The organism is Streptomyces sp. NPDC007856 (assembly GCF_042868225.1).
Taxonomy (GTDB): Bacteria; Actinomycetota; Actinomycetes; order Streptomycetales; family Streptomycetaceae; genus Streptomyces.
Map to the genome: position 1 here is coordinate 114,247 of NZ_JBIAEC010000019.1, position 57,671 is coordinate 171,917.

Annotated in this window: 41 protein-coding genes and 3 pseudogenes (2 of these 44 only partly in view); 28 read left to right on the forward strand and 16 right to left on the reverse strand. The window is 70.7% G+C overall.

Going from position 1 to position 57,671, the window contains the following annotated elements:
- The 9 genes from ACFYOH_RS35915 to ACFYOH_RS35955 all read left to right on the forward strand — a co-directional run.
- Positions 1-972, forward strand: the 3' portion of a protein-coding gene (locus tag ACFYOH_RS35915) for a 6-phospho-beta-glucosidase (RefSeq protein WP_388634660.1). It extends 294 nt beyond the left edge of the window; 972 of the gene's 1,266 nt are visible here — the last part of the coding sequence; the start codon falls outside the window, past its left edge; it ends in the stop codon at positions 970-972.
- Positions 963-1,934 (forward strand): N-acetylglucosamine kinase, encoded by a 972-nt coding sequence (locus ACFYOH_RS35920; RefSeq protein ID WP_388634662.1) that lies wholly within the window; start codon positions 963-965, stop codon positions 1,932-1,934. Before ACFYOH_RS35915 ends, ACFYOH_RS35920 begins: the two co-directional genes overlap by 10 nt.
- A gap of 220 nt (positions 1,935-2,154) precedes the next feature.
- Positions 2,155-3,537 (forward strand): hypothetical protein, encoded by a 1,383-nt coding sequence (locus ACFYOH_RS35925; protein ID WP_388634766.1) that lies wholly within the window; start codon positions 2,155-2,157, stop codon positions 3,535-3,537.
- A 14-nt stretch (positions 3,538-3,551) separates the two neighbouring features.
- Positions 3,552-4,586 (forward strand): glutamate ABC transporter substrate-binding protein, encoded by a 1,035-nt coding sequence (locus ACFYOH_RS35930; RefSeq protein WP_388634768.1) that lies wholly within the window; start codon positions 3,552-3,554, stop codon positions 4,584-4,586.
- 43 nt (positions 4,587-4,629) lie between these two features.
- A complete protein-coding gene (locus ACFYOH_RS35935) occupies positions 4,630-5,904 on the forward strand; it encodes a hypothetical protein (protein WP_388634664.1) in 1,275 nt (424 codons plus the stop codon).
- A complete protein-coding gene (locus ACFYOH_RS35940; RefSeq protein ID WP_388634666.1) occupies positions 5,901-8,363 on the forward strand; it encodes a tetratricopeptide repeat protein in 2,463 nt (820 codons plus the stop codon). The genes ACFYOH_RS35935 and ACFYOH_RS35940 overlap by 4 nt, the downstream gene beginning before the upstream one ends.
- 3 nt (positions 8,364-8,366) lie before the next feature.
- Positions 8,367-9,728 carry a PP2C family serine/threonine-protein phosphatase gene (locus ACFYOH_RS35945; protein ID WP_388634668.1) on the forward strand — a complete coding sequence of 454 codons (1,362 nt, stop codon included), beginning with the start codon at positions 8,367-8,369 and terminating at the stop codon, positions 9,726-9,728.
- Between the two features lie 95 nt (positions 9,729-9,823).
- The gene (locus ACFYOH_RS35950; RefSeq protein ID WP_388634670.1) at positions 9,824-11,164 is read left to right on the forward strand and encodes a VWA domain-containing protein; all 1,341 of its coding nucleotides are present in this window, start codon (positions 9,824-9,826) and stop codon (positions 11,162-11,164) included.
- Between the two features lie 35 nt (positions 11,165-11,199).
- A complete protein-coding gene (locus tag ACFYOH_RS35955) occupies positions 11,200-12,933 on the forward strand; it encodes an FHA domain-containing protein (RefSeq protein WP_388634672.1) in 1,734 nt (577 codons plus the stop codon).
- Between the two features lie 12 nt (positions 12,934-12,945).
- Here ACFYOH_RS35955 and ACFYOH_RS35960 read toward each other — a convergent pair whose 3' ends face one another.
- The 4 genes from ACFYOH_RS35960 to ACFYOH_RS35975 all read right to left on the reverse strand — a co-directional run bounded on the left by ACFYOH_RS35960 (position 12,946) and on the right by ACFYOH_RS35975 (position 16,639).
- On the reverse strand, positions 12,946-13,923 hold the full coding sequence (locus tag ACFYOH_RS35960; protein WP_388634674.1) for a methyltransferase domain-containing protein: 978 nt from the start codon (positions 13,921-13,923) through the stop codon (positions 12,946-12,948).
- Between the two features lie 185 nt (positions 13,924-14,108).
- Positions 14,109-14,924, reverse strand: a complete 816-nt coding sequence (locus tag ACFYOH_RS35965) for a WecB/TagA/CpsF family glycosyltransferase (RefSeq protein WP_388634676.1) — start codon at positions 14,922-14,924, stop codon at positions 14,109-14,111.
- A 19-nt stretch (positions 14,925-14,943) separates the two neighbouring features.
- Positions 14,944-16,023 carry a glycosyltransferase family 4 protein gene (locus ACFYOH_RS35970; RefSeq protein ID WP_388634678.1) on the reverse strand — a complete coding sequence of 360 codons (1,080 nt, stop codon included), beginning with the start codon at positions 16,021-16,023 and terminating at the stop codon, positions 14,944-14,946.
- Between the two features lie 325 nt (positions 16,024-16,348).
- Positions 16,349-16,639 carry a hypothetical protein gene (locus tag ACFYOH_RS35975; RefSeq protein WP_388634680.1) on the reverse strand — a complete coding sequence of 97 codons (291 nt, stop codon included), beginning with the start codon at positions 16,637-16,639 and terminating at the stop codon, positions 16,349-16,351.
- Between the two features lie 247 nt (positions 16,640-16,886).
- Here ACFYOH_RS35975 and ACFYOH_RS35980 point away from each other — a divergent pair.
- Both ACFYOH_RS35980 and ACFYOH_RS35985 read left to right on the forward strand, forming a co-directional pair.
- A pseudogene (locus tag ACFYOH_RS35980) lies at positions 16,887-17,179 on the forward strand (transposase); the annotation flags it as partial.
- Between the two features lie 352 nt (positions 17,180-17,531).
- Complete coding sequence (locus ACFYOH_RS35985; RefSeq protein WP_388634682.1) at positions 17,532-19,301, forward strand: sialidase family protein; 1,770 nt, start codon at positions 17,532-17,534, stop codon at positions 19,299-19,301.
- Between the two features lie 406 nt (positions 19,302-19,707).
- Here the strand turns inward: ACFYOH_RS35985 and ACFYOH_RS35990 are convergent, their stop codons facing one another.
- Positions 19,708-20,523, reverse strand: coding sequence for a WecB/TagA/CpsF family glycosyltransferase (locus tag ACFYOH_RS35990; RefSeq protein ID WP_388634684.1), 816 nt, complete (start codon positions 20,521-20,523; stop codon positions 19,708-19,710).
- 17 nt (positions 20,524-20,540) lie between these two features.
- A complete protein-coding gene (locus ACFYOH_RS35995; protein WP_388634686.1) occupies positions 20,541-21,632 on the reverse strand; it encodes a glycosyltransferase family 4 protein in 1,092 nt (363 codons plus the stop codon).
- Positions 21,633-21,889: 257 nt separating this feature from the next.
- On the opposite strand from ACFYOH_RS35995, the gene ACFYOH_RS36000 reads away from it, so the two are divergent.
- The 5 genes from ACFYOH_RS36000 to ACFYOH_RS36020 all read left to right on the forward strand — a co-directional run bounded on the left by ACFYOH_RS36000 (position 21,890) and on the right by ACFYOH_RS36020 (position 26,505).
- A complete protein-coding gene (locus ACFYOH_RS36000; RefSeq protein WP_388634688.1) occupies positions 21,890-22,759 on the forward strand; it encodes a class I SAM-dependent methyltransferase in 870 nt (289 codons plus the stop codon).
- Positions 22,760-22,925: 166 nt separating this feature from the next.
- Positions 22,926-23,969, forward strand: coding sequence for a GDP-mannose 4,6-dehydratase (gene gmd / locus ACFYOH_RS36005; protein WP_388634690.1), 1,044 nt, complete (start codon positions 22,926-22,928; stop codon positions 23,967-23,969).
- A 48-nt stretch (positions 23,970-24,017) separates the two neighbouring features.
- Positions 24,018-25,181 carry a DegT/DnrJ/EryC1/StrS family aminotransferase gene (locus ACFYOH_RS36010; protein WP_388634692.1) on the forward strand — a complete coding sequence of 388 codons (1,164 nt, stop codon included), beginning with the start codon at positions 24,018-24,020 and terminating at the stop codon, positions 25,179-25,181.
- A 34-nt stretch (positions 25,182-25,215) separates the two neighbouring features.
- The gene (locus tag ACFYOH_RS36015; RefSeq protein WP_388634694.1) at positions 25,216-26,154 is read left to right on the forward strand and encodes a GDP-L-fucose synthase family protein; all 939 of its coding nucleotides are present in this window, start codon (positions 25,216-25,218) and stop codon (positions 26,152-26,154) included.
- 84 nt (positions 26,155-26,238) lie between these two features.
- On the forward strand, positions 26,239-26,505 hold the full coding sequence (locus ACFYOH_RS36020) for a hypothetical protein (RefSeq protein ID WP_388634696.1): 267 nt from the start codon (positions 26,239-26,241) through the stop codon (positions 26,503-26,505).
- A 52-nt stretch (positions 26,506-26,557) separates the two neighbouring features.
- Here the strand turns inward: ACFYOH_RS36020 and ACFYOH_RS36025 are convergent, their stop codons facing one another.
- Both ACFYOH_RS36025 and ACFYOH_RS36030 read right to left on the reverse strand, forming a co-directional pair.
- Positions 26,558-27,475, reverse strand: coding sequence for a glycosyltransferase (locus tag ACFYOH_RS36025; RefSeq protein WP_388634698.1), 918 nt, complete (start codon positions 27,473-27,475; stop codon positions 26,558-26,560).
- Positions 27,476-27,667: 192 nt separating this feature from the next.
- Positions 27,668-28,759 (reverse strand): hypothetical protein, encoded by a 1,092-nt coding sequence (locus ACFYOH_RS36030; RefSeq protein ID WP_388634700.1) that lies wholly within the window; start codon positions 28,757-28,759, stop codon positions 27,668-27,670.
- Positions 28,760-29,008: 249 nt separating this feature from the next.
- Here ACFYOH_RS36030 and ACFYOH_RS36035 point away from each other — a divergent pair, with 249 nt between their 5' ends.
- Genes ACFYOH_RS36035 through ACFYOH_RS36045 form a run of 3 tightly spaced genes read left to right on the forward strand, consistent with a single transcriptional unit; the run spans position 29,009 to position 32,338 of the window.
- Positions 29,009-30,244, forward strand: a complete 1,236-nt coding sequence (locus ACFYOH_RS36035) for a lipopolysaccharide biosynthesis protein (RefSeq protein WP_388634702.1) — start codon at positions 29,009-29,011, stop codon at positions 30,242-30,244.
- The gene (locus ACFYOH_RS36040; protein ID WP_388634704.1) at positions 30,237-31,562 is read left to right on the forward strand and encodes a hypothetical protein; all 1,326 of its coding nucleotides are present in this window, start codon (positions 30,237-30,239) and stop codon (positions 31,560-31,562) included. Before ACFYOH_RS36035 ends, ACFYOH_RS36040 begins: the two co-directional genes overlap by 8 nt.
- 17 nt (positions 31,563-31,579) lie before the next feature.
- Positions 31,580-32,338: a glycosyltransferase gene (locus ACFYOH_RS36045; RefSeq protein WP_388634706.1), complete on the forward strand. Its 759-nt coding sequence runs from the start codon at positions 31,580-31,582 to the stop codon at positions 32,336-32,338.
- Between the two features lie 18 nt (positions 32,339-32,356).
- On the opposite strand, the gene ACFYOH_RS36050 is transcribed toward ACFYOH_RS36045, so the two are convergent.
- Positions 32,357-33,502: a glycosyltransferase family 4 protein gene (locus tag ACFYOH_RS36050; protein ID WP_388634708.1), complete on the reverse strand. Its 1,146-nt coding sequence runs from the start codon at positions 33,500-33,502 to the stop codon at positions 32,357-32,359.
- Between the two features lie 158 nt (positions 33,503-33,660).
- On the opposite strand from ACFYOH_RS36050, the gene ACFYOH_RS36055 reads away from it, so the two are divergent.
- Positions 33,661-34,368 (forward strand): class I SAM-dependent methyltransferase, encoded by a 708-nt coding sequence (locus ACFYOH_RS36055; RefSeq protein WP_388634710.1) that lies wholly within the window; start codon positions 33,661-33,663, stop codon positions 34,366-34,368.
- Between the two features lie 32 nt (positions 34,369-34,400).
- Positions 34,401-35,579 (forward strand): annotated as a pseudogene (wecC, locus tag ACFYOH_RS36060) (UDP-N-acetyl-D-mannosamine dehydrogenase); the annotation flags it as partial.
- Here the strand turns inward: wecC and wecB are convergent.
- The gene (wecB, locus tag ACFYOH_RS36065; RefSeq protein ID WP_388634712.1) at positions 35,481-36,809 is read right to left on the reverse strand and encodes a non-hydrolyzing UDP-N-acetylglucosamine 2-epimerase; all 1,329 of its coding nucleotides are present in this window, start codon (positions 36,807-36,809) and stop codon (positions 35,481-35,483) included. The pseudogene wecC and the gene wecB sit on opposite strands and share 99 nt — an antisense overlap.
- A gap of 262 nt (positions 36,810-37,071) precedes the next feature.
- Here wecB and ACFYOH_RS36070 point away from each other — a divergent pair, with 262 nt between their 5' ends.
- Positions 37,072-39,360 carry a bi-domain-containing oxidoreductase gene (locus ACFYOH_RS36070; RefSeq protein ID WP_388634714.1) on the forward strand — a complete coding sequence of 763 codons (2,289 nt, stop codon included), beginning with the start codon at positions 37,072-37,074 and terminating at the stop codon, positions 39,358-39,360.
- On the forward strand, positions 39,360-41,267 hold the full coding sequence (gene asnB / locus ACFYOH_RS36075; RefSeq protein ID WP_388634716.1) for an asparagine synthase (glutamine-hydrolyzing): 1,908 nt from the start codon (positions 39,360-39,362) through the stop codon (positions 41,265-41,267). Before ACFYOH_RS36070 ends, asnB begins: the two co-directional genes overlap by 1 nt.
- On the opposite strand, the gene ACFYOH_RS36080 is transcribed toward asnB, so the two are convergent.
- The 6 genes and pseudogenes from ACFYOH_RS36080 to ACFYOH_RS36105 all read right to left on the reverse strand — a co-directional run bounded on the left by ACFYOH_RS36080 (position 41,243) and on the right by ACFYOH_RS36105 (position 47,860).
- A complete protein-coding gene (locus ACFYOH_RS36080; protein ID WP_388634718.1) occupies positions 41,243-42,421 on the reverse strand; it encodes a hypothetical protein in 1,179 nt (392 codons plus the stop codon). The genes asnB and ACFYOH_RS36080 overlap by 25 nt on opposite strands.
- A gap of 234 nt (positions 42,422-42,655) precedes the next feature.
- Entirely contained in the window at positions 42,656-44,113 is a 1,458-nt protein-coding gene (locus ACFYOH_RS36085) for an exopolysaccharide biosynthesis polyprenyl glycosylphosphotransferase (RefSeq protein ID WP_388634720.1), read from the reverse strand.
- A gap of 542 nt (positions 44,114-44,655) precedes the next feature.
- Positions 44,656-44,910 (reverse strand): glutaminyl-peptide cyclotransferase, encoded by a 255-nt coding sequence (locus ACFYOH_RS36090; protein ID WP_388634722.1) that lies wholly within the window; start codon positions 44,908-44,910, stop codon positions 44,656-44,658.
- Between the two features lie 58 nt (positions 44,911-44,968).
- Positions 44,969-45,466 (reverse strand): annotated as a pseudogene (locus ACFYOH_RS36095) (glutaminyl-peptide cyclotransferase); the annotation flags it as partial.
- Complete coding sequence (locus ACFYOH_RS36100; RefSeq protein WP_388634724.1) at positions 45,459-47,288, reverse strand: DUF4012 domain-containing protein; 1,830 nt, start codon at positions 47,286-47,288, stop codon at positions 45,459-45,461. The pseudogene ACFYOH_RS36095 and the gene ACFYOH_RS36100, both read right to left, overlap by 8 nt.
- Positions 47,289-47,350: 62 nt before the next feature.
- Positions 47,351-47,860: an LPXTG cell wall anchor domain-containing protein gene (locus ACFYOH_RS36105; protein ID WP_388634726.1), complete on the reverse strand. Its 510-nt coding sequence runs from the start codon at positions 47,858-47,860 to the stop codon at positions 47,351-47,353.
- 416 nt (positions 47,861-48,276) lie between these two features.
- Between ACFYOH_RS36105 and ACFYOH_RS36110 the strand changes: the two genes are divergently transcribed.
- From ACFYOH_RS36110 to ACFYOH_RS36130, 5 genes are all read left to right on the forward strand, one after another.
- Complete coding sequence (locus tag ACFYOH_RS36110; protein ID WP_388634728.1) at positions 48,277-49,878, forward strand: polysaccharide biosynthesis tyrosine autokinase; 1,602 nt, start codon at positions 48,277-48,279, stop codon at positions 49,876-49,878.
- Positions 49,875-50,447, forward strand: a complete 573-nt coding sequence (locus tag ACFYOH_RS36115) for a low molecular weight phosphatase family protein (protein ID WP_388634730.1) — start codon at positions 49,875-49,877, stop codon at positions 50,445-50,447. The genes ACFYOH_RS36110 and ACFYOH_RS36115 overlap by 4 nt, the downstream gene beginning before the upstream one ends.
- Before the next feature lie 501 nt (positions 50,448-50,948).
- Positions 50,949-51,362 carry a globin gene (locus ACFYOH_RS36120; protein ID WP_388634770.1) on the forward strand — a complete coding sequence of 138 codons (414 nt, stop codon included), beginning with the start codon at positions 50,949-50,951 and terminating at the stop codon, positions 51,360-51,362.
- A 153-nt stretch (positions 51,363-51,515) separates the two neighbouring features.
- Positions 51,516-55,307 carry an FtsX-like permease family protein gene (locus ACFYOH_RS36125; RefSeq protein ID WP_388634732.1) on the forward strand — a complete coding sequence of 1,264 codons (3,792 nt, stop codon included), beginning with the start codon at positions 51,516-51,518 and terminating at the stop codon, positions 55,305-55,307.
- Positions 55,300-57,671, forward strand: the 5' portion of a protein-coding gene (locus ACFYOH_RS36130; RefSeq protein WP_388634734.1) for an FtsX-like permease family protein. It continues 370 nt past the right edge of the window; 2,372 of the gene's 2,742 nt are visible here — the first part of the coding sequence; the start codon lies at positions 55,300-55,302; its stop codon lies off the right edge, out of view. The genes ACFYOH_RS36125 and ACFYOH_RS36130 overlap by 8 nt, the downstream gene beginning before the upstream one ends.

Below are 57,671 nucleotides of genomic sequence, written 5' to 3' on the forward strand. Positions count from 1 at the left end.
GAGTGCGGCTGCGTCGGCCAGGAGACCACCGGCGCGGGTGGCCTGGCCAAGGCGCTGCGCACGGTCCCGGTCGTCCTCGGCATCGCCGAACGGGTCCGCCGTGCCAACCCGCGCGCGTGGATCATCGACTTCACCAACCCGGTCGGCATCGTCACCCGCGCCCTGCTCCAGGCCGGGCACCGCGCGGTCGGGCTGTGCAACGTGGCGATCGGCTTCCAGCGGAAGTTCGCGAACCTGCTGGGCGTGGCGCCGGCCGACGTGCATCTGGCGCACGTGGGCCTCAACCACCTCACCTGGGAGACGGGGGTGCGCCTCGGCGGCCCGGAGGGCGAGAACGTCCTGCCCAAGCTGCTGGCCGAGCACGGCGAGGCGATCGCCGACGACCTGCACCTCCCGCACCCCCTCCTGGACCGCCTGGGCGTGGTCCCCTCCTACTACCTGCGCTACTACTACGCCCACGACGAGGTCGTGCGCGAACTGCGCACCAAGCCGTCCCGGGCGGAGGAAGTGGCCGCCATGGAGCGCGAGTTGCTGAGGATGTACGGCGACCCGGCCCTGGACGAGAAGCCGGCGCTGCTCGCCAGGCGCGGCGGCGCCTACTACTCGGAGGCGGCCGTCGACCTGGCGGCGGCGCTGCTGGGCGGGGGAGGCAGCCCCTACCAGGTGGTGAACGCCCTCAACAAGGGCACGCTGCCCTTCCTGCCCGACGACGCGGTGATCGAGGTCCAGGCCGCGGTCGGCCCGGCCGGACCGTCCCCGCTGCCGGTGCCGGAGCTGGACCCCCTGTTCGCCGGGCTGATCGCGAACGTGACGGCGTACGAGGACCTGGCCCTGGAGGCGGCGCTGCGCGGCGGCCGGGACCGGGTCTTCCGCGCCCTGCTGGCCCATCCGCTGATCGGTCAGCACGCGTACGCCGACGCCCTCACCGACCAACTGATCGCACACAACCGGGAGCACCTCGCGTGGGCCTGACCTCGACCGTGCTTGCCATCGACGCGGGCAACAGCAAGACCGACGTGGCCGTGGTCACCGCCGCCGGGGAGGTGCTGGCCACGGCCCGCGGCGGCGGTTTCCGCCCGCCCGCGGTGGGGGTGAGCGCGGCGGTGGACGCGCTGGCCGAACCGGTGGGGCGGGCCTTCGCGGACGCCGGCGTCACATCCGTCTCGCACGTTTCGGCATGCCTCGCCAACGCCGATCTCCCCGTCGAGGAGGAGCAGTTGGCGACCGCGCTCCAGGCGCGCGGCTGGGGCGCGTCGGTGGAGGTCCACAACGACACCTTCGCGATCCTGCGCGCGGGCGTCGCCGAGCCGCGCGGGGTGGCCGTGGTGTGCGGGGCGGGCATCAACTGCGTCGGCATGCGCCCCGACGGCCGTACCGCGCGGTTTCCGGCGATCGGCCGGATCTCCGGTGACTGGGGCGGGGGCTGGGGCCTGGCGGAGGAGGCGCTGTGGTTCGCGGCCCGCGCGGAGGACGGCCGGGGCGAGCCGACGGCCCTGGCCCGCACGCTGCCCGGCCATTTCGGGCTGCCGACGATGTACGCGCTGATCGAGGCGCTGCATCTGGAGCACGTCGGCCACGACCGCCGGCACGAGCTGACCCCGGTGCTCTTCGCGACGGCCGCCGAGGGAGATGCGGTGGCCCGCTCGATCGTCGCCCGGCTCGCGGCGGAGGTGGCGGTGATGGCCACGGTGGCGCTGACCCGCCTGGACCTGCTCGACGAGGAGACGCCGGTGCTGCTGGGCGGCAGCGTCCTCACCGCCGGCCACGCGCTGCTCGACGACGGCATCCGCGACCTGCTCGCCGCCCGCGCCCCCAAGGCCGACGTCCGCGTGGTCACGGCGAGCCCGGTCCTGGGCGCGGCCCTGCTGGGCCTGGACCGGCTGGGGGCGGGCGCGGAGGCCCAGGAGCGGGCGCGGGGGCACTGGGAGGGCTAGCCGCCGCCCACCGCTCCGGTACCTTCCCCGGGGGGAACCGAACAGATGCTCCCGGCGTATTCATGAGCAGCGCACGCTGCGATCCGATCAAGATCCAGTGAAGGCCGGTGCGGATGTCGGTCCGGGCGGCGATACTTGGCGGCGAACGGATGACCATGGGGGAGGTCGAGTGACACACCCGCCGAAGAGCACGGCAGAGCCACCGGTGGCGGGCCCCGGCATGCCCGCCGCCCCCGGTATCCCCGCACAGCCCGTCCGCCCGGCCGCCACCTCCCCCGCGCCGTCGGCCCGGCGGACCGCGTTCGCCGAGGGCGTCGACCGGCTGCGGGAGGCGACGACCACCGAGCCGGGACGGCTGCGGATCATCGGGGCCGTACTCGCGCTGCTGGTCGTGGCGTTCGGCGCGGTCACCGCCTGGCAGGCCAGTGAGCGCGCGGCCGCCGCCGACGACGTGCTGCACAGGAGCCAGCCGCTCAGTTCCGGTGCGGCGGACATCTACCGATCGCTGGCGGACGCCAACACGGCGGCCTCCAGCGGGTTCCTGGCCGGCGGCCAGGAGACGGCCGCCTCCCGCGACCGGTACGAGAAGGACATCCGGACCGCCGCCTCGGGGCTGGTGACGGCCGCCGCGAACGCCGAGCCGGGCTCCGCCTCGGAGGCGACCATCGCCCGGCTGAACAAGCTGCTGCCCGAGTACAAGGGGCTCATCGAGCGGGCGCGGACGTACAACCGGCAGGGTTACCCGGTCGGCGGCGCTTATCTGCGGTACGCCAACGAGAAGATGCAGAAGGAGATGCTCCCGGCGGCGGAGGATCTCTACACCAAGGAGAACCAGCGGCTGGACGCCGACTACGGCGACGCCACCCCGTATCCGTGGATCGCCATCGGCCTCGGCGTGCTCGCGCTGGCCGCGCTCGGCTGGGCCCAGCACCGCACCTACCGGCGCACCAACCGCGTCCTCAACCACGGCCTGGTCGCCGCCTCCGCCGCCACCACGGTCGCGCTGCTGTGGCTGGTCGTGGGGCACGCGGTGGCCCGCTCGGAGCTGAACGGCTCCTACGACCACGGCATCCGCTCGCTGACGGTGCTGCACGACGCCCGCATCGCCTCCCTGAAGGCGCGCGGGAACGAGAACCTGAGTCTGGTGGCGCGCGGCGCCGAGACCATCACGGTCGACGGGCAGACGTACGACGCGTACTACTACGACTTCGACAAGGACATGACCACCCTCGGCACGGGCCTGACCCGGGCGGCAAAGCTCGCCGACGACCAGGGCGGCAGCGCACCGGTGAAGGCGGCGGAGGCCAACATGGCGGTGTGGAAGCAGCGCCACACCGCGGCTCGCACCGAGGACGAGGACGGCAACTACGAGCAGGCGCTGGACAAGGTGATCGGCGCCAAGGGCGCTACCGGCGAGTGCTTCGACAGCGTCGACGCCAATCTCGCCCGCGCCATCGACCACGAGCAGAGCGAGTTCCAGCAGGCCGCCGGCGACGGCCGGGACGCCATGGCCGGGCTGCCGGTGGGCGCGGCCGTGCTCGCGGTGCTCGGCGCGGCCGGGGCCCTGTTCGGCATCGGCCGCAGGCTTTCGGAGTACCGGTGACAGGGGGCATGACGATGTATGCGGCGCGTGTACGGGCCTCCCTGCGGGGCTGGGGCGGGGTCGGCGCGATGGCGGTGCTGTGCGCGCTGGCGCTGGCGTTCGTCCTGCTGCTGCCGTGCACCCAGCAGCCTCCGCCGGACCGCCCGGTGCGGACCGGTCAGGCCGTCGCGAGCGGGGTGCAGGCCCGCGCCGAGGACTGCAAGCCCGACGGGGCGCAGAACCAGACCCTGTCGCCGTCCGGCGCCGACGGCCCGACGATCGACGCGATCAAGGCCCGTACGGGCGCCAAGCGCAAGCTGATCGTCGGCGTGGACCAGAACAGCTACCACTGGGGCTACCGCAACCCCAACACCCAGGGCGCGGAGCTGGAGGGCTTCGACATCGACCTGGTGCACCGGATCGCGCAGGACATCCTCGGCGACCCGGACGCGGTGCAGTTCAAGGCGATCCCGACCAGCCAGCGGATCTCCGCGATACAGGACGGGCGGGTGGACATGGTCGTGCGGACCATGACCATCACCTGCGACCGGCTGTCCCAGGTGGCGTTCTCCGCGCCCTACTTCAAGACCGGGCAGCAGGTCCTCGCCCCCAAGTCGTCGTCGATCACGGGCTACAACAGCACCCTGGCGCACAAGAGGATCTGCACGGCGGCCGGTTCGACGGCGTACACCAAGCTCGACGCCGACAGGAAGGGCGGCACCCTGCCCTCCTCCACGGACATCTCCACCACCGTCCCGAACCAGCTGGACTGCCTGGTCAGGCTGCAACTCGGCGAGGTGGACGCGGTGGTGACGGACGGCGCGCTCGCCGCCAGCCAGGCCGCCCAGGACCCGACCGTCGAACTGAAGGGCGGGGCGTTCACCACCGAGTACTACGGCGTGGCGATGAAGAAGGACGCCTCCGATCTGGTACGCCGGGTCAATCGCATTCTGGTGGACTACCGCACCGGCGGCTGGCAGGCGTCGTACGACAAGTGGCTGTCGGCGACACTGGGGAAGGACTCCAGCGCCTCCAAGCCGCCCGCACCGCAGTATCTGCGCACGAGCTGAGCCACATCCGACCGGAATCCTTGAAAGCAGCGAGAGGTGATCGATGGGCGTCACGGACCCCGCCGGGCCGGTGATGGACCGGGACGAGGTGGACCGTGCGCTGGCGCGGCTCGGCCAGGAGCACGAGGCGATCGAGACCTCGCTGCTGGCGCTGCAGGACCACGCGGGCCGCAGACTCCTCGAAGGCGCCGAACTGACCGGCGTCACCAAGGAACGCTGGCAGGCCACGGAGGCGCGGATCACCCTGCTGTGGGGGTACTTCGACGCCTACGCGGCCGCGCTGCGCTCCGCCCGTGAGATCCGCTCCCGGCGCCGCTGGTCCAGCCGCGAGGACCTGGTGGAGCTGACCGATCTGCTGCGCGGCGAGTCCGTCACCGTGGCCGGGAACGGCACGCTGAGCGAGTCCTTCTCGCTGTCCGGCCTGGTGGACCGGATGAACGAGCTGTACGCGACGAGCCTGGACCTGGTCGTGGCCTGCGACGCGGTGTGGTCGGCGCTGCCCGCGCGGATCGATTTACTCGCCGCGGAACTGCAGCGCACCCGCAAGCTCGCGCACTCCGTCGGCGTACGCCCCGGCGAGCACCCCTCCGGGGACGACCTGGAGCGGATCACGCGCACGCTGACCAGGCTCAGGGAAGACGTCGTGTCGGATCCGCTGGCCTTCTGGGTGCCGGCGGAGGGCAGTTCGGCGCCCGGTGGCGGCCGGCCGGACACCACGGTGTACGACCGTGAGGCGCGCGCCCTGGAGGACGTGCGCCGGGAGATCGACGCCGTGCTGACGGTCCGGCAGGACGCGGAGGCGCGGCTGATCCGGCTGCGGGACGTGCTCTCGCGCGCCGACCGCACCCTCGCCGAGGCGCGCACCGCGCGCGGCGAGGTGCTGGCGAAGATCGCGGCGACCGAGGTGCCGGTGGTCAGCGGGCCGCCGACCGTGCTCCAGGAGCAGCTGGCGACGGCGGCCGAGTACCGCAGGCAGGCGCAGTGGCACCGGCTCTCCCCGCTCCTGGAGTCCCTGGAGCGGAAGGCCGAGGACGAACTGCTGCGCGCCCGCGAGTCGCTGACCGCGGTCACCGCGCCGCTCGCCGTCCGCGCCGAGCTGCGCGGGCGGCTCGACGCGTACAAGGCGAAGGTGGCCCGGCACGGGCTCGCGGAGGACCCGTTCCTGGTCGAGCGGTACGACGCGGCCCGCCGGATGCTGTGGAGCGCGCCCTGCGACCTCCGGGTGGCCGAACAGGCCGTGCTGCGCTACCACCAGCTGGCGGCCGAGCTGCTCGGCGGCGCGGGCGCGCCGGAGGACCGTAAGGGGGACCAGTCATGAGCCAGCCGGGGCAGACCTGTCAGCGGCCGGGCTGCGAGGGGTCGTACGAGGACGTCGGCGGCGGCGAGCTGTACTGCGACACCTGCGGACTCGCGCCGGTGGTGTCGGCGACCGGGATGGTCGGCTCGCCGGCGACCGGGATCACCAGGGGCGCGGCGGACAGCGGGAGTTCGCGCAGCAGCTCGCGCACGTCCTCGCAGTCGTCGAAGTCGCGCCGCTCGGTGTCGGGGCGGCTGTCGCGGTCCCTGTCGGGCCGCTCCAGCGGGCGTTCGGTGTCGGTGCGCAGCTCCGGCTCCTCCTCCGGCACCTCCACCCGCGGGCGGCTCGGCGCCGGCCTGGTGCACGTACCGCAGGTGCCGCGGCCCGACCCGCGCGCGATGGTGCTGGAGAACCCGGAGGTGCCGGAGCGCAAGCGGTTCTGCTCGCGCTCGGACTGCGGGGCGCCGGTGGGGCGCGCGCGGGGTGACCGCCCTGGCCGTACGGAAGGTTTCTGCACCAAGTGCGGGCACCCGTACTCCTTCGTGCCGAAGCTGAAGGCCGGGGACATCGTGCACGGCCAGTACGAGGTCGTGGGCTGCCTCGCGCACGGCGGACTCGGCTGGATCTACCTCGCCGTGGACCGGGCCGTCTCCGACCGGTGGGTGGTCCTCAAGGGTCTGCTGGACACCGGGGACCAGGACGCGATGGCCGCCGCGATCTCCGAGCGGCGCTTCCTCGCGGAGATCGAGCACGCCAACATCGTGCGGATCTACAACTTCGTGGAGCACCTGGACCAGCGCACCGGCTCCCTCGACGGCTATATCGTCATGGAGTACGTCGGCGGCAAGTCCCTGAAGGAGATCGCCAACGCCCGCCGTACGCCGGACGGCCGGCGTGACCCGCTGCCGGTGGAGCAGGCCTGCGCGTACGGCATCGAGGCGCTGGAGGCACTCGGCCACCTGCACAGCCGTAACCTCCTCTACTGCGACTTCAAGGTCGACAACGCCATCCAGACCGAGGACCAGCTCAAGCTGATCGACATGGGCGCCGTGCGCCGCATGGACGACGACGAGTCGGCGATCTACGGCACGGTCGGCTACCAGGCGCCCGAGGTCGCCGACGTCGGCCCGTCGGTGGCGAGCGACCTGTACACGGTGGGCCGTACGCTCGCCGTGCTCACCTTCGACTTCCAGGGCTACACGAACGTCTACGCGGACTCGCTGCCCGATCCGGACACCATCGACGTCTTCCGCCGCTACGAGTCCTTCTACCGGCTGCTCGTGCGCGCCACCGACCCCGACCCGGCCCGCCGGTTCGCCTCCGCGCAGGAGATGGCCGAGCAGCTGACCGGTGTGCTGCGCGAGGTGGTCTCGTTGCAGACCGGGCAGGCGCGGCCCGCGCTGTCGACGTTGTTCGGCCCCGAAGTGAAGGTCATCGACCGGGAGTTGTTCCCCCGGCTGGACGGTGATGTGTCCCGGCTGGGGGCGCGGCCCCTCGCCAGGGCCACGCACCCCGGCCCGGCCGCGCTCCCGCCCGCGCTCGTCAAGCCCGTCGACACCCCGGCCACCGCGCTCGCCCTGCCGGTCCCGCTGGTCGACCCGGGCGACCCCAACGCCGGTTTCCTGGCGGGTCTGCTGACCTCCGCCCCGGCCGAACTGATCAGCGCGCTGGACGCGGCGCCCACGCAGACCGTGGAGACCCGGCTCCGGCAGATCCGCGCCCGGCTGGAGAGCGGCGACCACCAGGCGGCGCTGATGAGCCTGGCCAAGCTGGAGGAGGAGCGCCCCGACGACTGGCGGGTGGTGTGGTACCGGGGCGTGGCCGCCCTGGTCACCGGCGACTTCGAGGGCGCCGCGCTCTCCTTCGACGCGATCTACGACGCCTTCCCCGGCGAGGCCGCGCCCAAGCTGGCGCTCGGCCTGTGCGCGGAGGTGCTGGGCCAGCTGGACAACGCGGCCGAGTACTACCACCTGGTGTGGGCGACCGACCCGAGTTATGTGAGCGCCGCCTTCGGGCTGGCCCGGGTGCAGCTCGCGGCCGGGAACCGGCACGGTGCCGTGCGCACCCTGGAGTCGGTGCCGGAGTCCTCCATCCACTACACGGCCGCCCGGGTCGCCGCCGTCCGGGCGCGGCTCAGACAGCGCACCGCGACCGCCGGTGACGTACCGTTCCTGGACGACCTGACGGCTGCCGCCGGGCAGGTCGAGGCGCTGGACGCGTACGGTCTGGACCCGGCGCGGCGCGAGCAGTTGTCGGCGGAAGTCCTCGGCTCGGCGCTGGACTGGATACTCTCCGGTGGCCAGGGCTCCCCGCCCGCCGCCGGCGGACGGGTGCTGCTGGGCAGCGGTCTGGACGAGCGGGGCCTCCGCTTCGGCCTGGAGCGCGCCTACCGCACGCTGGCCCGGCTGGCGACCGGCGGCGAGGAGAGGATCGAACTGGTGGAACGGGCCAACCGTTACCGCCCCCGGACGTGGGTGTAGTTGATGTCGCAGATGCCCCAGCAGGCCGCACTGCCGAAGTGCCCGAGCTGCGCGGAGCCCGTCGAGCCGGGTGACCTCTTCTGCGGAGCGTGCGGGTACGACCTCTCCGTCGTACCCGCACCTGCGCAGGACCATCCGACGCTCACCATGACCGGCACCCCGGGGGACGGCGTGGACTGGCCCGCCCCCGAGCCGGACGGCTCCGGCGCCCCGCAGGCGCCGCACCTGCCGGCCGACCTGCCCGGCACCGACTCCGGCGGCGCACCCCTGCCCGAGCACGAGTCCGGCACGGACCCGCACGGCCACCGGACCAGCGCATCGGACGCACCGCAGCCGGCCGGTTCCGGGGTGCGCTTCGACCGGCCCGCGGAGCCCGAGGAGTACCCGCTGCAGGCGCCCGACCCGCGGGTGGCCGAGAACCCCGGCACCACAGCCGTGCCGGAGGAGCCCGCGCAGCTGTGCGTGGCCTGCCGGGCAGGCCGGGTGGACAGCGACGGCTACTGCGAGAACTGCGGGCACGCCCAGCCCCGCGAACGCGACCACGTGGAGCGGGAGTCCGGCCCGGTGGCCGCCGTCAGCGACCGGGGCCTGCGCCACCACCGCAACGAGGACGCCTTCGCCGTCGGCCACACCGCGCTGCCCGACGGCACCCCCGCCGCCCTCGCGATCGTCTGCGACGGCGTGTCCTCCGCGACCCGCCCCGACGACGCGTCGTCCGCCGCGTCCCAGGCCGCCGGCGACACGCTGCTGGCCGCCCTGCCGCGCGGCACGCACCCGCAGACCGCCATGCACGAGGCGATCGTCGCCGCCGCACAGGCCGTGAACGCGCTCGCCGAGGAACCCGCCACGGCCCGCGAGCACGCCCCGCACCAGAACTCCCCGGCCTGCACGATCGTCGGCGCGGTGGTCGCCTCCGGACTGCTGGTCGTCGGCTGGGTCGGCGACAGCCGCGTCTACTGGGTGCCGGACGACCGCAGCGCGCCGGCGGCCCGGCTCACCGAGGACGACTCCTGGGCCGCGCAGATGGTCGCCGCCGGCCTGATGAGCGAGGCCGAGGCGTACGCCGACGAGCGCGCCCACGCGATCACCGGCTGGCTCGGCGCGGACGCCTACGAACTGGAGCCGCACACCGCGTCCTTCAAGCCGGACCGGCCCGGAGTCGTGGTGGTGTGCACCGACGGCCTGTGGAACTACGCCGAGACGGCCGAGGAGATGTCCGAGGTCGTACCGCCGGACGCGGCCGAGCGTCCGCTGCACAGCGCCCGGGTCCTGGTCGGCCACGCCCTGGACGGCGGGGGCCACGACAACGTAACAGTGGCGGTCGTGCCGTTCCCGGCGCCGCCGCAGGGGGCAGGATCGGCCTGAGGGCCCGGGGTCTGGGGCCGCGAGCCGGAGGGGACCGGCCCGTTCACAGCCATCGCCCTGCATCGGCAGGGCGGTCAAGGGGGATTTGAGTACGCATGGCCAATTTCGCGAAGTCGCATGTGCCGCAGTTCTCGATGGACGTCTATCAGAACGAGTACCTGCCGGAGGGCGGGCGCGAGGTCAACGCCATCGTCACCGTGACGGCCACCGGTGGCGGCACGGTCGGCAGCGCCGCGGCACCGCTGTACCCGCGGGGCCAGGGCCCCTCGGCCGCCGTGGCGCTGATGGTCGACTGCTCGGGTTCGATGGACTACCCGCCGACCAAGATGCGCAACGCCCGGGACGCCACGGCCGCCGCGATCGACACCCTGCGCGACGGCACGCACTTCGCGGTGATCGGCGGCACACATGTGGCCAAGGAGGTCTATCCGGGCGGCGGACGGCTCGCCGTCGCCGACGCCGGCACCCGTGAGCAGGCCAAGCAGGCGCTGCGCAAGCTCAGCGCGGGCGGCGGTACGGCCATCGGCACCTGGCTGCGGCTGGCCGACCGGCTGCTGAACTCGGCGGACGTCACCATCCGGCACGGTATCCTGCTCACCGACGGCCGCAACGAGCACGAGTCGCCGGAGGATCTGAGGGCGTCGCTTCAGGCCTGCGCCGGACGGTTCACCTGTGACGCGCGGGGCGTGGGCACCGACTGGGAAGTGAAAGAAGTCACAGGGATCGCCTCGGCGCTGCTCGGCTCCGCCGACATCGTCGCCGACCCGGCCGGTCTCGCCGCCGACTTCACGCGGATGATGGAGGCGGCGATGGGCAAGGAGGTCGCCGACGTCTCGCTCAGAGTGTGGACGCCGGTCGGCACGGCCATCCGGTTCGTCAAGCAAGTCGCGCCCACCGTCGAGGACTTGACCGCCCGCCGCACCGAGGCAGGGCCGCGCGCCGGGGACTACCCGACCGGATCCTGGGGCGACGAGTCCCGCGACTACCACCTGTGCGTTCAGGTTCCGGCGGCCGGCCTCGGCCAGGAGATGCTCGCCGCGCGGGTCTCGCTGGTCGTGCCGCAGGCGGACGGATCGGTACAGAACCTGGGCGCGCAGGGCCTCGTACGGGCCGTGTGGACCGACGACATGGCGGCCTCCACCTCGATCAACCCTCAAGTCGCCCACTACACCGGGCAGGCCGAACTGGCACAAGCCATCAAGCAAGGGCTCGATCTTCGCAAGGCGGGCGATTTCGATGGCGCAACGGCCAAACTGGGACGTGCGGTTCAGCTCGCCAATGCCTCCGGGAACGCGGATACTGCGAAACTGCTTGCGAAGGTGGTGGACGTGGTCGATGCCGCGACAGGTACTGTGCGGTTGAAGACGAAGGTCGCAGAGGCGGACGAGATGACTCTGGAGACCCGGTCCACAAAGACTGTTCGTGTAAAGAAGTGACCCAGTAGGACATCCGGAGAAGGGGAAGCACCGACATGCCGACCTGCCCGAACGGACACCAGTCGGGTTCCGACGACTGGTGCGAGGTCTGCGGTCACCGCATGGCCGGTGCCGTACCTCCGCCCCCGCCGCCCCCGCCCGCGGGCGGTTACGGCTTCCCGCCGCCGCAGGGCACCCAGGCCGGCGGACGCCCGCCGGCCGCCTCGGCCCCGGAGCCGGAGCTGTGCCCGCAGTGCCGCACGCCCCGCGAGGGCGGCGCGCCCTTCTGCGAGGAGTGCCGGTGGAACTTCCTGACCAACACGGCCACCTCGTACACCCCGGCCGCGCCGCGCCCGCCGCAGCCGCGGTTCCAGCCGCCGAGCGCGACGTACGGCGGCAATGACGGGTACGAGTACCAGGGCTCGCGCCCCTCGCAGATGAACCGGCCCGCCGAGCCGATCCCGTCCTTCGGCAGCGAGCCGTCGGGCCCGACGCCGTTCGCCGCCGAGCGCGGCCCGTCGGGCCCGCCGACCTCACCGGGTCCGTCCGGCCCGGGCGGTCCGGGTGGCTTCGGTGGCCCGGGTCAGGGCGGCCCGGGTGCCGGTGGCCCTTCCGGTTTCGGCGGCCCGGGTCAGGGCACCCCGGGTGCCGGTGGTCCCTCCGGTTTCGGCGGCGGGCAGGGGCAGGGGCAGGGGCCCGGTGGTCCCTCCGGTTTCGGCGGCCCGGGTCAGGGCGCCCCGGGTGCCGGTGGTCCCTCCGGTTTCGGCGGCGGGCAGGGGCAGGGGCAGGGGCCCGGTGGTCCCTCCGGTTTCGGCGGCGGGCAGGGGCAGGGGCCCGGTGGTGCCTCCGGTTTCGGCGGCGGCCCGGGTCAGCCTCAGGGGCCCGGCGCGCCCGGCGGTCCGGCCGGTCCGCCGCCCTTCGGTCGTGAGCCGTCCGGCCCCGGTGGCCCTTTCGGCCGTGAGCCCTCCGGCCCCGGTGGCCCCACTCCCCCCGGCCCGCCCCAGGGCGGTCCCGGCGCGCCCGGTCCCTCCGGCTTCGGCGGCGAGCCCTCGCGTCCGCTGCCGCCGCCCGACCCGAGCCCGTCCGCCGGTCCGGGCGGTGCCTCACAGGCGTTCCAGCAGTCCGGGCCGCCCGCTCCGCCCGCGTTCCCGCGCGAGACCGGCCGGCCCGGCGCCGGCGGTCCGCCGCCGGGGCCTGGCGGTGGGCCGCCGGGCGGCCCCGCGGCCCCCGGGCCCGCCTTCGGCGGTGACGACGACTGGGTGATATCTCCGCCGTCGGCCTCCGGCCCGGCCGGCGGCCCCGGTGGCGGTCAGGGCGGCGGGTACGGCTACCCGCAGCCCGGCGCCACGCAGGCCCCGCCCGGCGCGGGTTTCCCGCAGCAGCGGACCACCTGGACGGCGACCATCGGCCCGGACCGCGACTACTTCATGGCGATGATGCAGCGCTCGGGCCCCGAGGCCGCGGGCCTGAACCTGCCCGCGTACTCGCCCGAGCAGCAGCGCACGCTCGGCGGCAACCAGGTCACCATCGGCCGCCGCCGGCACTCCACCGGCGACACCCCCGACATCGACCTGTCGGTGCCGCCGGAGGACCCGGGCGTCTCGCACCAGCACGCGGTGCTGGTGCAGCAGCCGGACGGCAGCTGGGCGGTCGTCGACCAGAACTCGACCAACGGCACCACGGTCAACATGTCCGAGGAACCGATCCAGCCGTTCGTGCCGGTCCCGCTGCAGGACGGCGACCGGGTGCACGTGGGCGCCTGGACGACGATCACCATCCGCCGGGCCTGAGCAGACCGGGGGTCACGGGAGGGGCCAGGCGTACGGCCCCTCCGGGTCGTCCAGCCACGCCCAGGTGTGCTCGCCGCCGACCGTGACGCCGTACCGCTCGCGCTCCGGCTCGTCCTCGCGCTGCCACAGCGCGTAGGCCTCCTGCGGATCGAGGGTGTCCCGGGTGAGCGCGAGCAGGAAGCGGAACGTCTCCTGTTCGCGGGCCCGGCCCGGCAGCCCGGCGAGCGACACGCCCTCCGGCCCTCCCCGGCCCGCGCCGCGCAGCGGCACGAAGTAGGCGGGCGTGCCCAGGAAACGGCCCTCGCCGTGGGTCGCGTCCCGCACCGTCAGCGCGAGCAGGCCGGTGGCCAGCGGGGTCAGGATCCGGGCACCGGGTCGGCACTGGGCGAGCCAGGCGCGTGGGACCGTGGACAGCTCGCAGGTGGCGATGATCCGGTCGAACGGGGCGCGTTCGGGCACGCCGCGCGCGCCGTCGCCGGTGACGACGGCCGGGTGGAATCCGGCCGCCTCCAGGTGCCGGCGGGCCGACTCCGTGATCTCCGGTTCCAGATCGACGGTGGTGACGAGGTCGTCGTCGCCGAGCCGGTGGGCGAGCAGCGCCGCGTTGTAGCCTGTGCCGGCGCCCACCTCAAGGACCCGGTCGCCGTCCTCGACCTCCAGCGCGGCCAGCATCCGCGCCATCAGGGAGGGCTGACTGCTGGAGGAGACCAGCTCGCCGTCGCGCAGCCGGGTGGCCAGCGGTACGTCCTCGTAGGCGCCGCGCACCCAGCGCTCGCGGTCCTGAGGGTCCGGGCTCTCGCCCCAGCGGCGCTCGTAGCCGCGCGGCCCGGCGACGTAGTAGTACGGCACGAACAGGTGCCGGGGCACCGTCGCGAACGCCTCCCGCCACACCGGGTCCCCGGCCCAGGCCTCCTCGGCGTCGATCTCCCGCACCAGCGCGTCCCGCGCGGCGGCGGCCAGCCGGCCGGTCTCGGCGTCGTAGGCACCCATGGGTCCACAGTAGGGGCCGGTCGGCGCGTCCTGACACCGAGCGGTTGCCGCTGGTGGGGCGAGCTCGCAGCGGCGGTCACCCTCGCGGGTGACGATGAGCACGGCGAAAGCGCCCAGGCTGCCGAAGGCGCTGCCGGAAAGAGCACATGCGCATACGGCACCGGCGCCGCGCTCGCCCGACGGCCCTACGCTCCGCCCTCGCGGTGAGCCGACCGCCGCATCCAGTAGACGGCGGTGAGGGCGAGGAACCGGCAGTTGCCCACCGCGTAGCGCAGGAACATGCGGCGCGGCTCCTGGACCAGCCGATGGAACCATTCGAGACCGGCCCGCCGCATCCACCGTGGTGCCCGGCTGCGGAGGCCCGCCACCACGTCGAAGGATCCGCCGACGCCGACCACCAGCGCGCAGCCCAACTCCTGCTGCCGGCGAGCGAGGAAGTACTCCTTGCGCGGACTCGGTACGGCGAGGAACAGGATGTCCGGACGGGCTTCTCGGACGGCCGCCACCACCTGCGGCTCCTGGGTCTCGTCCCAGTAGCCGTCCCGGTGCCCGACGACCTGGACACCCTGGGCGGCGGCGATGCGGGCGGTCTCCTCGACCACCCTGGGTTCGGCGCCCAGCAGATAGACGCGATATCCGTTGCGTGCGGCGCTGCGCCACAGCGCCGTCATGAAGTCGATGCCCGCGACCCGTTCAGGCAGCGGACTTCCGAGGAGACGGCCCGCCCACACGACCGACTGCCCGTCGGCGTTGACGAGCGAGCACGAGCGGATGATCCGCGCCAGTTCCGGGTCGTCGTGCGCCTGGACGATCTTGGCGGCGTTCAGCACGACGTGCTGGTGGGGGCCGCCGTCCGCGATCAGTGCCTCGGCCGCCGCCACCGACTCCCCCAGGGTGAGCGGGTGGACGGGCAGTCCGCAGACCGTCACGTGCGGGCACGGACCCGCTTTTCCGGTCGCCGTGGCCTCGTCGGGCTGCCCCGCCGTATGCGGTGTGTGCACCTGTGCCTCCTACGGGTCGTCAACCTTGTCCGAACGGCGCGGTCTCCCAGAACCGCGCGAACGACTTCTCGACGGGGTCGTGTGCGTAGAGTGCTCGCAGTTGGTGCCATGCCTTCTGCTGGCGCTGCCGGACGCCGTCGAGGTCGGTCCGGCAGGCTTCGAGGAAACCGGTGACCGAGCCGACCGTGGGTTCCACGTCGTCCACACACCCGTGGCGGAAGAGTTCGGCACAGCCGGGGGAACGGGGCCCCGCGACGGCGCAGCCCGCCTGCAGGGCCTCGAGTAGCACGAAGGGGAGTCCTTCCGCCCAGCGGGCCGGAAGGACGAACACGTCGACGGCGGACCAGAGAGCGGGGACGTCCGCCGGCTGGAGCACACCGAGGTCGCAGTCCACGCCGTGCATCCGGGAGCGCGGCACGTCCCTACGCATCCCGGCGGTGGAGAACTCCATGGCGGCGCCCGAACGCTTCATCCGGTCCACCGCATCGCACAGGATGTCGAAGCCCTTGGCCGTGCACATCGTACCGAGCCAACCGACGCGCAGGGGGCGCGCGGCACTCGGCGCCCATGACGGCGTGCCGGTGAGCGGAGGACAGGCGCGAGCTTCGGGGTGAGTCCCCGGCGCCGGGTTCCGGATCACCGTCACCGACCTCGTACCGCAGCCACTGGCACGCAGTTCCGCGGCCACGTCCTCGCTCAGGACGATCCAGTGGGCTCCGCCCAGTGCCTTCCGCAGAAGCGGGGCGCCGGAGAGCTTGGCCGGCAACTGGGCGCCGTGGAGGTGCAGTACCGGAGCGGATCCGGTGGCCCTGGCGAGCGCGACGACGAGGACGTCACTCAGGAGCGGGAGACCCCACTGGGAGATCGGCAGATAGACGGCGTCGGGGGAATCCCTGAGCAGCACCCGGGTGCACTGCCACAGGACCGAGACCGTGGTACGGATCTTCGCGGGCCAGGACGCCTCGAAGCCGTCGGACGTCCGAACCGCGGAAAGGGTGACGACGGCCGGGACGTGGCAGAGGCACCTGAGAACAGGGGTGAAGAACTCGCCGGCCCTGCCCATGCCGCCGAGTCCCGCGCTGTGCCGTGGGTGATCCACGCCTGGCCTGCCTCGGGGGAGCCCGAGATCGGCGTGCCGTCACTCGTGCTGGGATCTCCCGCGGCGCTGCCCTGGCACGCGCCCTCGTGAGGTGGCCGGGCGAGGGCTGGCCCACAATGCCGGAAAGTGCTCCTGACCTGCAACGACAGGACTCGCTGAGGGTCCTGTCGGCTGCGCGGGAAGAAGCACTTTCCAGATGGAGAAGCGTATGGGGTCCCACCCGCGTGTCCGCATCGAGGGCGGCGGCCTTTCGGTGGTCTCCCAGGCCGGGACCGTGCTGCTGGTGGAGGCCAGAGTCGGGCGGTTCACGGCGAGCAGGCGGGGCCTACCCCACGTACACGCTGTATCCGTAGCTGTCGACGGTGCTCGAGCCGGGCGTCAGAGTCTGAATCACGAACCCCGTGCAATTGGTGCCGCTGAAGATGTACGCGACGCCATTGGTCTGATTCTGCACCTGAGTCGGCAGACCCCCCACCATGTAGCAGCCGCTGGGGTTGTTGTACGTCGTGCTGCCGATGATCAGCTGTCCTTGCGCTGCGGACGCGGACTGTGTGATGCCGAGCGCAAGCACGGCACCAACACCGACCGCCCCAAGAGTCCGGGCAATGGATGGCATGTCTTTCTCCCCTGCTCAAGTGGGAGCCGCTGCTCGACTCCCAGCGGGCATCACTTTATGCATACGCGTGACTCCATACGGTCATGATCGCGAGGGGGGTGACGCGCTCCGCTCTTTCGACCTAACCTCGCGCTTTCACGAGGCGGGCTGTCCGACTCGTGATCAAGAACGCAGAAAGTGCCTCTGACCAGCGAGAACGGGGATTGCTGAGGTCCTTGTTCCCGCCACCGCCGGAGGCGCTTTCCAGGTGAAGATGCGCATCGGGTGCTATCCGCGTGTCGCGTCGACGGCGATGGCCGCGGGATCGTGTCACAGGCTGATGCGGTGCTGCTGGTCGAGACGGTCCGCAAATCCAGCCTGGATGCGGCGATATCGGCGGCGCTTGTGCCGTGGCACAAGCCGTGGGCAGTACACGATCCGGGCAAGATCCTGCTGGGTGTCGCGCTCGCGGTGGCGCTGGGCGGGGACTACGTGGCCGATGTGGGCATGCTGCGGGCCGAGCCGGCCGTGTGCGGGCCGGTGGCCTCCGACCCCGCGGTCCCTGCGAGCAGCACCGGTCCACCGGAACCGTGGAATCCGGCGCACACCCCGGCGCGACAGGCGGGCTCTCACCTGCCCGCACTTCGAGAATCCCACCAACACCCGCCACAAAGGGGTCCGTCAGCAAGCTGACGGACCCCCATGAACGATCGAGGTCGAGCCAGGAGTGGCTCCGGGGCAAATCCTGATCAGCTGAACGGGTGCCATTCACTGGGGGAGCAGATGCCTTTCGCCTCTGCAGCGACGATGCCGAGATATGAAAGGGATAAAGCAGTGCTGACGCAGTCCTAGCAAAGGAGTGACCGCGTTGAACTTCCTTTCGGACCCCGAAAGGCGACCACGGAGACGTCCCGTGGCAGCCCGGGGCCTGCTCGCCGCGTTCGTCACCGTGGTCGGTGTGGCCGCAACGCCGGCGATCGCCCAGCAGCAGCCTCCGTCTCCCCTCAACCAGCTCTCTGCGGCGGGAGAAAAGCTGAAGCACAGCATCCCCGCCCAACATCAGCGGCTCCTGTCGGGATCAGGCCAGTTTCTGCTCAATCTGGCGAACAACAAAAAGTCGCTGAAGATCCGGCCCAGGCAACTGCCGCTGACGCCACGGCCGGCGCCTCAGGGCTACGCCAACGACCCGAACGCCCCGGACGACTTCATCTCCCGGTTCGCGGGCAACACGCAGAGCGAGCCGAGCACGGCCTGGTGCGGCAAGACGGCGGTCATCGGCTACAACGACACCGGAAGCTTCATGTCGACGGTTGTCAACCCCCCGCCGAGCGGCGCCATCAGCCTCCTTGGGTGGTCCCGCACCACCGACCCGGACAAGAAGCAGCCGTCGTACACCGACATGGGCGCCCTGATCGCCGATCCGCCCCCGCCCGGCGTGACCCGACGGGACCTGACCGGTGACCCGACGCTGGGCTGCTCGACCAGCAACAACTTCTACTTCGGGTCGACGTCCATGACGTTCCAGACCGACGGCACCATCAAGAGCGGTATCTCGGTGGCCCGTTCCACGGACGGCGGCAAGAGCTTCCACCACGGTGACCTGGCGGCCAGCGCGAACCTCGGCGTCCATTTCCTCGACAAGCCGATGATCACCGTCGAGCCGGGGCCGACCGCTTCCCCGTCCGACGACATCATCCACGTGACATACACCGACTTCGACGGCTCCGGAACACTCTGTGGCGGCGCCTTCCGCACGGCGATCGAGTACGTCAAGTCGACCGACGGCGGGGCGACCTGGACGGCACCACAGGTGATCGACCAGGACTGCGGCCTTACAGCCACCGTGTTCGGGTCTCTGGTGAAAACGGGCAAGGGCGGCAACGTCTACGTCGCCTGGGAGCGCTACGACCCCGACTTCCAGCACCGGTCCATCCATGTCCGCCGGTCGGTCGACGACGGCGCCAGCTTCGGCGGGGACCACTTGATCAGTCCGGTGGTGCCCACCGGCGACGGTACGTTGCTGCAGGGTTTGTTCCGCAACTTCGTGGATCTGCAGGGCCTTGCGGTCGCACCGTCGAACAAGGCCCTGTACGTGACATGGAACGACGGCCGTTACGCGCAGCAGCCCGACCCCAACAGCAACTGCGAGAACGTCAAGAAGTACTGCTTCTCCAGCGTGCTGTTCTCCAGGTCGACGGACGGCGGTGCCACATGGAGTGCCCCGACCCGGGTGAACGACGGCCCCGTCGGGGAACAGGTCGACTGGTTCCAGCCGGCTCTGGACGTGGACTCGCGCGGAAAGCTCTATAGTCTCTACTACGACCGGCAGGGCATCTACCGGGGCGTCGCGAGGAACTTCAACATCCAGGCCGTGGTCGCCCAGTCCTCCGACGGGGGAAGCAGCTGGAAGAGGGCGCCCGTGAGCTCCCGGTTCTTCCCGAGCATGGTGGATCAGGTGCCGCCCCCGCACTACATGGGCGACTACATCTCCATCGCCACGGACAGGCTGGGCACGTATCCGGGTGCCATCGCCGCCTGGGGAGACAACAGCCTCGGTGACGCGAACGTCGGCACGGTGCACGTGGATCCGGGGTGGCCCAAGCCCGATCCCAAGCCGCATCCCAAGCCCCATCCCAAGCCGCACCACGAGGAGAAGCCGGGGCATCACCGGCACCACAGGTAGGACTTGGCTGAGCAGATCGGGGTCGCCGGAGGGCCGTTGAGGACAATCGTCTTCTCGGCCCTTCGGCGTTGGCTGTGGTGCCCTGGCTCCTGGGTGGTGAGCACCGGGGTGAGTTCCTCGCCGGAAGCGGGCGTTCCCCGGCCGGGCCGGGTGCGTGGCGAACGGTGGACGGAAGCGCGGGCGTCACTCGAAGTGCTCCGGCTCGCGCGGCCCTGCGGCGCCTGCTGTTCCTGCGGGGGCGCGCGGTCGCGTTCGAAGCGACGCCGTACCGGCCGCCGCGTACGGCACGGCGAACCACGTGGAAGCCACCTCCCACACCTGGCACGTCACCGTGTTCCAGGCGTACCACCGCGGGCCCGAGCCGGATGGCCCGGGCCCGCGGTGGTACGCGGCGTGGTCGCCTGCCTTACGCTCCGCCCCCGCGGCCGGCCGGCCGACGTGCCCGGCAGGCGGCGACGAGGGCGACGAACCGGGTGTTGCCCACCGCGTAGCGAAGGAACATGCGGCGGGGCTCCTGGACCAGGCGGTGGAACCATTCGAGGCCGGCCCGCTGCATCCACCGCGGTGCCCTGCTGCGCACTCCCGCCACCACGTCGAAGGATCCGCCGACGCCGACCACCAGGGCGCAGCCCAACTCCTGCTGCCGGCGCGCGAGAAAGTACTCCTTGCGTGGACTCGGCACGGCGAGGAACAGGATGTCCGGACGGGCTTCACGGACAGCAGCAACCACCTGGGGCTCGGAGGTCTCGTCCCAGTAACCGTCCCGGTGTCCGACGATCTTCACTCCCTGCACGGCGGCGATGCGGGCGGTTTCCTCGACCACCCGGGGTTCGGCGCCCAGGAGGTAGACGCGGTACCCGCGGAGTGCCGCCGTACGCCACAGCGCCAGCATGAAGTCGATGCCCGCGACCCGTTCGGGCAGCGGGCTGCCGAGGAGGCGGGCCGCCCATACGACCGACTGTCCGTCGGCGTTGACGAGCGAGCACGAGCGGATGATCCGCGCCAGTGCCGGGTCGTCATGGGCCTGGACGATCTTCGAGGCGTTCAGCACGACGTGCTGGTGAGGGCCGCCGTCCGCGATCAGTGCCTCGGCGGCCGCCACCGACTCCTCCAGGGTGAGCGGGTGGACGGGCAGTTCGCACACCGTCACGGGCCGACCCGGGCCCGCCCTCCCGGTCGCCGTGGTCTCGTCGGGCAGTCCCGGCGTAGGCGGTGTGTGCACCTGTGCCTCCAACGCATTCAACCTTGTCCGAGAATCGATGTCTCCCAGAAGCGCGCGAACGACTCCTCGACACGATCGCGCGCGTACAGCGGCCGCAGCCGATGCCACGCCTCCTGCTGGCGGTCCCGGACACCGTCCAGGTCGGTCCGGCAGGCCTCGAGGAAAGCGGCGACCGAGGCGACCGTGGGTTCGACGGCGTCCACGCATCCGTGGCGGAAGAGTTCGGCGCAGCCGGCGGACGGGGTCCCCGCGACGGCGCAGCCCGCCTGCAACGCCTCGAGCAGTACGAAGGGGAGTCCTTCGGCCCAACGGGCCGGGAGGACGAACACGTCGGCAGCGGACCAGAACCCGGGGACGTCCGCCGGCTGGAGCACACCGAGGTCCCGGTCCACACAACCCATCCGGGATTCCGGCACGTCCCGCCGCATCCCGGCGACGGAGAAGTCCACGGCGGCACCCGACCGTTTCATCCGGTCCACCGCATCGCACAGCACGTCGAAGCCCTTGGCCCGGCACATCGTGCCGAGCCAGGCGACGCGCAAAGGCCGCACGGCACAGGGGTCCGCCGGCTGCGTGCGGTTCCGCGTGGGAAAAGCACTGGCTTGGCGGGGCGTCTCCGGTGCCGGGTTCCGGATCACCGTCACCGACCTCGTACCGCAGCCACTGGCACGCAGTTCCGCGGCCACGTCCTCGCTCAGGACGATCCAGTGGGCTCCGCCCAGTGCCTTCCGCAGAAGCGGGGCCGCGGAGAGCCGGGCCGGCAACTGGGCGCCGTGGAGGTGCAGCACCGGCGTGGACCGGCCGGCCTTGGCGAGGGCGACGATGAGGGCGTCCCGCAGCAGGGGAAGACCCCACTGGGAGATCGGCAGGTAGACGGCGTCCGGACGTTTTGCGACCAGCACCCGGGCGAAACGCCGCATGGCCAAGCCCGTGGCGCCGGCCTTGGCGAGCCACGGCGGCTCGAAGCGGTCGGACATGCGTTCCGCGGAAAGGGAGACGACACCCACGACATCACACAGGCGCCGCAGCACCGGGGTGAAGAATTCGGCGGCCCTGCCCATGCCCCCGAGGCCCGCACTGTGCCTCAGCGCGAGGACGGTCGGCGCCAAGAGCTGTGTATCTCTCGGGTGGAACGGGAACATGAGGTCTCCCTCCCGACAATTTATCGAGATGTTATCTGGGGTTTCACGGCATCATGCCCGGGGCTGCAGAGTCCAGTGCGACACGTTGGCTTCTTTTTATTCATAGGATATGTCGATGTAGAAAAATAGGGGACTCACGGGACGGTAACTCGGTGCTTCGCATCCGCCGTGATAGAAGAGCCTCTGCGCCCCAGGATCATGTGTAGAAACGGCAGGAGATTCTCGTGCTTGAACCGGATATCAAGGATTTCTGGTCCGCCCACCCGTGCGGTGACAACGTCTTCGGGGCGCCGGACGGAGACGAGCGACAGGACTACGAGGAGTTCTTCTCGCGGTACGACGCCGCGAAGTACCGGCTCGAACACCACATTCCGGCATGTCTGGAGAGACTGGACTGCGCCGGGCGGCGCCTTCTCGAGATCGGACTCGGACAGGGTTCGGAGGCCGAGCAGTTGATCAGGCGAGGTGCCCGGTGGACGGGGGTCGACCTGACCGAGACGGCGGTCAGGAGGACGGGAACGCGGCTCGCCCTGCGTGACCTGCCGTACGACGGGCTGCACCAGGCCAGCGTTCTGGACCTGCCGTTCCCGGAAGCGTCCTTCGACGTCGTCTTCAGCCACGGGGTGCTTCACCACGTCCCGGACATCCACCGGGCCCAGCGGGAGATCCGTCGTGTACTGAAGCCCGGCGGAGAGCTGGTGGTCATGCTGTACGCCCGCTGGTCGCTCAACTACCTCGTGTCGATCGGGCTACTGCGCCGGGCCGCGCTCCTGGCGACCCATCCGCTGGTGCGGCTGGGCGCGCTTCCCGCGCCCCAGGGGCTCCTCGGTGCCCACCTGGACAACGCCCGCAGGATCGGGCTCGCTCGATACCTGCGGATGCCAAAATTCATCCACAGCAACACCGATGGCCCCCACAACCCGTTTTCGCGGGTCTATGACGTCGGGCGCGTGCGGCGGGACTTCCCCGATTTCGACGTCCGCCACGCCGAGAAGCATTTCCTGCACGCCCCGCCGCTGCCTGTTCACGGACGCGGCAGTGGGAAAGTACTGGGCTGGCATCTGTGGGTGCGTATGACGCCGCGCGCCCGTTGAACGGGAAACCGTTTACGAATGCGCCGCATGGGGGGAACATTCGGCCGCGACCCTGGGTGATTCAGGGACTGTTTCCTACGCTGTTTCCGGGGAGGAGGGAACCGGCCGCACAGCAACAGAAAAACGGCCGTCCGTCCATTCGTCAGCTTCAGCACAAGGAGTGCGTGTGACAGCCAGAACGGCGCTCATCACCGGAATCACCGGCCAGGACGGCTCCTATCTCGCCGAGTTGCTCCTGGACAAGGGCTACACCGTCCACGGGATCATCCGGCGTGCTTCCACGTTCACCACCAGCCGTATCGATCACCTCTACCAGGACCCGCACGATCCCGAAACCCGGCTGTTCCTGCACTACGGCGATCTGACGGATGCCAGCAGGGTCGCCGGTCTCCTCGAACGCGTACGTCCGGACGAGGTGTACAACCTCGCCGCCCAGTCGCATGTGCGCGTCTCCTTCGACGAGCCCTTGTTCACCGGGGACACGACGGCACTGGGCACCACACGGCTGCTCGAGGCCATCCGGACCACGGGCCTGCCCTGCCGCTTCTACCAGGCGTCGAGCTCCGAGATGTTCGGTGCGTCGCCCCCGCCGCAGCACGAGACGACGCCTTTCCACCCTCGCTCCCCGTACGGAGTGGCCAAGGTCTACGCGTACTGGATCACCCGCAACTACCGTGAGGCGTACGGGCTCTACGCGGCCAACGGCATCCTCTTCAACCACGAGTCACCGCGCCGGGGTCCCACGTTCGTCACTCGCAAGGTGGCCATGGCGGCGGCTCGGATCAAGGCGGGCCTCCAGGACGCGCTGTACCTCGGCAACCTTGAGGCGCGCCGCGACTGGGGCTACGCGGCGGAGTACGTCGAGGCCATGTGGCTGATGCTGCAGCAGGACGCCCCGGACGACTACGTCGTCGCCACGGGCACCAGCTACAGCGTTCAGGATTTCGTCGAGCACTGCTTCGCCCATGTGGGCCTCGACTGGCGCGACCACGTGCGCTTCGACGAGAGATACCTGCGCCCCGCCGAGGTAGACGACCTGGTCGGTGACGCGTCGAAGGCGGCACGGATCCTCGGCTGGCGGCCGACTGTGCGCACGCCCGAGCTGGCGGGCCTGATGGTCGATGCGGAACTCGAGACCCTCCCCGGGAAGGGAGGAGGAGGCAGCGTGCCTGCCGTCCCTCTGCCTGCTCACCCGCTCGCCCGGCTCTGACCCGTTCCGGTGGCTGGACATGCCACCCGTCCCACAGAGGTTGTCCACGTGATCAAACTGATCAAGTCCAGCTTCCATCGTGAAGCCGAGACCAAGCGTGCCGTGGCCGAGTTCGTCCTGAGCCAGGACGTCCTCAGCATGAGCGAGCAGTGCCGGGCGTTCGAGACGGCTTTCGCCGAGAAGCAGGAGCGGACGTACGCGGTCTTCGTCGCCAACGGAAGCGTGGCCAATCTGCTCCTGATCCAGGCCCTGCTGAACCAGGGCAGGCTTCGACGTGGCGGGCGTGTCGGCTTCTGCGCACTGACCTGGCCGACCAACGTCATGCCCCTGATCCAGCTGGGTCTGGAGCCGGTCGCGATCGACTGCGAGCTGGACACGCTGAACGTCTCGCCCGAGGCCTTTGACGCACACATCGCCGGCTGCCAGGCGCTGTTCCTGACCAACGTCCTGGGGTTCTGCGACGATCTTCCGGCGCTGCGGCGCATGTGTGATGACCGCGGTGTCCTCCTGATCGAGGACAACTGCGAGGCTCTGGGATCGAGAACGAACCACACCCTGCTCGGCAACTTCGGTGTCGCCTCGACGTTCTCGTTCTTCGTCGGTCACCACCTGTCGACCATCGAGGGCGGCATGGTGTGCACCGACGACGAGGAGCTGTACGAACAGCTGGTCATCTCCCGCGCCCACGGCTGGGACCGTAACCTGCCCCCGGCCACGCGGGAGAGGCTGCGTGCCGAGGCCCGCGTGGACGACTTCCAGGCCAAGTACACCTTCTACGACCTGGCGTCGAACTTCCGGCCCACAGAGATCAACGGCTTCATCGGGAACCAGCAGATCCGGTACTGGGACGAGATCGTCGGCGCGCGGGTGGCCAACTTCGAGCGCTTCCAGCGGGCCATGGCCGGCAATGCGGATGTACTCCACTACGACCTCAGCCATATGGACACCGTGTCGAACTTCGCCATGCCGGTCGTCTGCAGGACCCCCGAGCTGGCCCGGAAGTACCGCTCCGAGTTCGAGGCGGCCGGGGTGGAGATCCGCCCTGTCATCGCGGGTGACATCACGCGACAGCCCTTCTATCGCAAGTACGTCCAGGACACGGCCGAACGGCCGAACGCGCGACTCGTCCACACCAACGGCTTCTACTTCGGCAACAACCCCGAGATGAACGAGGAAGAGCTGACGACCCTGTGTGACTTGCTCGCCGGCTGACGAGAGAAAAAGTACGGAGTAAGGGGCAAGCGGGATGAACCGGCAAGCGAAGATCTATGTCGCCGGGCACACCGGGATGGTGGGCCAGGCGATCGTGCGGCGACTGCGCTCCGAAGGCTACGAGAACCTGGTTCTGGCCACGCGGGCCGAACTCGATCTCACCGACCAACGTTCCGTGCGGGACTTCGTCATGACCGAGCGGCCCCAGTACGTCGTCGACAGTGCCGCGCGGGTGGGCGGCATCAAGGCGAACATGAGCCATCCCGCGGACTTCCTGTACGAGAACCTCCAGATCCAGAACAACCTGATCTGGTCGGCCAAGGACGCGGCCGTGCAGACTTTTCTCTTCCTCGGCAGCTCCTGTATCTACCCCCGCGCCTGTCCCCAGCCCATGAAGGAGGAGTACCTCATGACGGGCAGGCCGGAACCCACCAACGAGGCCTACGCCTACGCGAAGATCGCAGGGATGAAGCTGTGCGAGTACATCCACGCCGAGTTCGGGATGAACTTCATTTCCTGTATGCCGACAAACATCTACGGCGAGAACGACAACTTCGATCCCGAGACCTCTCATGTGATCCCGTCTCTTCTCAGCAGGATCCATCAGGCAAAGGCGACGGGCTGTTCCGAGGTGACGATCTGGGGTACTGGATCGAGCCGGCGCGAGTTCCTGTATGTGGACGACTTGGCCGATGCCGTGGTGTGGCTGCTGTTCAACTACACGAAGAAGGAGTTCCTGAACGTCGGAACTGGTGAGGACGTCTCGATCCTGGAGTTGGCCGAGCACATCGGCAAAGTGGTCGGCTACGAAGGACAATTCGTGTTCGACCACACAAAGCCGGACGGGATGCCGAGAAAGCTACTGGATGTCACCAGGTTGCACGAGCTCGGCTGGAGCCACCGCATCGGGCTCGACGAAGGACTCAGGCGGACGTACGACTGGTACCTGACCCATCTGGTCCCCTCTTCATGACGGATGCCGCTGAACCCGTTTCATCCTGAGCGCCAGACGATCTCGACGGCGTGAACGGCGACGGCTGCACGACCGGTTCGGTTGGTGCTGCAGCGAGCTTTCGGCCCCACCAAGGCCGCGCAGCTGACCCGCGCCCAGCTCCGAGCCGCACTCAAACGCGCCGACCGGGCTCACCAGCCACTGCTCGTCGAGGACGCACTCGGCAAGCAGATGCTCGCTCTTGTCCTGGCTGAGATCGGGGGCGACCGCACCCGTATCGAGCATGGCTCGATACGGGGCCAACAGGGCTCCTGTGTCGAGACGCCGGTGAATGAGATCACCAGCGAAACGGCCAGGAGCCCTGCCACGTGACGAACCCGGACCACCAGCCGCCGGCACCCGCGAACCGCAGGATGAGGAGCGTTCACTCGCTCAGGCTGACCGCGCTTCCCGAACGTCCCGTGATGAGCGCCGTACCCCAGCCACACACGAAGGAAATGTCCTGCATGCCCAGCACACAGTCCACAGACCGGCCGCACACCGTACCGAAAAGGACCCGGCAAAGCGCACGACTGAGTTTGCCCGCTCTCCGAATCAGTCGACGGGACATCGGCATGTCACTGATCTCGGCCTCCACCACGGCCGAGGTCCGGCCCCCGTGGAAGGCACGGCGTACAACCCCCGACAACGTCATCCTGTCCTGGTCGGGGGTTTCGAAGACAAGTGCGGTGCGGGTGAAGAACATCCGTGCTCCGCGCTGGGTCATTTCATGGAAGAAGACGGAGTCCTCGCCGCCCGTCCTGTCGAACGCGGAGTTGAAACGCAGACCCGTGCGACAGACCGTGGACATTCGGACGAGTGTGTTTCCGGATTGGGCGGGCCCTTCCAGCGGCCCGTCATCCTGGGTCCTCACCTGGCGAATCAGCCGCCCCTCGTCGAGCCATCGGGGTGCCCCCTGAGGCAGACGGATCACGACAGGACCCACGACGACGTCGGCGTCGTTGTTCTCGGCACTGGCGACCAGGGCGCCGAGCCATTCCGGAACCGGCCGCTCGTCGTCGTCGATGAAAACCAGCGCATCGTACTGCCAGGCGGCGTCGATTGCCGCGTTGCGGACCTGGGAGTAACCACGCTTCTCGACGCGCCGGTACTCGACGCCGCAGGCGGCCGCGGCCTCACGGGCCGACTTCGACCCGGCCGCCGAGTTGTCCAGGATCAGGATCGACACCGTGCGCGTTCCACCGCTCTCGGTGACTCGAGCCTGCTGAACGAGGTCGTCGAGCAAAGGACGCAGCGGGCGCGCACCTGTGGTCGGCACCGCGATGAGAATGGTCTTCAGCATGCTGGGCATAGGAGGCGATTGCCTGTCTGTGTTCCGGAAGAGCGGAGTAGTGGTCGCGCTCACATCCGGTCGGAGTAGCGGAATTATTCCCGCGGTCGGACGGAGAGCCTAGCTGTGACAACTCCGGACGTGGCGCGCGGACCTTTCACGGCCGCAGGAATCTCACTCGTCCGGGGCACGCCAGCCGATGCATCACAAGAGTCCGATTGCCCGCAGTCTCTCCCGGGCGGTACGAATTCGTGCGCTCCAATCACCCACCTCACGCAGTCGTTTCAGCGCCCGGTCGACGACCGGCTGCCAGCTGCCGGGTGAGGCCAGGATGTCCAGCACCTGTTGAGCCGGGTTGTTCCAATCGACCTCGACGACAGGATTGAAACCCATGAGGGCCACCAATTCCGAAGGTGCGTGCCCGAGCACAAGACACCCTGACGCCATGCTTTCGAGATATCGCTGAGTCATCGTCTCCACGTTGCCGGAGCGCTGTGGATGCGTGAGCGAGGACGGGAAGCAGACCGAGATCACCGCATCCGACAGGCCGCGCCGCAGAGCGTGTTCATCCGGATACACGAGTCGGCCCGGCTCGTTCTCGTACAGGTGGGGAAGGGGAGAATGCAGCCGCACGGCCTCAGTGATTGTCTCGTGCCAATCCGCGTGCCGACGTCCGAGCTCCAGGATGCCGACCCTCCTCGCATCCAGGCAGGTGCCGGAATCGTGCCGAGCGACCCGTGTCGCCTCGGGGAGATGGATGACCTGGGACTGAGGCAACGCCTCAGCGAGGAATCGTGCCGACTGGAGGGCCGTGACGAAAACGGCCGGGGGCCGTAGGGGCCGCAGCCGACGGGCCCACAACTCCCAGGTCGGCTCCCACACGTCCCAGCAGTACGGGACGACATCTCCCGCGAGGCCGGCCGCGTAGAGCTGGCCGAACCGTGCTCCCATCATGGGGACGATGACCGGTCCTTTACGGCGGCGCTGCCGATGGGGGAGGGAGAGGTGGGATCTGGCGAGAGCCCGACCGATCAAAGGCGGGGTCCTGACCTCCACGCCGTGGGCGCCCTGTCCGATGAATTCGGCGACCAGATCCCTCACCGCATAGTGCGAGGGATGTTCCTCATGCAGCGGGACCGCCACACGCAGTTCAGTGGTGGGGCGATCACGGGATCCAACGGCAGTCGTTGCCCCTCCGCGGTCTCCTCGCAGCGAAACGATCACGTGTCCGAATTCCCTTTGTTTTTCCGGCAGGCGACGAATATACATCGATTTCCGGTGATGCTGCCGTAGCATGCTGACACACTTCGCCAGGAAGGGACGTCCGCACGTGGTTCTCCACGCTCAGACTTCAGTAGGGCCGGCCGCGTCGTGAACGAAGGGAAGTCGCCCGGCGAAGCCCGGGAAGAAGTATCGGTCCGGTCGCCTTTTCGGACAGGACCTCCACCGCAGCGAGCACAGTCGGCACAGGAGCGGATCGAACCTCAGCAAAGCGTCCTCGCCCCCCATCTGCGGGCCGCCGGACGTTCACTCGGGGTCAAAGCCGTGAGTCTTCCCGTTACCGCGGTTTCCACCCTTGTTGCGACACGGATCGTGGTTGATGCCCTGGGTCCGACCGGCTTCGCCTTCTTCGCGCTCGTCACAACGCTTCCGCTGCTGTTGCCGCTCAATGATCTCGGTACCGGTGCGGCCATTGTGGAAGCGATGGGAAAGAGAAGTGCCGACGACCATCGGGACCTGCACGGAACGATTATCACAAGTGCGCGCCTGCTCAGTTGCGCGGGCATCCTGAGTGCCCTTGTCGGTATCGTTCCTGCGTGTTTTGGCGTGTGGAGCACCGTGCTCAATTCTGGGGCACAGCGATCTGGTGAGGTTTCGGTCGCCGTCGCCTTCACGCTCTTCGGGTGCAGCCTGCCGCTGAACCTGGGAAATTCCGTGTTGATCGCGATGAACCGAACCCATACCGCCCTGCTGTTCCAAATGCTGGGCAGTGTCCTCACCTTGGGGTTCATCGTGGTGTCGGGGGCCGTGCACGCGCCGTCCGCGGCCTTCATCGTGTCGGGCTTCGCCGCGCAGTGTCTGGTGGGCGCAGCCTGCCTGCTGTGGGCCGGGCGCATTCTCGGTCTGCCGCTGCTCGGGATGGTTCTGGGAAGCCTCGACACCCGGCACACTCCCACACGCATCTGGCACCTCGCCGGGCCCATGGCCGTCATCAACGCCGCTTTGGCCGTGGCCTATTCGACCGATCGGCTGGTCCTCGTCCATACCGCCGATTCCGATGCCGTCGCCGCGTACTCGGCCGGTGCGCGTCTGTTCGCACCCGCTGTAGCTCTGGCCAGCGCCACCGGTCTGCCCCTGTGGACCATCTTCGCCCGGCAACGCGGCACCTCGGGTCGGCCGCACGCACGTCATGTTGCGCGCCTGACCCTGTACTTCGCGGTCGGAGGCGCGATCCTCGGCGCGGGGCTGATCTTCTTCGGTCCGGCGGTCGCTTCCTGGATGTTGCACGGAAAGGTTGAAGTCGGGACGGGACTCATGGCTGCCTTCGCGGCCCTGCTGTTGGTCCAGTCCGCTTCCTATCCGGCCAGCATGTGGCTGACCGACGCCGCCGGTCTGAAGTACCAAGCGCAAAGAGCCGGAGTGATGGCGTTGGTGAACCTAGCCCTCTCGATCGTCCTGGCGCGTCATCTCGGTGCGAGCGGACCCGTCATCGGATCGGTCGTCGCCGTCATGACCTGTCTCTTCCTCCCCAACCTCCGGAGGTCCATGTCCCATGCTTGACACGAAGATGTCCTCCCGGACAAGCACGGGGAAAAGCCGCATCATTGTGCAAGAGCTGCCCGTCAGGCAGCCGCAGCCAGCGCGCTCGTCGCGGGGACAGGGCGGCCGTCTGGTTGTGACTGCGGCTGTCGGCCTGGGCAATGCATGGGGACCTTATACGCAGTCGGGTCTCACCATCGGGCACGTTGTCGTACTGATGATCACGCCTGTGGTCCTCGCCACTGCATGGCGTTGGAAGATGGCGCGTTGGAACCTTCTCCTCTTGCTTGTGTGGCTGCTCGGGGCCGCCCTGACCGAAGTTGTGGTGGACGACTCGATTCATGACACGGCCCTGGTCCTGTCCCGTCCGCTTGCCGTTCTTGTGAGTTTCTGCGGTGGGATGTGGGCCCTCCAGGGTCGGCCGGCTGTTGTTCGCGTGTACGTCGTGTCATTCGTTGCGGGACTGACATGCAATATCGCGATTTTCTTCCGGAGTAATCCGAGTATCGACGCATGGAAGTACGGATACGGGCCGGTGGTCAGCCTGGCGGCTATTCTTGTCGCATCCGCGCTACTTTCCCGGCGGATGCGTGTCAGTGCAGCCGTCGTGGTGATCGCGGTGGCCCTTGTCAGCCTCTTTTTGGGGTTCCGCTCGGAGTTTATGATCGTTTGCTCGGCGGGTGCCGTGGCAGTGCTCGCCGGGCGTCGTGAAGCAAGGCTCAGTTGGAAAAGAGCCTTCTTCATCCCGGTCGGCTTGATCCTGTTTGCCAGCTCTGTCCCGACCCTTTATGGCTACCTGGCCTCCGAGGGAGCTCTAGGGGCGGAGCAGCAGTACAGATGGGAGGGCCAGAGCGAGGTGGAGGGCGGGGTACTGGTGGGGGCCCGTCCGGAAATCCTGGCGTCCTATGTAATCATCAAGGAGTCCCCGTTCATCGGCAGGGGACTGACACCTCAGGTGAGCCGCGAGACCCGGAGTGATTTTCTGGGGAAACTGCGGGCCGGCGATGTCGATTTCAACGAGCGTCGAGAGAACTACTATTTCGGCAGAGGGCTTTTCCTCCACTCGATTCTGTTTCAACTCTGGGCGGAGAACGGCATCGCGGTGCTTCCTGGAGTTCTGCTTCCCGTGCTGCTTGTTCTGCTGTCCCTCGTCATTGCGATCAAAAATGGATCCGGGCCGTATGCTCTGCTCTTCGCATTCCTTTTTGCGCAACTGGGCTGGGACCTCGTTTTCTCTCCATGGATGAGGCTCGAGGGTCTCTATCTCGGCACCGCTGCGGCGGCCGCCCTGATTTTTCGTGGGACTTCTGGTCGGGCCCGCGAATCCCGTATGCCGTGACAAGCCAGGAGGCCAAGATGATGCGCGTCGGAATGGTGGTACCCACGCTCGGCGATCGTCCCGAACTGCTGATGGAGTGTCTGAATTCGCTGACCGAGCAGGCATATAGCAGGCTTCGCCTGGTTGTCGTGTCGTCTCCCGCTGCGCTGACTGCGGTGGGGCAAACCACTTCTCCCCGCACCACTGTGCTCCCGCAGAGCGGCTCCGGCATTGTGGATGCAGTCATGACGGGCTGGAAATACTTCGGTGACGGCGTGGACGTCATGGGTTGGCTGGGCGACGACGATCGGCTGACCCCGGGGTCGATCACCCAAGCGCTACGTGCCCTTGAGCGCCGACCCGACGCCGCGATGGCATACGGTCAGGTGCGCTACATCGATGGCGATGGAAAAGCCTTCAAAATGATGCGCCCTGGACGGGTGGGTTCACTGATGTTGCGCTTGGGGTACAACATGGTGTATCAGCCCGGTTGCCTTTACCGACGTACCGCGGTGGAGGCAATCGGAGGACTGGACAACAGCTTTCGTCTTGCCTTCGATGTCGATTTCCATCGAAGGCTCGCGGCCTTCGGAGGGCTGCGCTATGTCGCCTCGGTCCTCGGTGAAATCCGCTATCACCCCGATTCATTGACGGTCCGTAGGCACTCCGAGTCACGGAGCGAAGCCGAACTCGCGCTCAGTCGGCAGATGCCGGACTGGCTACGCCGGACGAGACCGGTCTGGCGGCCGGCAACCGACGTTCTCCACCGCGCGGCGGCGAAGGTCGCGGGTCGGTGAGCCCCGGTAACGCCATTTTCAGGGGCAGCGTCCCTCCATCTCGAGCATGTGCACGACACCATCCGCGAAACTGGTGCTGAACCGCTCCAAGGTGTAATAGCCGGCGTCGGCCTCGCATCCCTTCTTCAGACGTGCCAACAGGGTGGGATCGCAGAGTGCATCCGCTACCGTCTGGGCAAAGGATTCCACGTCGTCCGGTGCGATCAAACAGTTTCGCCTGTTTTCCAGATACTCGAACTCCGGACCGTGGTCGGGCCGAGGAACGGTCACTACGGGAGTCTGCAAAGCGAATGACACGACCGCGCACAGTCCTACGGCTCCCGGCGCCAGCATCAGATCAGCTGCCTGCCCGAGCAGCGCCCGCCTCTCGTCATCGAACACGTTGCCCAGGTACACTGTTTCCGCCCCCCGAGCATCGGCCTGCTCAACCAGGTGTCGCTCTGTGCCGTCGCCCGCCACCAACAGTCGAAATCCCGGCAGTCGCCGGGCGACCGAAGCCGCCGCCGCGAGAAGAAAACCAGTGCGTTTGATCGTGTCGAGCCCACCGAGATAAACAGCAGTACGGCCGGGGACGAGGCGATGGCGTTCCCGGAACGCTTGCAGGCGATCTTCCGCGACCCTTGTCCGTGCTTCCCTCAGCGCCGAGGTGTCGATGGAGTGATACACCATCGTGATGCGCTCGGCCGGGAACCCCTGGGATACTTCGTGATCCGCTCCTGCCTGGGTGAATGCAAAAAACCAGTGGGCACGACGGGTGAGTGCGCCCGTCGCGACCTTCCGGGCCCAGCCTGCGGTTCTCAGGTGTGTGTACGTGTGCCCCCATAGAGCAATGGCCGGCGTGCGTCGGGGATTAAGTAGCGTCGTATAGAGCTCCACATTGTGGAGCGCCTGTTCCAGTACCAATGCGTCACAATTCCTCGCCAGCTCACCGAGATCGCGGTGGACCAGAGTTCGGGAGCCGATTCGGAATGTCCGCTGTCGCAAGTGAACGGCGGTTTCCAGGGATGCGGTGTCGGCGCGTACTGCTTGATCGCCGTGGGCATCCCCATGGGCCACCACGAGTTCTACTCCGCGATCTGAGAGATCCATGGCAAGGCGCTGAAAGAATGCGGTGCGGTATTGTGAAATGTACGGCTGCACAATGGCGATTCGGCGACGAGGCATTTCTCTCTCCAGGTAAGGCTAGGCACCGCCGACCAGATCATTATTTGTGATTTCTGTATCATCGGTGCCGCGGTCTCGCGGTGTGTCATTCCTCAACGTTCCGAGGAATCAAGGATACTCTCCTGATAAAGAGTGGGTGGGTTAAGAGGAGAGGTGTCATGTCGAAGTCTGGGTTCTTTTCCCAGCAGCTTGTCAGCGCGCCGGTGTGGGGGGATCGGGATGCTCTGCTGCTGAACCTCTGTGCTGGACGTCGCGTCCTCCACGTCGGCTGCGCGGATTCCCCTTTGACCGCCGAGAGGCTGGAGAAAGGATCACTTCTGCACGCCAAGCTCTTGCGGGCGGCATCTGAAGTGCATGGTGTGGACGTCGACCTTGCCGGCGTAGAGCTCCTGCGCGACCGCCTGGGGGGTGAATACTCGGTGGCCGATGTCGCAGATCCGAAGGACAGAGGCGACCTGGTGAAATTCAGGCCTGAAATCGTACTGGCCGGTGATGTCATCGAACACGTGCGGGACGCCGCCTCGTTCCTGCGCGGCATTGTGACCCTGATGCGGGAAGCGGGCGACGGTGTCGAGCTGATCCTCTCGACTCCCAACGGCTTGGCCGCCAAGAATATGATCAACACGTTGGCGGGGCTGGAGATCATCCATCCGGACCATGTCTATGTCTTCACGCCCGCGTCGCTGGCGCGCCTGGTCTCTGACTGCGGGCTGCGCCCGAAACAGTGGTTCTTCTATCACGTCGACTCCGGCAATAGCCCCAGGGCTCGCTCCTACGACGCTGTTTCCCGCATCGCGGCCCACCTGCGGCCGGCCTTTTCCGAGGGGCAGGTTCTGGTCTGCCAGTCCATCCCCGAAGGGGCCTGAGGGGTACGCACCTCCGGAAAGGAATTCTCCTGGTGTTCTCCAGTGTCTGCGTCGTCGGCCTCGGCTACATCGGCCTGCCCACCGCCGCCGCGCTCGCCACGAACGGGATCGACGTCATCGGCGTTGACGTCAACCCGGTCACCGTCGAACTCATCAACAGTGGTCGCGCCCCCTTCGTCGAACCGGATCTGGCGGTGGCCGTCAGCGGCGCCGTAGCCATGGGACGGCTGCGCGTCGCGGCCGCACCCGAGCCCGCGGACGCCTTCGTCATCGCCGTACCCACCCCGCTGGAGGAGGACCGCACGGCGGACCTGTCGTACGTGCGCAGCGCCGCGGCGTCGGTGGCGGCGGTCCTCAAAGCGGGTGACCTCGTCATCCTCGAGTCCACCTCGCCCCCCGGCACCACCGTGGAGCTGTCCCGGTTGCTGGGCAAGCACCGCCCCGACCTGACGTTCCCCCACGAGGGCGGCGACGCGCCCGACGTGTGGGTCGCGCACTGCCCCGAACGCGTCCTGCCGGGGCGGACCATGATCGAGATCGTGACGAACGACCGGGTGATCGGGGGCGTGGGAGAAGGCTGCGCCGAACGGGCACGGACTCTCTACGAGGTGTTCGCCAAGGGGGAGTGCCTGCTCACCGACGCGACGACGGCGGAGATGGCCAAGCTCAGCGAGAACGCCTTCCGTGATGTCAACATCGCCTTCGCCAACGAGCTGTCCATGGTCTGTGACCACCTCGGCATCGACGCCGGCGACGTCATCGCCCTGGCCAACCGCCACCCCCGGGTCGACATCCTGAGTCCGGGGCCGGGCGTCGGTGGCCACTGCATCGCCGTGGACCCCTGGTTCATCGTCGGATCCGCGCCCCGGCAGTCGAGGCTCATCCGGCTCGCCCGCGAGGTCAACGACGACCGGCCCGACTACGTACTCGGCGAGGTGGTCCGGACAGCCGAGAGGTTCAAGGACCCCGTGATCGCGTGTCTCGGACTGGCCTTCAAGGCGAACATCGACGACCTGAGGGAGAGTCCCGCCCTGCACATCGTCACGCAACTGGCCGAGCGCCAGGTCGGCCGGCTGCTGATCGCGGAGCCCCACATCAGGGAACTGCCGCCGTCACTGGCACACACGGGCGTGGCCGAACTCGTCGACACCACCACCGCCGTGCGGGACGCGGACGTCGTCGTGCTGCTCGTGGACCACGACGCCTTCCGCGTGGTCAAGCGGACCGCGCTGCGCGGCAAGGCCGTGTTCGACACCCGCGGCCTCTGGCGCTGACGCGGAGCCGCCCGCGGAGTCCGGCACGCGGCCGAACTCCGCGGGGCGCTCGCACAGTCCCATCCAGTGCCCGATCGCCCGTACGGAACGGTCCGCGGCCCGCCCGTCGCCGTACGGGTTGACGGCCCGCGCCATCGAGGCGTAGGCCTCCCGGTCGTGCAGCAGCCCGCGCACCTGCTTCACGATGTGTTCGCGGTCGGTCCCCACCAGGCGGCTCGTGCCGGCCCTGACGGCCTCCGGGCGCTCCGTGGTGTCCCGCATGACCAGCACCGGCTTGCCCAGGCCCGGTCCCTCCTCCTGGATGCCGCCGCTGTCGGTCAGGATCAGGTGGGACCGGTCCATCAGCCGGGCGAAGGCGCCGTACGCGAGCGGTTCCGTCAGTCGTACGTTTCCGATGCCCTCCACATGGGGCAGGATCGCCGCCCGCACCACCGGATTCGGGTGCAGCGGGAAAACGATGAGCAAGTCGGGCTCGGTACGGGCCAGATCGGCGAGTGCACCGCCGATGGACTCCATTCCGCTCCCCCACGACTCACGGCGATGGGCCGTCACCAGCAGGACCCGGCGGGTGGTGTCGTCGAGGTCGGCCAGTGCCGGGTCCCCGTAGTGCGCCTTCTGCCCGACCGCCCAGTGCAGGGCGTCGACGACCGTGTTCCCGGTGACCACGACGGACGACGGGGCGACGCCGTCCCGGAGCAGGTTGTCCCGGGCGTGCCAGGTAGGTGCCAGATGGAGAGACGCCAACTGGGTTGCCAGCCGGCGGTTGATCTCCTCGGGGAAGGGGGAGTACCGGTCGTCGGTGCGCAGTCCCGCCTCCAGGTGGACCACCGGGACCTGGTTGTAGAAGGCGGCGAGAGCGCCGGCGAACGCGGTCGTCGTGTCCCCCTGGACCAGCACCGCGTCCGGGCGCTCGCGCCGCAGCAGGGGGCACAGCCCGTCGAGGACGCGCATGGTGATGTCGGTGAGGGACTGACGCTCGCTGAGGATGTCCAGGTCATGGTCGGCGCGGATGCCGAACAACGCGTGCACCTGGTCGAGCAGGCCGCGGTGCTGGGCGGTCACCGTCACCGTCGACCGGAACATCCGGGACCGGTTGAGTGCCTCGATGACGGGGGCCATTTTGATGGCCTCCGGTCTTGTTCCGTAGACGACCATCAGTCGATTCACTCGAAGTCTCCTTCTGAGCGGCGCCGGACCGCACCCGGGGCGGGCCGCACCGGTGGCCGAGTTCCCGGAGCGGAATATGCGCTATCCGGCCACCAGCGAACCGGTATTTCGGGACAATTACTGCCATACCGGAAGCGTGTTCACCCATGTGCATGGAGATGTTCGTCCATCTGGTCCGCTCCGCAGGAAAGGCGCACGTCCCGGCGCATCGCCCTCCCTACAGTGCGCCGTGACCCGCGCTTCCCTTCAGTGAAGGCAGGAAATGAAAACAGTCCTTCTGTCCCCGCGTACCGGTGCCGTCACGCTGGGAGAAATTCCCGCCCCCGAAGCAGCCGCCGGGACGGTGTTGATCCGCAACGAATGGTCGCTCATCAGCGCGGGCACGGAACGGGCCACCGTCTCGACCGGCGCGCAGAGCCTGATCGGCAAGGCACGGCAGCGGCCCGAGCAGGTGGCACAGGTGATCGACAGCGTGAAGCGGTCGGGATTCGCTGACACCTACCGGACGGTCCAGGACCGGCTGGACCGCCCAGTGCAGCTCGGATACTCCTGCGCGGGCACGGTCCTGCGGACGGGTGAGGGCGTCGACGACATCCGCCCGGGCATGCGGGTCGCTGCCGCCGGGGCCCGCTACGCCTCACACGCGGAGATCGTCGCCGTGCCCCGCAACCTGGTGGTTCCCGTGCCGGAGGACGTGGACACCCAGTGGGCGGCCTTCGCCACGGTCGGCGCCATCGCGCTGCAGGGCATCCACCAGGCCGAGGCGGTCCCGGGCTCACGGATCGCCGTCATCGGCCTCGGCCTGCTCGGACAGATCACGCTCCAACTGCTGCGCGCCTATGGGTACGACGGGGTGGGCATCGATCCCGACCCTGCCATGGTGGCACTCGCCGAGTCGGCGGGGCTCGCGGCCTTCGCGCGGGAGACGGACTGTCTGCCCGACGTCGTATCCCGGCGCTGGGCGGGGGCCGGCGCGGACGCGGTGCTCATCACCGCCGCCACCGCCAGCTCCGACCCCGTCGAGGTCGCAGGCCACCTTGCCCGTGACCGCGCCACCGTGGTGGTCGTCGGCGACGTGGGCGTCGTACCGCCACGTTCGTCGTACTACCACAAGGAACTGTCGATCCGTTATGCGCGGTCCTACGGCCCGGGGCGGTACGACCACCGCTTCGAAGAGCGCGGCCACCCATACCCGGAGGGCTACGTCCCGTGGACGGAACGGCGCAACCTCGCCGAGGTGCTCCGGCTCCTGGCGACGGGGGCGCTGGACCTCGCCCAGCTCAAGCCGCGGGTCTTCCCCGTAGGGGAGGCGGCCGAGGCCTACGAGGCGCTGAAGCCGTCGTCCGGCGGACGCAGCGTCGCCCTGCTCCTGCGCTACCCCGGGTCCGCGCAGCTCCCGCCCCAGCCGGCCTCGCCGGCGGGCTCCCGCACGTGGACCGCGCCCCGGGGCACGCTGCGGGTCGCGGCGATCGGCGCGGGCAACTTCGCGACGAGAACGCTCTTCCCCGAGCTGAAACGGGAGCCCTGCGTCGCGTTCTCATGGGTCGCCAGCGGACGGGGGCTGTCCGCCGCGCACCAGGGTCGGCGGTGGGGTTTCCGTACCGTCGCGGAGAGCGCCGAGGCAGGCCTCGCCTCGGGCGACGCGGACTGCGTGATGGTCCTCAGCCGCCACGACAGCCACGGCCGCTACGCGGCGCAGGTGCTGCGCGGCGGCGCCGCCCTGTACTGCGAGAAGCCCCTGGGCCTCACGGAGGCCGAACTGGAGGACGTGGCCGACGCGTGGCTGACCTCCGGCGCCCCGGCGATGGCCGGGTTCAACCGGCGGTTCGCCCCAGCAATGCGGGATCTGCGCGCCGCGCTTCCGGCGGGAGCACCTCTCCAGATCGTCTACCGGGTCTTCGCGGGCCGGCTTCCGGCCGAGCACTGGTACTTCGACCCTCGGCAGGGCGGTCGGCTGCTCGGCGAAATGTGTCATTTCATCGATGCCGCAGGCTTCCTGGTCTCCGGGAGGCCGGTCGCGGTGCAGGCCGTCGGCGTGGACGCGACGGACCCGGCCGTTGCGCAGAGCGTCACCCTCCAGCTCACGTACGACGACGGCTCAGCCGCGTCCATCGTGTACGGGGGGCTGACACCGCCCGGTGCCCCCAAGGAACTCCTGGAAGTGGCCACCGACGGTATGGCGGCCAGGATCGAGGACTTCGGCTCGCTTGCCGTGTGGAAAGGTGGCAGGGCGGCCACGACGAAGTACCGTGGCTCGCCGAAGGGGCACGCGGCCGAGATGCGAGCCCTCGTGCGCCTGGTCCGCAACGATCCCCTGGACAAGGAGACCACTGCCACCGCCGACTTCGCATCGGCGCTGCGGAGTTCCCTCGTCGCGTCACGTGCGGCCCGCTCGCTCACGGAGGACCGCGTCATGGAGGTCGCCCCCGCCACACCGGCCCTGGCCAGGGCACTGGAGTGGCCGACGCCCCCTTCCGCCCCAGCAGCCGCGGTACCGAAACCAGGCGGGCAGGCGGATGGTGGTTCCCCTGCGGCCACGGCGGCGATCTGATGTGTGGCTTCGTCGTCCTGCTGAACAGGAGCGCCCCGCACCGGCCGTCGTCCCACCCGGACCTGTGCACGGCACTCGCGCACCGCGGCCCCGACGCGAGCGGACACCTGGATCTCGACGGGGGGAACTGGCATGCGGAGTTGCACTTCCGCCGCCTGGCCATCGTGGACCTGGACCCCAGGAGCGACCAGCCCTTCGGTTCCCCGGAGCGGGGCGTGCTGGTCTACAACGGCGAGATCTACAACGCTCCGCACCTGCGCGAGGTGCTGCGGAAGCGGCACGTGAGGTTCACGACCGCGGGCGACACCGAAGTCCTCTACGAACTGCTGCTGCAGCCGGACGCACCGCGGCTGCTCGACCAGATGGACGGCATGTTCGCCTTCGCCCTCCTCCTGCCCGACGGGGAACTGCGCTACGGGCGTGACCGACTGGGCATCAAACCGCTGTACGAGGCGGTGGACACCATGGGCCGAACAGTCGCGCTCGCCAGTGAGATCGAACCACTGCGGGCCGCCGGACTGGCCGGCGACGCCGACCCGGTCGCGGTGGCGCAGGGAGCCATGTTCCTGTGGACGCCGCCGCCGCGGACCGGCTGGCAGCGAGTGCGGGCCGTGCCGATCGGGACGGTGCTGTCGCGGCGGGCTACGGGATGTGACCCGGCGTCACCGTGGTGGCGAGCTGGTGCCGCTACGCCCCCAGAGGACATCGGTACCGCCGTCCGCGAGTCGGTCGCCCGGCAGGTGCGTGCCGACGTGACGGTGGGACTGTTGCTGAGCGGAGGGCTGGACAGCAGCTGGCTGGGCGTGGAGATGATCAGGGACGGCTTCGCCGGACCCGCACTCGCCGCCCGGCCGCGGAACGCGGCGGCCACCACGGAGCCGTTCGAGGACGACGCCCCCTACGCCGCACGGGTGGCCCGGCGCCTGGGTCTGCCGCTGACGTGGGTCGACCTGGACGTCGACGTACTGCGCCTGATCCCGGAGCTGGTCACCACCATGGAGGTCCCCTTCGGCGACCCGGCCGCCGTCACCCTCATGCAGCTCTCTCGCGCCGCAAGCGGTGAGGCCACCGTGCTGCTGTCGGGGCTCGGGGTCGAGGAGTTGTTCCTCGGTTACGAGCGGTACCAGGCCGTGCTGCTGCTGCAACGGCTCCCCGCGTGGGCGCGGCCCGCCCTCGGCGCCACCACCGTCATCCCCGGCCCCCGGCGCTACCGGGGCCGCGCGGACAAGTTCGGGCGACTGCTCCAACTCGGCCCCCGCGACTGGTCGTGGGCGACGCAGGCGTACTACTCCGGGCGGGAGTGGGCAGCGCTGTCGCCGCTCGTCGGTCTGGACGCGGTCACCGGGCGGCATCGCGCCGTGGCGGGCGCCGTGCTCGACGCGGGCGGGACCGCCCTCGCGGCGCTGGCGGAGTGCGACAGGCGGCTGTTCCTGCCGGGGCTGAACCTGCTGTACGGCGACCGTGCGTCGATGCGTGCGAGCGTGGAACTGAGGGTGCCGTTCCTGGGGGAACCGGTGGTTGCTGCCGCCCTCGGCACCGTCGCGGAGGAACAACTGCGGCTGGGCGACGGCAAGGCGCTCTTCCGCGCCGCCGCGGTGGCGGCGGGTGTACCGGAGTTCGTCGCCCGACGCCCCAAGACGGGGTTCGGGGCGCCGGTACGGTCGCTGCTGCGCGAGCACGGCGGCCGTCTGTGGACCGAGGTCCGGCGCTCCCCGCTGTTCGACGACGTCTTCGACCGGCGGACCGCCGACCGCCTCGTCGCCGAACACGTGCAGGGCAGGCGTGACCGGGGGCTTGCCGTGTTCGGGCTGTTCTGCGCGGCCGTTTGGTGGGAGCGGAACGCGGTGGGAGGGCCGGGGCGGACCGCAGACGTCCTGTCGGGCTACGAGACGGCTCCTGTCCGCTGACTGCTCGGGTCGGAGTGTGGTGGTCCTGGCACTTCTTCCTGACCGCCCGGCAGCACGGCGTGCAGGGCGGTCAGCGCGTCCAGAAGGGGAGCGGCGCTCCACCGGGGCGACTCCCACAGAGCCCTGTTCCTTTGGGAGCCCTTGGCCCACGGGTCGGTGCCCAGGCCGGGGTAGCGGCCCACGACGGCCGTCAGCACGGCGCGGGCGAAGTCGGGCCGGACGAAGCCGCGCTCGGCCGCCCAGGCCGCCATCCGCACCGCCGTGGCGTCGTTGTTCGGGTCCCGTCTGGTCCGACTGCCCGCGAAGTAGCGGGGAAGAGGGCCGTCGAACAGGTTCCGTAGGTAGTGGTCCACCCCCCGTTCGAGAGGGACCCGCACATCCAGGCCGAGCAGCGTAGCGGTCCGTTCGAGGCGAAGCAGTACGTATCCGGTGTGGAAGCCGTCCACCCAGTCCAGTCGCGGACCCCGTCCGTACGGCCACGAGCCGTCGGGGCGCTGACCGTCCAGACTCACCTCGACGGCTCCGCGGGCCCCATCGGCCAGCCGGTCCGCAAGTTCCCCGGGCAGGACACCGGTGAGGGCCAGGCGGGCGGCGAGTGCGGCACCCATGAGGTTGGCGTTGTGGACGAGGGCGCCGCTGGTCGGTGTGTAGGTGAAGAACTCGCCGTTGTGCAGGTGCGTCAGCAGTCCGCGGGCGAGCGACCGCACGGCCTCGTCGCCCAGCGTTCCGGTGTCGAGACAGCCATCCGCGCAGAAGGTCGTGGCCACCAGGTTCGGGACGGAGGCGGGGTAGTACGCCCAACGGGTCTGCACGTCGAACTCGTAGCGCCACAGCCCGGCGTAGCGCCCGGACATCTGCTCGGTGGCCGTCCATCGGCCCAGGCGGAGGGCGCGCTCCCGCCACACGGGGGACGCGGAGAGCCGTGCGCAGGCGCCGGCCGCGGTTCCGGCGGCCGTGGCGGTGCGCAGGGGGCGAATGCCCAGGACCGGTCGCAGGTCGATCCCGCTGCGTTTGACGGTCTGCAGGAGCGCCTGCCGCAGCACGCGGTGCGCGGCCAGCCGTCCCAGCGGGCCGGTCAGCCCGTCGTACGGGTCGGGCCCCGCCCAGCCACGGGCGTCGGCCCACCGGAAGAGCCTGTCCGCCAGGGCGAGCACGTCTGTGGCTCCGGCGCATGGTCGGCGAAGGCCATCCCCCGCAGTGCGGTGGTTCGCTCCGGAGCCTTCCCAGGACGAATGGTCGGTAGGGATTCTCGACGGCATGGGCCCTCCCGGGAGGATCGCCGGTGCTGGTGGGTGTCGCCGGTGGTGGCCGGCAGGGGAACGGGTCGGCACGGCCCCGGACCGGTCCACATCGGCGTCGGACTGGCCCGCAACGGGGTCGGCGACTGCTCAGTAGGCCCCGGTACCCGCGACGACGGCGCGCACCGTGCGGACGAGGATGCCGAGGTCGACGGACGGGGACCAGTTGTCGACATACCTGAGGTCCAGGGCGATCGTCTCGTCCCAGGACAGGTCGGAGCGGCCGCTGACCTGCCACAGCCCGGTGAGCCCCGGTTTGACGGTCAGCCTGCGCAGTCCCACTTCGTCGTAACCGGAGACCTCGTCGGGCAGCGGCGGCCGCGGACCGACCAGGGACATGTGTCCCCGCACCACGTTGAAGAGCTGGGGCAGTTCGTCCAGGGAGTAGCGACGCAGCACCCGGCCGACGCGGGTGATCCGCGGATCGCGGCGGATCTTGAACATCCGGCCGTCCTGCTCGTTGCTCCCGGCCAGCTGTTGCCTCAACCGCTCCGCGTTGGCGACCATGGTGCGGAACTTCGCCATGGTGAACGGCACTCCGCCGCGGCCGATGCGGGTCTGCCGATGCACGACGGGGCCCGGGGAGTCCAGCCGCACGGCCAGGGCCACCGCCGCGAGGACGGGGGCGAGCAGCAGGATCAGCAGTGCCGCGCCCAACCGGTCCGTCACCGACTTGAGCAGCGGTGCAAGCCCACGACGCAAGGGCGGGGCCACGTTCAGCATGGTGAGCCCGGCCACGGAGGAGACTCCGACCCGGCGCTTGGCCACGTCGGTCAGTCCCGGCACGACCACGAGCGGGCATTCGTCGGCGTGCAGCGCCCACGACAGCCGTCGCAGGCGCGTTCCCGTCATGAGCGGTCCTGGTGCGACGAGTACCGTCTCGACGTCGAGTCGGCGGACCGCATCGAGCACCGCAGTGGAGTCGGCCGACATGCTCGGTGGCTCGTGTCGTTCGAGGCGGGCGGCGACGGGGGCCAGTGCCTGTGGATCCTCGTCGCCGATCGGGCACACGCCGACAACGACGAACTCGTGGTCGGTCCGCTGCGCGAGATGGCCCACCAGGCCGTCCACGGCTTCGGCCTCCCCGATCACCAGACTCCGGCGGACGGTCCGTCCGTCGCGGCGTCGGCCGATCAAATGACGGCGGATCAGTACGTGCCCGATGGTGCTCGTCGGGGCGCAGGGCAGTAGCGCGGCCAGTGTGAGAAGGAAGGGGGACTTTTCGGCGGTCGCCGCCCACGCCACCGCGAGCAGTCCGATCATGATCCGCCAGTCCTTCAGCGCGGAGCCGATGTCGTCGCCCTCACCGAGATGGCGTTCGGCGTAGCGGTTGCGCGAACCGCGCACGAGCAGCCAGGCCATGGCCGCCACCGTCGCGTACGCCATGGCGTTCGCGCCCTCGATCAGTGCGAAGGCCAGGTACACCGGCACCGCGGCCGCCGCCGCGTCGCCGAGGACGGCGGCGGCCGGGTACCAGACGGGTTTGCCGGTGCGGCGACCGGCCGATGGCTGCTTGCGGATGACCTGTGTCGGCGCAGACTCGATCATGGGTGCCTGGGGCATTGTCTCCCCGAACAGCCACATTCGCCCTCCAAAGGGTATCAAACCAGGACTAATCGAGTGTGTATGACCATCTGCGGTGAAATGGGGCAGGACGTTGAGGCGGGCGAGAATCTCACCCGATGGGCAGAGCTTCATGCCTCCTGCCCATGCCGTCCGCTTCCGTCTGCGGACGACCGATACAAACGGACCAAGAGCCGAGGTCGCGTCCCGTGATGCGACCCCTCGGCGGCGCGCGAACGCCGGCTACCGCATGGACTCCCGCTCGGGTTCGCTCTCCGTCTCCAACGGTTCGACCGGGATCTTGACGGAGTCGAGGAGCACCTGGGCGACGTCGACGCCCTCGTTGGCTCGGTGGACTTGCCGCCCGCGGCGGAACCGAAATCGGCAGTCACCGCTGCACCTCGGGCGTGCGATGCGGTTCGGTTCCTTCGATGTACTGGCCCATCTGAGATCACCCACCCACGCCGCCGCACCGTGGTGGCCCAAGCGGTGACCTGCGTCGCTGTGCTGCTGCGGCCGCCCGTCCGTCAGGCCGGCACGAACACCACACGGAACATTTTGGGCCAGAACTTCCCGGTGATCAGGAACTGATGCGTTCGGGGGACGGCCGCGACGCCGTTCAGCGTGGATCCCGGGACGAGCTCGTCGCCGCGCAGCAGGCCCGACGCGTCGACGGTCGCCGTCACTGCTCCGGTGACGGGATCGATGCGCACGATCCGCTCGGTGAAGAGCACGTTGGCGTACACCGCGTCGCCGACGCACTCCAGCTCGTTTGCGGTCATTGACCGGGCTGCCTCCGTCGGTGACGGCGACCCCGCCCGTCGTCGCGAGCGTCCGTGGGTCACGGAACGTCAGGCGCGCCGAGCCGTCGCTCGTCACCAGCCGGTGGGACGCCCGCTGGAGGCAGGCGCCCCAGCCGTCGTCGGGGTACGGGACACGGCGCAGTTCCGCGAGCATCCTGGCGTCGCGCTCGATGGCGATCCGGTCCCGCCAGGTGAGCTGCCACAGGGATCGGCCGAACATGGCGATCCCCTCGCCGAAGACGGGTGCGGGCAGCGCGGCGCGGACCGTGGGCGGTTTGCCCGGGGGCCCGGCCCGTACGGAGGACACGCCGGACAGCCCTGTGCTCTCGTAGAGCGTGCCGCCGGCCATCTCCAGGCCCTCGGTGAACGCCTTCGGGTCGTGCGGCAGGACCTGGAGGACCTTGACCCGCAGACGCTCGACCCGGCGCGCGGCGAGCGGCCGTTCGTCGGCGGCCCCACGTGCGGCCGCACACCATCCGAAGGCAAGCGCACCCGAGATCACCAGCGCCCCCGTCCGCCGCAGACGCTCACGCACCGCACGTCCCCTTCGCCCTCAGCGTGGTCCGCAACGGTGTCACCAGGGGCTGCTGCAGCAGGGTGGGGGTGCCGTTCGCGTGCGGTTCCAGAAGGTGCAGCACCAGCGTGCGGCTGGAGCCCGCGGGCAGCTCCAGGTCCAGCGTGTACACGGGGTGGCCGCGTTCCTCGCCGGACGTGGGCAGCGCCGTACGGCCGTCCAGAGTGGCGCCGGTGAGGGTGGCCCCGGCCCCGGCGTAGTACGACACCAGCAGCCTGTTGTCACCCGGCCGGGTGCGATAGCGCGGGCGGTCCTCCCGCAGCGTGACGTAACCGGGCAGGCCGGAGGCCGGGGCCCGGTTGGTCAGGGTCACGGTCACGGTGACGGGGCGGTCGCCGCCGGTGCAGCCGCCCGCTTCCCAGACCAGGCGCCGGTCGAGGTAGTAGTCCAGCTTGGAGCCCGCCGCGTTGTTCACCACGAGCCCCGCGAAGGGGCCGGGGGAGTCCGGGAGCGTGCCCGAGTAGGGGCGCGACTCCAGGAGGCGCTGCTCTTGCGCGTGGGCGCTCCACACCTTCAGCCGTCCCTCCCGCTGGGCGTCGTTCACAGCGACGAGCAGCGCGGGCAGGCGGCGTGTGTCGTCGGCAGCCGCGAGCAGGGGCCCGGCGGCGGCGCGGGCCGCGTCGACGAAGAACGCCTTGCGCCGGGCGACGTCGTCGTACATCGCGTAGCTGGCCCGTTCGGTGAGGTCCACGACGTTGTCGGCGGTGAGCTGGGTGCCGTCGGCCATCCGGGCCGGGCCGGTGACCCGCAGGAAACGGCTCAGCGTCACGGGGTCGATGGCGATCGCGCCGTCCACGCGCTCGCCGGTGTGCTCGCGCCAGTACGCGGCCCAGATGCGGGCCGCGTAGGGGAAGTGCGGGCTCATGTTGGAGTTGGGCCACGTACCGGTCGGATCGCTGCGCTGGTAGCGGGCGTCGAAGTCGGCTCCCAGGTCGATGTCCGCCTTCGCCGTGGCCATCTCGGTGTTGTTGCCGAACCGCTCGAAGGACAGATGGCCGCGCCGGGCCCGCAGCACGGCAAAGGCCCCCGGCAGGCCCCCGGTGCCGCGTGCCTCGGCGAGGTTCTGGAAGGCGAGGAAGTAACGCCGTTCCCCGTCTGCGCCGAGCATCGGCGGCAGGACACGAGCCGCCACGGACGCGTCGGTCATCACCGGGGCGAGGCGGTCGAGCTGCTGCGCGAGCCCGGCACGGGCCCGGTCGGCCGACGGCAGCCAGGTGGACCGGGGCAGCCCGTGCACGTCGGCCCGCACCTCGGCTGCTACGCGCGCGGCCCGGGCGACGTCCGGCGCGTGCTGCCGCAACGCCGTGAGGGCCTCGGACATCCCCCCGCCATGGCCGTCCGGCGTGGGCTGGGGCAACGCGCGCGCCAGCGGGGCCAACACCTCGCCGGCCAGGCGGTCCGCCGCGTAGGCGGCGCCGCGTACGGTCCTGACCGGCTCCCCGAGGAAGGGCAGGGCGGCGGCGGGGTACCAGGCCGGGCCGGTGGTGAGGCGGTGCGCCCGTGCGGAGTGGGCGGCGGCGGAACGCACCGCCTGTTCCCAGGATCTGGTGGCCGAGGGCGGCGCCCCGGCGGCGGAGCCGGGCGTCGACGCGGGTGCCGTCGACTGCCGTAGCGCGTCGAGGTCCCGCTGGGCCGCCATCAGCTCTGAACGGGCGAGCAGTCCGGTGACACCGATCCAGGCGGCGCCGGCCAGCGGGAGCGCCGCGGCGGCCAGCAGGGCGTACCTGAGCACGCGACGGCGGCCCGGCGCCCGGACACCGGAGCGGCGGGGGCGGCCGGGCACGGGGACGGCGTCCCGGTCAGGACCGGGACGCCGTGATACCGCCGTAGTCAGGTCCCGCTCCGTCATGAATTGCGGCGACGGCGCACGGCCATCATCGCGCCGGAGCCCGCCGCGAGCAGCCCCGCTGCGGTGCCGCCCAGCGTCAGGGCCTTCTCGTTGCCGGTCTTCGCGAGGCTCGGGTGGTCCCGGTCGTGTCCGCCGTGTTCCTTGTCTCCCTTGCGGTCGCCGTCGTGGTCGCCCCGGTGGTCGCCCTTGTGGTCGTTGTCGTGGTCGCCCCGGTGGTCGCCCTTGTGGTCATTGTCGTGGTCTCCCCTGTGGTCTCCCTTGTGGTCGCCGTCGTGGTCGCCGTCGTGGTGACCGTCCTTGCGCGTCACCGTGAATTCGGTGAATGCCTCCAGCTCGGGGTCCTTGCATTCCAGCTCGAAGACGTGCTTCCCGGGCTCGGTGCGCTTGGGGATCCTCACTTTGCCCTTGACGGTTCCGTTGTCGTCTGCCCTGAACCTGCCCAGGACGATCTCACGCGAGTGCAGCTCCGCGATGACCACCTGGTCGGGGCAGAGGCAAGTGCCCACGAATCTCAGTTTGCCTCCGGCGGGCACCTCGTCGGGGTCGACGGTGACCTGCGGGGGCTGCGGCGGGTACGCCGGGCATGGCGTCGGCGGGCGGGGATCCGCGTGGGCGGTCGACATCCCCACCACTGGTGCGGCGACAAGTACGGCAGCTGATCCTGCCGCTGCCATAGCAGTTCGCCACCTGGGCGATGCTGTCATCTTCTTCACTCTCCTCGACTTCGGTCCGGGCCGGGCTGCAGCGTCAGCCGTAATCAAGATCAGGAATACATCGAATATATGGGGAATACCGACACCAAATCGCCTGAAGTTACCCAGAAGCCATCGGATGGTGTAGCGGTCGCCCTCGATGGAGCGCGGCGTCACCCCGGCGAAGTGGCCGGGTGGTGTACGACGCAAGGGTCGTTCGGCAGGCCGACATGAGGGTGGCTCCCCCGGTTGAGGCGTGCGAGTCCCTATCTTCAGCTGCACGCATAGGGAACGGAACATCCCATTTCGGGCCGTTCCCTCAGTCCTATGAGGGGTGCAGCTTGGATCTCCACGGATTCCTGAAGGCTCTTGCCAGACGATGGCCGACTGTCGTGGCCTGTCTGGTTCTCGCTGTCGGTGCGGCGGTCGCCATGACGAGTTTGAGCACTCCCGTCTACGAGGCCAGGGCGCAGCTCTTCGTCGCCACCCGCACCGCCGAGGACACCGCCCAGATGAACCAGGGGCAGAGCTTCTCGCAGGCCCGCGTGCAGTCGTACGCCGAGATCGTGACGACTCATCAGGTCACCGCTCCCGTGGTGAAGGAGCTGGGGCTGCACACCACACCGGAGAAACTGGCCTCCCAGATCAAGGCCGTTGCCCCGCTCAACACCGTGCTCATCAACATCACGGTCAAGGACACCGTGCCCCAGCGTGCGGCGCGCATTGCCAACGCCGTCGCGGAACGGTTCAGTTCGGTCATCGAGCGACTGGAGACGCCCAAGCAGGCTCCCTCGAAGCCGTCCAAGGGGAAGCGCACGGGCGACGACGGCGCGACGATTTCCCCCGTCTCCCTGGGGATCACGCAGGAGGCCGTCGTCCCCACCGTTCCGGTCTCGCCGCGCCCGATGCTCAACCTGGCCGCGGGAGTTCTCGGCGGTCTGTTCCTCGGTGCCGGGCTCGTCGCCCTTCGCGAGACCCTCGACACCACGTTCAAGGCCAGCGACGCACTGGGCGAGTTCACCGCGCTGCCGGGCCTCGGCACCATCCCCTACGACAGGAACGCCCCCAAGCAGCCGCTCGTCAGCGCCGACGGCCACTCCAGGCGTGCCGAGGCGTTCCGCAAGCTGCGGACCAACCTCCAGTTCTCCCAGGTCGACGACCCGCCCCGGATCATCGTGGTGACGAGCTCGCTGCCCAGTGAGGGCAAGACCAACACCGCGGTGAACCTCGCGCTCTCGCTCGCCGAGGCGGGCGTCTCCACCTGCCTGGTGGATGCCGACCTGCGCCGTCCGTGTGTGGCCCCGACGTTCGGCCTGGTCCAGGACGCCGGTCTGACCACGGTGCTCATCGGGCACGCCCGCATCGAGGACGTGATGCAGCAGGTCGCCGGCGGGCTCTCGGTGCTCGCCGGCGGTGCCGTACCGCCGAACCCCACGGAGCTGCTCGCCTCGGCGCGCATGGAAGAGGTGCTGCGCGAGCTGGCGGACACCTACGAGGTCGTGATCGTCGACACCGCGCCGCTGCTGCCGGTCGCCGACACTCTCGGACTGGCGTCGCTCGCTCAGGGCACGTTGCTCGTCGTACGCGCCGCGAAGACCACCCGGGACCAGGTACGCACCGCCAGTGAATCACTGGAGCGCGTGGGCGTCCGCATCCTCGGCACGGTCTTCAGCATGGCTCCGGTCTCCACGGGTGGGCGTTACGGCCGTTACGGCCGTTACGGCCGTTACGGCGCCTACGGGCAGTACGGCGAACTGCCCGCTCCTCGTGCGGCGGGCCGGCCGGAGGAGGCGGTCGCGCCCGCGGCGACGCGACCAGCGGGCGAGAAATGACCCGCGTCCTGTTCGTCTGCACGGGCAACGTGCACCGCTCCGTCTTCGCCGAACGGCTGCTGGCCGCCAGGCTTCCGCCCGGCTCGCCCGTGCGGTCGGAGAGCGCCGGAACAGAGGCGTGGCACGGCTCCGGCATGGACGGCTCCACCAGGGAGGTGCTGGAGGAGCTGGGCGCCGACGGCTCCGGCTTCGTGTCGCGCCCGCTCACCGCGCGGCTCGTCGCCGGCGCCGCGCTGGTCCTCGGGCTGGCGTGCGAGCACCGGGAAGCGGCCGTGCGCCTCGCGCCGTCGGCGATGCGGCGCTGCTTCACGCTGAAGGAGTTCGTGCGTCTCGCCGCCGGGTCCTCCGGCGGCGAGAGGGAGGAGCGGGTGGATGCGGGTTTCCGTGATGCCGTGGTGGCGGACGCGGCGGCCCGCAGAGGTGCCGTCCCCCCCGTCCCGCCGGCCGAGGACGACATCGCGGACCCTGAGGGAAGACCCCGGGAGGTGCTGTACGGGTGCGCCCGCGAGATCGACAGGCTGGTGAGCAGGCTCGCCGGGCTGCTGGACGGCGACGGGGTGAGGCTCTGAATCCCTGTGATCACAAGGTGCCCGGTATCTGCACCAACGCGGTGCGACGGCCGTCCACCGCTCCCGCAGGGTGGCGCCGGCGGCCGGCAGCTCCCGGGCCCGCTCACCTACCTCCGCGCCGACACCGCTCCCAGGCCCCATGGGTGTTTCCTCCAGCGCCGGTGATCCGGCGCTGGAGGACTCGGCGACGCGGAAACGCGCCGGTCCGCCCGAGCGCAGCAAGGAGCCGGGGCAGAAGCCACTCGGTGCCCCGCACACCGCCGTACCGCATCGCCCGCAAGGGAAGGGAATCGGCTCAGGACGAGGACCGGCCGGCGTCGCCGGGTCGTCGAGCGCACCAGGTCCTGGCCACCGGCCACCGCCGCCCGTCACCCCGCTACGAGCGCCCCCCACGACCACCTGGCGTTCCTCGGCCTCGCCGCTGACCTCTGCCGCCGCGTACACCTCCCGCGCGACCATGACGGTGCGAGGCCCGACACCTCGGTCACCCGGTCTGAGACCATAGGGGACGTGAATGAGATTCGGCGCGGCACGCTTCAGGAGCAGACCTTCTACGAGCAGGTCGGCGGGGAGGAGACCTTCCGCCGGCTGGTCCACCGTTTCTACGAGGGGGTCGCCGAGGACCCGTTCCTGCGGGCGATGTACCCGGAGAAGGACCTGGGACCGGCCGAGGAACGGCTGACCCTGTTCCTGATGCAGTACTGGGGCGGCCCCACCACCTACAGCGAGAACCGCGGCCACCCCCGGCTGCGCATGCGGCACGCCCCGTTCACGGTGGACCGGTCGGCGCACGACGCCTGGCTGCGGCACATGCGGGTGGCCGTCGACGAACTCGGGCTGTCCGAGGAGCACGAGACGACGCTGTGGAACTACCTGACGTACGCCGCCGCGTCGATGATCAACACCCCGGAGTGACGAACAGCCGCCGCTGAACGCCGGATTCCGGTCGCGTACGGCCGTATTCCGGTCACGATCTGGTATAGACCGGTCGACAACCGCTTACCCGGAGCTGGTCGGCTCTGTCAGCATCGCCCGGAGGTCTGGAGCTGACGGACACACGGGGGCCTGGTGACGCGGTTCGTCTTCGCACGCGCGCGTGGGCACCGGTTGCTGCTGAGTGCCGCGTTGCTCACCGTGGTGCTGACCACCGCGGTACTGGCGACGCTCACCGCGTACTCGGCGGCGATCGGCGACGCCGCGCTGCGTCATGTGCTGGCCGATCCTCAGGGCGCCGCCGACACCGCGCTGATCGTCAAGGCGGACGTGCCGCCGGACGGGCGGGCCGCCGCCGACGCCGCCGTACGCGCGGGCGCCCGGCGGACCTTCGACGGCCTGCCGGTGACATTCCGGACCCTGCGCCGCTCGGGCCCGTACGCGCTGCCCCGCTCGCTGCAGCCGCCCGCGGCCCGGTCCGGCGACCCGGACCTGACCTACCTCGCGGCGCTGGACGGCACCCAGCTGCGGCTGGCCGCCGGCCGCCTTCCGCGCCGTGCCGAGGGCGCCGGCGGCACGGTCGAGGTGGCGCTGCCGCAGACCGCCGCCCGCGCGCTGCGGCTGGCACCCGGCGACCGGCTCACCCTGACCGACCGGCTGGGCGGCCCGGCGGTACGGGTGCGGATCACCGGGCTGTACCGCCCCGTCTCGGTGACGGCGCCGTACTGGCAGCTGGACGACCTGCTCGGCCGCGGCGTGAAGAAGGCCGGCTTCACGACGTACGGCCCGCTGCTCGCCGACTCCTCCGTCCTCACCCGCGGCCGGGTCAGCGCCGGGTCCACGGCGTGGCTCGCGTCGGCGGACTTCGGCCGGATGACGACCGCCCGGATCGGCCGGCTGCGTACGGCTGCCCGGGCGGGCGGCGCGGGCCTGCGCGACCGCGCGGCGCTGCACGGTACGACGGTCGCGCAGACCTCGCTGCCGGACGTCCTGGACCGGATCGACCGCTCGCTGCTCGTCGCCCGCTCCACGCTGCTGATCGTCACCCTCCAGCTGGTCCTGCTGGCCGGCTACGCCCTGCTGCTGGTGGCCCGGCTGCTCAGCACCGAACGGACCGAGGAGACTCGGCTGTTGCGGGCGCGCGGCGCCTCCCGTGCCCGGCTCGCCGCCCTCGCCTCCGCCGAGGCGCTGCTGCTCGCACTGCCCGCGGCCGGGTGCGCGCCGCTGCTCGCCGGTCCCCTCACCGCCCTGCTCGCCGGGCACGGCCCGCTGGCCCGCCTCGGTCTGCACCTGGACCTGCCCCCGGCCGGCCGCCCGCTCGTCTGGCTGGTCGCGGCCACGGCGGCACTGGGCTGCGCCCTGGCGGTGACGGTACCGGCGGTGGCGGGAGCGGGGGCGTGGGCGTGGGACCGAGGGGGACGGCCGCGGTGGGTGCCGGTCCGGAGGGGCGGGCGGCGGTCGGCGGCGTCCGGCTCGACACTGGTGGGCTGGGGCGGACGGCGGTCGGCGGCGTCCGGCTCGACACTGGTGGGCTGGGGCGGGCGACGGTCGGCGCGGCCCGGCCCCACACCGACCGACCAAGACGGACACCACTCGACACAACCCGGCCCCACACCGACCCACCGAGACGGACACCACTCGCCACCACCCGGCCCCACACCGACCGACCAAGACGGACACCACTCGCCACCACCCGGCCCCACACCGACCCACCGAGACGGACACCACTCGCCACCACCCGGCCCCACACCGACCGGCCGGGGCGCCCGGCACTCGGCGTCCTCCGACGTGGACACCCGGCACACGACACCGCCCGGCTCAAGTACGCGGCACTCGACGCAGTCCCGCAGGGGCGCCCGGCACACGACGTCGCCCGGCTCGGGTGCGCGGCAGCATCCGGCCCGGCCCCTCCCGCTGTCGCGCCGCCCCGGTGTCCCGCGCCCCGCCGCCCGTCCCGCCTCCGCCGGAACCCTCCGCGCCGGTGCCGATCTCGGGCTGCTCGCGGTCGCCGGGGTGGCCTACTGGCAGTTGGGGCGGCAGGGATCGGGCGGGGTGGCCGCCGACCGTTCCGGGGCGCTCGGGGTCGATCCGCTGCTGGTGGCCGCGCCCGCGCTGGCGCTGCTCGCCGGGACCGTGCTCACGCTGCGGCTGCTGCCGCCCGTGGCACGGTTCGCCGAGCGGTGGGCGGCGGGCGGCCGCGGGCTGCCGGTGGCGCTGGCCGGCTGGCAGTTCAGCCGGCGCACCGCACGCGCCGCGGGCCCGGTGCTGCTGGTCCTCGCCGTCGCGCTCGGCATGCTCGCGATCGGGCAGGCCGCGTCCTGGGGCCGCTCGCAGGACGACCAGGCCGACTTCCGCGCCGGGGTGCCGGTGCGGGTGGTGTCCGCCGGGGAGGGCGGGCTCGGCCGTACCGACCTGTACGCCCGGCTGCCGCACGTGCGCGAGGCGGCGCCGGCCGTCCGTTTCTCCCAGGCGCTGTCCGGCGACCGTACGGCGACCGTGCTGGCACTGGACACCGGGAACGCGGCGGACGCGGTGCTGATGCGCCCGGACCTCGCCGACGTGCCGGTACGGTCGCTGCTCGCCGGGCTGGCGCCGCGCGGCTCCCTGGCCGGGACCCGGGTGCCCAAGGGCACCGCCCGGCTCGGGCTGACGGCGAGCCTGCGCAGCTCGGCCGGGCCGGGGCTGGTCACCGATGTGACGGTGACGCTGGCGGACCGGTACGGGGTGCCGTACCAGCTGCCCTTCGGACAGCTCCCCGCCGACGGGCACCCGCACCCGCTGAGCCTCGACGTGAGCGCCGCGCCCGGACCGCTGACCCTCACCGGGCTGCACCTGGACCTGCCCCAGCCCGGCAGGAAGGCCGAACACCGGCTCGAACTGGGCGAGTTGACGGTGACCGGTGCCGACGGCCGGGCGCACCGGCTCGCGCTGCCCACCCGCTGGAAGACCGCCGCGGAGGCCACGGGAGACGCCGTGGCGAGCCCGGCCACCAGCCCCACCCGCCCCATTGTCACCGGCACCCGCACCTTCACCTACAGCACCGGCTACCTCCCGGACGCCGACGCATGGCGGGTCGCCTTCGTCACGATCCGGCTCGACGTGCCGCAGCGCGCTCCGGCCACGGTGCCGGCCGTGGCCGGCGACCGCTATCTGGCGTCGGCCGGCGCCCGGGTGGGGCAGCGCGTCGGCCTGACGATCGGCGACCACACGCTGCCGGTGCGGATCGTCCGTTCGGTGCGCGGGCTGCCCGCCACCGCCGACCCGACGGCCACCGGCGCCCGCGACGGCGGCGCCGTCCTGGTCGACCTGCGCGCCGTGAACCAGGTGCTGCAGGCCCGGTACGGCGCCGGCGTCACGCCCGCCGAGTGGTGGCTGGCCACCGGGCGGCCGGGCGACGCGGCCGGGGTGGCCGCCGCCGTACGGGCCCTGCCGGACGTGGACCCGGGGCAGGTCGTGGTGCGCGACGAGATCGCCGCCGAGCTGCGCGACGACCCCTTCGGGGCGGGCCCGGCGGCCGCGTGCACGGCGGCGGCCGTGGTGGCGGCGGCGCTCGCCGCGGTCGGCTTCGCGGTCGGCGCGGCGGCCGCGCAGCGGGCCCGGGGCAGGGAGTTCGCCGTGCTGCGCGCGCTCGGTGTACCGCGCCGCCGGCTGGCCCGCACAGTCGCCGCCGAGCAGGCCGTGCTGGTGGGCCTGGCGCTCGCGGTGGGCCTGGGCCTCGGCACCGTACTGGCGCGCGCGGTCCTGCCGCTGATCGTCCTGACCGGTGAGGCCACCCGCCCGGTACCGGGCCTCCTGGTCCAACTTCCGCCCGGTCGAGTGGCGTTGCTGCTCTGCACGGTCGCGGTGGTCCCCCTCACGGTGACGGCCCTGCCGACCCTGCGCCGCACGGAACCGGCTCGGGCGCTGCGTGAGCAGGGGGATGAGTGAGGTGGGTGAGGTGAGTCGTCCGGCGTCGCGTGTCGTCGCGCCCTGGGTGCGGACCCGGCTGCGGGTCGCGCCCGGTGCCGCCGGCGCGCTCGCGCTGCTGGTCGCGCTGGCCGCGTGCCTGGCGGGCGCCTTCCCGCGCACGGTCGACCGGTACGAGGACGCCGGCCTGCGGCACGCGTTCGCACAGGCGGGTCCCGACCACACCACCGTGTTCGTGCAGGCGCCCGCGCCCGACCCCGGCCTGTCCACCGGACAGCGGGCCACGGCCGTACGCCCCGCCGCGCTGGAACGGCAGTACCGGCAGATCCTCCCCACGGTCCGCGGCCCGCTGACCGTCGACCGCGCCCAGTCGGAGTACGGCGTCGCCGGCACCGTGAACCCGGAGGTGCCGGACGCGTTCCTGCCCCGCCCCAGCGGACTGCCCGCCCGTGTCGCGCTGTTCGCGCCGAGCGGCCTCGCCGGGCACGCGCGCCTGCGCGCCGGGCGGATGCCGCGCGCCGACCGCCCGGTGGACGCGAGCACGCCCGAGGTGGAGGCCGCCGTGACCGCCGCCACCGCCCGGTCACTGCGCATCAAGGTCGGTTCGGTCATCCATGTCCCCGGGGCCGGCCGCCCCCCGCTCGCGGTCCGGGTCACCGGTATCCTCGCCCCGCGCGACCCGGACGGCGCCTACTGGTCGGCGGTGCCCCGCATGCGCACTCCGTTCCTGGTGGCGATTCCCAGCTCCGGCGGGGACCCGCCGAAGTACTGGCTCGGCTCGCTGCTGCTGCCCCAGGAGGCGGCGCCCGCACTGCTCGGCACGACCGCGAACCCGTGCCGTTACTGGTTCCTCGCCCCCGACCCGCACGCCCTGCACGCCCGCGACCTGGACCGGCTCAAGTCGTCCGTGGCCGCCCTGGAGTCCGGCCCGGCACTGCAGCGCGCCCGCGCCGTCACCGACGACAACACCGGCATCGGCACCGACCTGGACGACGCCCTCGGCTCCTTCGCCAAGCTGCGCTCCGGCATCGCCCCGCTGGTGTCCGTCGCCGCCGCGGGCACCGGCACGGTCGTCGCGGTCGTCCTGCTCATGACGGGCGGCCTGGCCGCCGACCGACGCGGTGCCGAACTCGTCCTGCTGCGCGCCCGCGGCGCCTCCCTGCCCGGGCTCGCCGGTCGGCTGCTGGCCGAGACCGCCGTGGTCGCCGTGCCGGCCGGCGCGCTCGGCCTGGCCACGGCCCTGCTCACGGTCCCGGTCGGCCGCGCCGCGTACGCCGTGGCCGCCGCGGCCGCCGTCACCGTCACCGCCTGCGCCGCCCTGCCGCTGCGCGGCGCCTTGGCGCACCACGCGGTGCGGGCGACGGCCGACCGCGCGGACATGGCGACCGTACGGCCCTCCCGGCGCCGTACGGTCGCCGAGCTGACCCTGCTGGTGCTGGCGGCCGCTGCGGTCGAGGCGCTGCGGCGGAGCGGCACGGCCGGCGGCCAACTGGTCGCACTGGCGCCGGTGCTGGTCGGCGTCATCGCCGCGCTGCTGCTGCTCCGCCTCAACCCGCTGCTGCTGCGCCGCCTCACGGGACCGGCGGCCCGCCTGCGCGGGGCGACCGGCCATCTCTCGCTGGCCCGCGCAGGCCGCGCCCAGATCTCCGCGGTGCTGCCGCTGGTGGCCCTGCTGACCGCGCTGACCACGGCGGCGTTCGGCGGCTCGGTGCTGGCGGGCGTGGCCGACACCCGGAACCGGGCGGCACTGCTGACCGTCGGCGCCGACGCCCGGCTCGACTCCGACGCCCCGCTCCCGGGCGCCGTCCCGGCCCGGGTGCGCGCCGTGGACGGGGTGCGGGAGGTGGCGGCCGTGAGCATCGACTACCACGCCAAGCCGGCGGCCGGCCAGGGCTCGACAGTGCTGGTGGGCGCGGACCCGTCGTCGTACGGCGCGTTGGCGGCCCGAACCGGACTGGGCGCCTTCCGCCCCGCCGGGTTGGCATCGCGCCCTGGCCCCCTGCCGGCCGTGGCCTCCCCGTCCGTCGCCGCCGAGTACGGCACCCGGCGCCCCTTCCCGGTCCTGCTGTCGGACGGCAGCACGGTCACCGTGCGCATCGTGCTGGTCCGCGACACCACTCCGGCGGTGTCCGGCGACAGCTTCCTCGTCGTGAACCGGGCCGGCCTGCCCTCCCCCGCCGACCGCCCGACGGCGCTGCTGCTGACTGGCGACCGCCTGGACGCCGGTGCGCTGCGGCACGCGGCCGGCGGCTCCGTCGGCGTCCAGCTCCTGGCCGCCGAGCGCGCCCGGTACGCCGACTCCCCCCTCCAGTCCGGGGCCGAGCACGTCTACGCGGCGGCGGTGGCCGCGGGCGCCGGCTTCGCGGTACTGGCCCTCCTCCTGGC

Coding starts and splice junctions, on each gene's coding strand:
- ACFYOH_RS35925 (WP_388634766.1), top strand. CDS start 2,155: ATGCCCGCCGCCCCCGGTATCCCCGCACAGCCCGTCCGCCCGGCCGCC.
- ACFYOH_RS35930 (WP_388634768.1), top strand. CDS start 3,552: ATGTATGCGGCGCGTGTACGGGCCTCCCTGCGGGGCTGGGGCGGGGTC.
- ACFYOH_RS35935 (WP_388634664.1), top strand. CDS start 4,630: ATGGGCGTCACGGACCCCGCCGGGCCGGTGATGGACCGGGACGAGGTG.
- ACFYOH_RS35940 (WP_388634666.1), top strand. CDS start 5,901: ATGAGCCAGCCGGGGCAGACCTGTCAGCGGCCGGGCTGCGAGGGGTCG.
- ACFYOH_RS35945 (WP_388634668.1), top strand. CDS start 8,367: ATGTCGCAGATGCCCCAGCAGGCCGCACTGCCGAAGTGCCCGAGCTGC.
- ACFYOH_RS35950 (WP_388634670.1), top strand. CDS start 9,824: ATGGCCAATTTCGCGAAGTCGCATGTGCCGCAGTTCTCGATGGACGTC.
- ACFYOH_RS35955 (WP_388634672.1), top strand. CDS start 11,200: ATGCCGACCTGCCCGAACGGACACCAGTCGGGTTCCGACGACTGGTGC.
- ACFYOH_RS35960 (WP_388634674.1), bottom strand. CDS start 13,923: ATGGGTGCCTACGACGCCGAGACCGGCCGGCTGGCCGCCGCCGCGCGG.
- ACFYOH_RS35975 (WP_388634680.1), bottom strand. CDS start 16,639: ATGCCATCCATTGCCCGGACTCTTGGGGCGGTCGGTGTTGGTGCCGTG.
- ACFYOH_RS36015 (WP_388634694.1), top strand. CDS start 25,216: ATGAACCGGCAAGCGAAGATCTATGTCGCCGGGCACACCGGGATGGTG.
- ACFYOH_RS36025 (WP_388634698.1), bottom strand. CDS start 27,475: ATGCTGAAGACCATTCTCATCGCGGTGCCGACCACAGGTGCGCGCCCG.
- ACFYOH_RS36030 (WP_388634700.1), bottom strand. CDS start 28,759: ATGCTACGGCAGCATCACCGGAAATCGATGTATATTCGTCGCCTGCCG.
- ACFYOH_RS36040 (WP_388634704.1), top strand. CDS start 30,237: ATGCTTGACACGAAGATGTCCTCCCGGACAAGCACGGGGAAAAGCCGC.
- ACFYOH_RS36045 (WP_388634706.1), top strand. CDS start 31,580: ATGATGCGCGTCGGAATGGTGGTACCCACGCTCGGCGATCGTCCCGAA.
- ACFYOH_RS36050 (WP_388634708.1), bottom strand. CDS start 33,502: ATGCCTCGTCGCCGAATCGCCATTGTGCAGCCGTACATTTCACAATAC.
- ACFYOH_RS36055 (WP_388634710.1), top strand. CDS start 33,661: ATGTCGAAGTCTGGGTTCTTTTCCCAGCAGCTTGTCAGCGCGCCGGTG.
- ACFYOH_RS36070 (WP_388634714.1), top strand. CDS start 37,072: ATGAAAACAGTCCTTCTGTCCCCGCGTACCGGTGCCGTCACGCTGGGA.
- asnB (WP_388634716.1), top strand. CDS start 39,360: ATGTGTGGCTTCGTCGTCCTGCTGAACAGGAGCGCCCCGCACCGGCCG.
- ACFYOH_RS36085 (WP_388634720.1), bottom strand. CDS start 44,113: ATGATCGAGTCTGCGCCGACACAGGTCATCCGCAAGCAGCCATCGGCC.
- ACFYOH_RS36090 (WP_388634722.1), bottom strand. CDS start 44,910: ATGACCGCAAACGAGCTGGAGTGCGTCGGCGACGCGGTGTACGCCAAC.
- ACFYOH_RS36110 (WP_388634728.1), top strand. CDS start 48,277: ATGAGGGTGGCTCCCCCGGTTGAGGCGTGCGAGTCCCTATCTTCAGCT.
- ACFYOH_RS36115 (WP_388634730.1), top strand. CDS start 49,875: ATGACCCGCGTCCTGTTCGTCTGCACGGGCAACGTGCACCGCTCCGTC.